Here is a 55,379-nt window from a genome sequence, read left to right on the forward strand (position 1 = left end):
GGTCGCCGCGGAACACGCCGCCGATCCAGAGCAGGTACTGCACGATGAACGGCTTGTCGAGGTTGTACTGCTGTCGCAGCTGCTCGATCACCTGCGGTGTCGGCTGGCGGTCGCCGAACAGCGCGGCGATCGGGTCGCCGGGCAGCGAGAAGACCATGAAGTAGATGAGGAACGTGGCCCCGAAGAACACGGGGATGAGTTGCAGGAGGCGCTTGCCGAGGTACCAGAGCATCAGATCACTGCCCGGTCCGGAGCGATGTCGATCAGGTTCATTGTGGTGAGGGGTGGACGGTCCGAGGGTCGGCACGGAAGTCCGGTGCGGGAGGGCGCCCGCGGTGTGGGGGAAGGTCTTACCGCCGCGGTACGGGGGTTCGGGGGCCATGTGGCCCCCGAACCCCCGTCCGGTGGTCGCGAGGCAGGATACCTGCTCGCGTGGTGGTCTCTACGAGACCAGGGTCAGTTCTTGACCTCGACGTCGTAGTACAGCGGCACCGAGTTCCAGCCGAACTTGACGTTCGACACCTTGTCCGCGTTCCAGACACCGGTCACGTTGGAGTACCAGAGCGGGATCTCGGGCAGGTCCTCGAACAGGAGTTCCTGAGCCTGGTCGAAGATCTTGTTGCCCTCTTCGACAGTTGCTGCCGAACGGCCCTTCGCGAGCAGCTCGTTGTACTCGGCCGAGTCGTAGCGCGCGTAGTTGCTCGACGAGCCCTTGCCCATGGTCGGGCCGAGGAAGTTGTACAGCGAGGGGTAGTCGGCCTGCCAACCGGTGCGGCTGCCGCCCGTGAGCTTGTCGTTCGTCTGGAGGTCGAGGGCCTCCTGGAACGTCGGGATCGCGTTGCCTTCGGCCTTGATGCCGAGCGTGCTCGAGATCGAGTTCGTGACCGCGGTCACCCATGCCTGGTGGCCACCATCGGCGTTGTACGTGATGGTGAGGGTGTCGTCGTACTTCGAGATCTTGTCGGCCTCGGCCCAGAGCTTCTTGGCCTCGGACTTGTCGTACTCCAGGACGTCAGAGCCCTCGAGGTCGTCGTTCCAACCGGCGATCACCGGCGAGGTGAAGTCCTTGGCCGGGGTGCGGGTGCCGTCGAAGATCTTGTCGGTGATCTCCTTGCGGTTGATCGCCATCGAGACGGCCTCGCGACGGAGCTTGCCCTCTTCACCCTTCCAGTGGTCCAGGTAGTAGGGCAGGTAGATGCCCTGGAAGATCGCGGCGGGCTGGTTGACGTTCGAGTCCGGGAAGTCGGACTTGTACGTCTGGAAGTTGGCGTCCGGCACGGCGTCGAGGACATCGAGGTTGCCGCCCTGAGCATCCGCGTAGGCGGTGTCCTGCGAGGTGTAGAACGTGATCGTCAGACCACCGTTCTTCGGCTTGCGCTTGCCCTCGTAGTCCTTGTTGGCGACGAGCTTGATGGACTGGTTGTGGGTCCAGGCCTTCTTGCCGTCGAGCTTGTACGGACCGTTGCCGATCGGGTTCTCACCGAACGCCTTGGTGTCGTCGTAGAACGAGGACGGCAGCGGCACGAAGGCCGAGTAGCCGAGCGAGAGCGGGAAGTCCGACTGTGCCGACTTCAGCTTCACGGTGAACTCGTCGTCGTTCACGACCTTGAGGCCGGTGAGCTCGGAGTCCTTCTCGGCGTTGTACCCCTCGATGTTCTCGAAGAAGTACGAGGCGCTCTGCTTGTTCGAGAACTGGGCCGCCCAGTTCCACGCCTTCGTGAAGGACTCGGCGGTGACCTTCTCGCCGTTCGTGAAGGTGTAGCCCGTGTTCAGTTTGATGTCGAAGGTCTTCGAGTCATCGGTGTCGATGCTCTTCGCGACCTCGTTGACGGGCTTGCCGTCGGCGTCGTACGAGACGAGGCCCTCGAACAGCGAGTCGATGACCTTGCCGCCACCGGTCTCGGTGGTGTTCGACGGGATGAGGGGCTTCTGCGGCTCACTCCCGTTCGTGGTGACGATCCCGGACGCGTTCGCCGAGCCCGAGCCACCCCCGTCGGAGCTGTTGCTGGAGCAGGCGGTCAGGGCGAGTGCTGTGGCCCCGAGCACGGCGAGGGCGGAAAGCCCGGCGCGCTTCTTGATCAAGGTTCCTCCTGGTGCATGGGACGCGCAGGGCACAGCGGTGTCGCCCGGGCGCGTTTGACCTTTGCAGCGTAGGCAAGGTGAACAGCGGCGTCCAAACCCAGGGGCGAACGGTTACACGCCGGTAACCAACTTGCACGATCCTTGCGAGAAGATGCAACATTCGCGCGCGTGCCGGTGAAGGGTGCGTTTTTGTTGCATCCGCATGAAATCCATTGCACTCCGTCACACTTCTGTGCAAGTCGGGGGACGGCCGAGCATCGCTCAGGGGTACGGCTCGGGGGCCGCGTCGAGCGGTCAGGACATGCCGTGGGTGGCGCGCCGAGTGGTCACGAACTGTCGGTTGGCGCGGGTCCGGACGACGGTTCGTGACCGCACGGCGGAACTGCGCGGGGTGCCGTGACCAGCCGGGACACGACCGTGCCCCGCCCGGAGGACCGGACGGGGCACGGAGCGCACGGCGACGACGGGGTGTCGGCGCCGGTCGGGATCAGGCGAACGCCTCGATCGGCGGGCAGGCGCACACCAGGTTGCGATCCCCGTACGCCTGGTCGATGCGACGCACCGGCGGCCAGTACTTCCGGCCGCTGATGCCCGGCAACGGGTAGACGGCCTGCTCGCGGGTGTAGGCGTGCGCCCACTCCCCCGAGATGACCGACGAGGCGGTGTGCGGCGCGTGCACGAGCGGGTTGTCGTCCGCCGGCCACTCCCCGCGCTCGACCGCTGCAGCCTCGGCCCGGATCGCGAGCATGGCGTCGACGAAGCGGTCGAGCTCGGCGAGGTCCTCGCTCTCGGTCGGTTCGACCATGAGCGTGCCCGCCACCGGGAACGACATCGTCGGCGCGTGGAACCCGTAGTCGACCAGGCGCTTCGCGACGTCGTCGACCGTGATGCCGGTGGTGTCGCGCAGCGGGCGGAGGTCGAGGATGCACTCGTGCGCGACCAGTCCGTCGTCGCCCGTGTACAGCACGGGGAACGCATCACGCAGACGAGCGGCGATGTAGTTCGCCCCGAGGACCGCGGCCTCGGTCGCACGGGTGAGGCCCTCGAGCCCCATCATCCGGACGTACGTCCACGTGATCGGCAGGATGCTCGGGCTGCCGTACGGCGCCGCACTGACCGGGCCGCCGGCGTGGGCCAGGCGGTCGTCCGCCTCGGCGGCGGTCGCGCCGGAGCGCCGGTCGGCCTGCTGCGCGAACGGGTGGCCGGGCAGGAACGGTGCCAGGTGTGCCTTCGCGGCGACGGGTCCCACGCCGGGGCCGCCACCGCCGTGCGGGATGCAGAAGGTCTTGTGCAGGTTGAGGTGCGACACGTCGCCCCCGAAGTCGCCGAAGCGGGCGTGGCCGAGCAGCGCGTTGAGGTTCGCGCCGTCGACGTAGACCTGGCCGCCGGCGTCGTGCACGGCGTCGCAGATCTCGCGGATGTCGTGCTCGTAGACGCCGTGGGTGGACGGGTACGTGATCATCAGGGCCGCGAGGGTGTCGGCGTTGGCGGTGACACGGGCCCGGAGGTCCTCGAGGTCGACGTTGCCGTTCTCGTCGCAGGCCACCACGACGACCTTCATGCCGGCGAGCACCGCGGACGCCGCGTTCGTGCCGTGCGCGCTCGACGGGATGAGGCAGACCGTCCGGTCCTCGTCGCCACGAGCCTGGTGGTACCCACGGATGGCCAGCAGGCCGGCGAGCTCGCCCTGGCTGCCGGCGTTCGGCTGTAGGGACACGGTGTCGTAGCCAGTGACCTCGGCGAGCCACGACTCGAGGTCGCCGATCATGTCGAGGTACCCCTCGACGTCCTCGCGCGGTGCGAACGGGTGGATGTTCGCGAACTCCGGCCAGGTCACGGCGGCCATCTCGGTCGCCGCGTTGAGCTTCATCGTGCAGCTGCCGAGCGGGATCATGCCGCGGTCGAGCGCGTAGTCCTTGTCGGACAGGTGCTTGAGGTACCGCATCATGCGGGTCTCACTGCGGTGTGCGCTGAACACGGGGTGCGTCAGGTAGTCGCTCTCGCGCTGCAGGGCGGCCGGGAGGCCCGTGGCCGCGTCGCGCACGGCGGTCTCGGTCGCGGGGACGGTCACGTCCACCGCCCCGAGCACGTTCGCCAGCGCCACGACGTCGTCGGGCGTGGTCGTCTCGTCGACGGACAGCTGGAACGTGTCGGCGTCCACGACGTGCAGCAGGTAGCCGGCGTCCTGCGCTGCCGCGACGATCGCCTCGGCGCGACCGACGGCCCGCAGGGTGAGCGTGTCGAAGAAGGCGTCGTGCACGACCTCGACCCCGGCGTCACGCGCCACGGCGGCGAGTGCACCGGTGGTCCGCGCGACCCGACCGGCGATGAACCGCAGGCCCTCGGGCCCGTGGTACACCGCGTACATCGAGGCCATCACGGCGAGCAGGACCTGCGCGGTGCAGATGTTGCTCGTCGCCTTCTCGCGGCGGATGTGCTGCTCGCGGGTCTGCAGGCTGAGGCGGTAGGCCATCTGACCGTCGGCATCGAAGGACACCCCGACCAGGCGACCGGGGAGCTGGCGCTCGAGGCCGGCGCGCACCGCGAGGTAGCCGGCGTGCGGGCCGCCGAAGCCGAGCGGGACGCCGAAGCGCTGGCTCGTCCCGACGGCCACGTCGGCACCCAGGTCGCCGGGGCTGGCGAGCAGGGTCATCGCGAGCAGGTCGGCCGCGACGACGGCGATGCCGCCACCGGCGTGGACCCGCTCGATGACGGACGACGGGTCGACGATGCGGCCCGAGGCGCCCGGGTACTGCAGGATGACGCCGAACGCGCCGTCGAGCTGGTCGTCGCTCGGGCCGTCGGCAGCGTCGAACGCGCGCAGCGTGATGCCCACGGCGTCGGCACGGTGGTCGAGCAGTGCACGGGTCTGCGGCAGCAGGTCGGCGTCGACGAGGAACGCGTCGCCCTTGACCTTGGACGCGCGGCGGGCGAGGAGCATGCCCTCGACCACGGCGGTGCCCTCGTCGAGCATCGAGGCGCCGGCGGTGGCCATGCCGGTCAGGTCGGACACCATCGTCTGGAAGTTGATGAGCGCTTCGAGGCGGCCCTGCGAGATCTCCGGCTGGTAGGGCGTGTACGCCGTGTACCAGCTCGGGTTCTCGAGCACGTTGCGCTGGATCACCGCGGGCGTGTGGGTGCCGTGGTAGCCGAGGCCGATCATGGCGCGGCGGACGGTGTTGCGGCCGGCCTTCGCGCGGAGTTCGGCGAGCGCCTCGGTCTCACCGACGGCGGCCGGGATCACCGGGTCGGCGACGGGGCCGACGTGGATGGACTCCGGGATCGCCGCACGGACCAGGGCGTCGAGCGACGGCTGCCCGACGACGTCGAGCATGGCCTGCTGGTCAGCCGGGGTGGTGCCGATGTGGCGGTCGGCGAAGGACGTCTGGAGGTTCTCGAACGCGGTCATGCGATGGAGGCCCGGTACGCGTCGTGGTCCATCAGGTCCTCGGGGAACGAGGTGCCGTCGACCTTGATCTTCACGAGCCAGCCGGCACCGAACGGGTCCTGGTTGACGGTGTCGGGGGTGTCGACGACGGCGTCGTTGACCTCGACGACCTCGCCCTCGATCGGGGCGAAGAGCTCGCCGACGCTCTTGGTCGACTCGATCTCGCCGATCTGGTCGCCAGCGGTGGTGGCGGTGCCGACGGCGGGGAGCTCGACGTAGACGACGTCACCGAGCTGCTCGGCGGCGTGGTCGGTGATGCCGACGGTGACGGTGTCGCCCTCGACGAGCAGCCACTCGTGGTCGGCCGTGTACTGGAGTGCGGTCTGGTCGGTCATGGGGTCAGCCTTTCGAGGCGCGGCGGTAGAAGGGGAACGCGGAGACCGTGCTGGGGACGGCAGTTCCGCGGACGTCGATGTGGAGGACCTGTCCCTCGGCGGCGAGCGCCGGGTCGACGAAGGCCATCGCGACGGGGTGTCCGAGCGTCGGCGAGAGCGCACCCGAGGTCACGGTGCCGACGATCGTGCCGTCGAGCACGACGTCGTAGCCGGCCCGGGGAGCACGACGCCCCTCGGTCACCAGGCCGACGAGCACCCGGGCGCCCTCGGACGGGGTGACCCCCGCAGCACCGACGAAGTCGCCGTCCTTCGCCACGACGCGGCCGAGCCCGGCCTGGGCCGGACGGACGTCGGTGCCGAGCTCGTGCCCGTACAGGGGCATGCCGGCCTCGAGCCGCAGGGTGTCCCGCGCGGCCAGCCCGGCGGGCACGACCCCGCGGTCGGCTCCGGCCTCGAGCAGGGCGTCCCAGAGCACCGGGGCGGTGTCGGGGTCGCTGTAGACCTCGAAGCCGTCCTCGCCCGTGTACCCGGTCCGCGCGACGAGCACGTCGGCACCGTCGAACACCGCGTGCAGCACGCGGTAGTAGCCGAGTTCGTCGAGCGAGTTCTCGGGCTGCAGGCGGTCGGCGACGACGAGCGCGTCGAGCGTGCCGGCAGCCGCGGGGCCCTGGATCGCGACGAGGGCCGTGGTGTCGGAGTCGTCGGAGACCTCGACGTCGAAGCCGTCGGCCCGGGCGGTGAGCGCGGTGACGGCAACGTCGCGGTTGGACGCGTTCGCGACGACGAGGAAGACATCGTCGTCGGTCCGGTACACGACGAGGTCGTCGAGGATCCCGCCGTCCTCGGCGAGCAGCAGCGAGTACTTGGCGCGGCCGATGGGCATCGTGCCGAAGGACCCGGCGAGCGCGTGGTCGAGGAAGGCGACGGCATAGCTGCCGGTCACCCCGATCTCGGCCATGTGCGACAGGTCGAAGACCCCGGCGGCCTGGCGCACGGCGTGGTGCTCGGCGAGGTCCGACGAGTAGCGCACGGGCATGCGGTACCCGGCGAAGTCGGTGAAGGTCGCACCGGCGGCCTCGTGCACGGCTTCGAGCGGCGACGAACGCTGACCCGGCGTGGGCAGTGGGGACGGACTCATGGCGGAGTTCTCCTGGCATCGGCAGGGCCCGGCGACGATCGCCGGGTGGAACTCCCCCTCTGTCATGGGCCTGAGAGTTTCACCGCGGCCCGTGAGGTCCGGCGGCTTTCACCGTGGGCGAGACGACCGAGCGTCTGCTTTTCAGAGTGGCCTGTCCGCTGCGGTGTGGGACCTGAGAGATTGACGGGGGGATTGCTCCTTCGGTGCCATGCGTGCGCCCGAGGGCACGATGTACCCAGAAGCACGACGTACCCGGAGGCACGTGCACGGCGTCTCCCGCGACGGATGAACGGCCGGTGTGTTCAGTTGTCCGCGACGAGCATACCGAGGCCGCGTTTCGAGCGTGTGTCGCGAGCGAGCCTTCGACATCTCGTAGAATGCGGGGATGGCCGGACAACGATCGCGCCCCCGCGGGCAGCTGGAGCAGGCGGTGCTCGATGCCCTCCGCTCCGCCGACTCCGGGCGCACCGCACGCCAGGTGCTCGACGCGTTCCCGGAGCCCCGCCCCGCGCTGACGACCGTCCTCACCGTGCTCGACCGCCTCGGCCGCAAGGGCCAGGTGGAACGGGAGCAGCACGACGACGCTCCCCTGACGTTCCGCGCCGTGCACAGTCGCGACGAGCAGACCGCGTCGCTGATGTCGAGCGCGCTGGCCGCGTCGTCCGACCGCGAGGCGGCGCTGCTGCAGTTCACCGGCTCGCTCGCCTCGGACGACCTCGAGGCCCTGCGCCGCGCCCTCGACGCCCGCGCCCGCTCCTGACCGGCTGCGCACCGTGGTCGTCGCCGGCATCGCGCTCATCGTCCTCGCACTCGCGGTGGTGGTGTTCGCGCCCCGGGTCCTGACCCGTTCCGCCTGGACGATCGACCTGCCCCGCACCGCGCTGGTCTGCTGGTCGGTCGCGGTCCTGCTCGGCGTCGTCGGCTTCGTGGCCGGCATCACCCTCGTGGTGCTCGCGGACCGTCCGGTCACCGAGCTGTTCGGCGGGGACGGCTCCCCCACGCACGGCTTCAACGTCGGCGTCGCGCTCCTCGCGGTCGTCGCGTTCGTCGTCGCGGTCCGGGTGCGCCCCGGCCCGGAACACGAGGCCGTCCGCCAGGCGATGCGTTCCGGCGTCGCCCCGCACCGCGAGATCGACGGCACCCCCGTCGCCGTCGTCGAGGCCGACCACGCACTGGCGTGCGCCGTGCCGGGTCGGAGCGGTGGCGTCCTCGTCAGCACCGGCTTGGCAGACCGGTTGCGCACCGACGAACTGGAGGCCGTGGTCGCCCACGAACGCGCCCACCTGACCCAGCACCACGCGGCTGCGGTCGCGGTCGCCGAATCGATCGAACGTGCGGTCCCGTGGGTGCCCGGTGCGCGCGCCATGGCGCGGTCGACGCGTGTGCTCGTGGAGTTCGCCGCGGACGACGCGGCGGCCCGTCGCGTCGGACGCGACGCCCTGCGCCGGGCGGTGCTGGTGGCGGACGGGAGCAGCGCGCTCGGGGCGATCCGCGCCTCCAGGCTGTCGTAGCGCCCCTGTCGGAGGCGAGGAATAGGGTGTCAGCACCGTGAAGCCACTGACCGAAGCCGACATCCGATCGTCGTTCGTGAACGCCACCCCCGACGAACTCGCACAGCTGCCCATCCCGGGCCTGCACGAGACACTCTGGGACGAACGCGAGTTCCTGGGCTGGCGCGACCCGCAGGCCGCCCGCCGCGGGTACATCGTGTCCTGGATCGACGAGCGCCCCGTGGGCATCGTCGTCCGGTCCGCCGGTGGCTCGCTGCGCCCCGGCATCGCCGCGATGTGCTCGTTCTGCCACTCGCCGCAGCCCGCGACCCAGGTCCGGCTGTTCTCCGCCGCGCGTGCCGGTGAGTCCGGGCGCAACGGCAACACGATCGGCACGTACATCTGCGAAGACCTCGGATGCCCGATGCTGATCCGCACCGCGCCCCCGCACCTGAACCCGCCCGCGACCATCGCGATGCGTGGTGCCTCCCTGCTGCAGCGCGTGCAGAACTTCACCGCGGACATCACCAAGACGGCGTGAGCCGGTTCGGCACCGCCCGCTGGGCCGTGGTCGAGGAACTCGGCGACGGACGGTGGCGGCTGACGCTGCGGGACGAGGCCGACGACGAACTCGGCGCGTTCGGTCTGGGCGTCGAGGGGCCGTGGGACCCCGACGTCGAGCCGCACGTCGGGTTCGTGCTCGTCCAGCTCGGCTTGACACTGCGCGGGGCTCGGCCGTGGCGCATCGACGAACTCGGTGACCACCGGGCGCCCGTGCTGTCGCTCGGCTGAGCGAGGACGCCCGACCGGCGTCCGCTCGCGCACCCGGCCCGCTCGGTCAGTCCGCGGCGACGAAGTTGCGCAGGATCTCGCGGTCGTCGTCGGCGCGCATCGCCCAGGCGAGCTCGCTGCGGTGGTCGCTGCCCTCGAGGGGCAGGAGCGCCACCGTGTCGGGTGCGGCGAGCGCAGCACTCTCCGGCACCACCGTGACACCGAGGCCCACCCCGACCAGGTGGAGCACGGTCGCCCAGGTCGTGGCCTCCTGCACGATGACCGGGCGGCGGCCACCGGCGGTGACCGGTGCGAGGTTGCGCTCGGTCGCCAGGCCCCCCGCGACGGCCGGGAAGAACACGAACGGCTCGTCGACCAGTTCGGTGCCGCGGATGTGGTCCCGATCCGCCAAGCGGTGGCCGCGCGGCACGGCGGCCACGAAGGCCTCGGACCGGAACGGCAACAGCCGCACGGCGGGGTCCGGGTCGGCATCGCGGACGACGGCGAGGTCGAGTTCGCCACGGACGATCCGGGCGAGCAGGGTCGACGAGTACCCCTCGGTCAGTTCCACCCGGACCAGCGGGTAGCGCTCCCGGAACGCCTGCACGCGTTCGATCGGACCGAGGGGCAGCGCGGAGACGACGAACCCGACGTCGAGCCGACCGACCTCGCCCCGACCGACCCGCACCGTCTCGTCGAGGTCCCGTCGCACCTGCCCGAGCAACGACCGCGCCCGGCCCTGCAGCACCCGGCCGGCGGCGGTCAGGGCGACGCTGCGGCTGGTCCGGACGAACAGGTCGACCCCGAGCGCGCGTTCGGTGCGCCGGATCTGCTGGGACAGCGCGGGTTGGGCGATCCGCAGCTGCTCGGCAGCACGGCCGAAGTGCAGCTCGTCGGCGACGGCCAGGAACGCCCGCAGCTGCCGGAGGTCGACGTCCGGTTCTCGATCCATGCACACAGGCTATCGATCAGCGCGAACGAGTATTGGACGTGACTGCATCATCGATCGAGGATTGATGCATGCCCGAAGCGACCTCCACCGTCACCATCGCTGACCTCGCCACCCACGCGGACGCCGAGGCGTTCCGCACGCTCAACGAGGCGTGGATCACCCGGTACTTCACCCTCGAGGACGAGGACCGCGTGTTCCTCTCCGATCCCGTCGGCCGCGTCGTGGAACGGGGCGGGGCCGTCCTGGTCGCCCGGCTCGACGACCAGGTCGTCGGGTGCATCGGGGTCGTGCCCACGATCCCCGGCGTGTTCGAGCTCGTGAAGATGGCGGTCTCCCCCGACCACCAGGGGCACGGCACCGGGCGGAAGCTCATCACCGCTGCGCTCGACCGGGCGCGCGAACTCGGCGCACGCCGCATCGACCTGGAGAGCAACGCACAGCTCGCCAGCGCCGTGCACCTGTACGAGGCGTTCGGGTTCCGGCACCTGCGCGAGGACGAGGTCGCCCCGAGTCCGTACGTGCGAGCCGACGTGCACATGACCCTCGACCTGCACTGACGTTCGACCTGCGCTGACGTTCGACCTGCACCGCCGTTCGACCTGCACTGACGGCGGCCCGGTCCCGGTACGCTCGCGGCATGGCGACGTACGAGGTGCAGGCGGTCCGCGAGGCCGGCGCGTGGCAGGTCTTCATCGACGGCTTCATGGTGACCGAGGTGTCCCGGTGGCCGTCCGTCGGGTTCGTGGCCCGCGAGCTCCTCGCGATGGACCGTGACGACGACCTGCGCATCCGCGTCGTCGGCCGCAACCAGTACGTGGCCTGACCGCAGCGGAGCGCGATGACCAGGTCGGTCAGCGAGCCGCGGCGACCAGCTGTTGTGCTCGCTGGTGCGAGACGTGGAGCAGTGGTCCGATCTCACGCACCGTGAGCCCGGACTCGTGCAGGACCAACGCCGCGGCGGCCGTCTCCTTTGCCGCCTCGATGCGTGCGCGCTCGGACTCCTCGCGGAGCGCGACCGCCCGATCCAGGTGCGCCTGCGCCGCTTCGGGGATCGCCACCTCGACGACGAGTTCGAAGGACTCCGGATCGCGGTCGTCGTTCATCAGCGAGAGCCAGTCGCGGGCCATCAGCTCGATCTCTCGTTCGCGCTTCGCCTGCGTCCGGATGACGCCGTCGATCCAGATCACCCAGTACTTCCCGTCGCGCTCGGCGCGAACAGTGTGTCGGCTCATTCCCGGCCTTCTCCCCGTCGTTGACTCGGCCGATCGCGTAAACCGGTCCACGAGTTCCGCGCGCTTCACGCTACGCGTCCAATCGGGATTGGGCAAAGCTGTCTACTCGAAGTAGACAAGACCTCTCGGCTGGGTCAGCGGCATGCACTCAGGCGACGTGCCAGACCAGCCCTTCCTGCGCGCTCGACGGGTACGCCGAGGCGATCCGGAACACGGCCTCGCGCAGGGTCTCCGGTGAGCACGCCAGGTTGAGCCGGACGAACCCGCGCCCCTCGGACCCGAACCCCAGCCCGGAGTTGAGCGCGACGTACGCGTTCTCACGCAGCGGCACCGCCGGGTCGTCGCCGAGGCCGATGCCGCGGAAGTCGAGCCACGCCAGGTACCCGGCGCGCGGCCGCGTGTAGACGACCCCGGGCAGGTGCTCGGCGAGCAGCTTGGCGAGCAGCCGGTCGTTCGCCACGATGCGCGCCACGACGTCGTCCAGCCAGTCCGTCGCCAGGGTGAACGCCGCCAGGTTCGCGTGCAGCCCGAGGATGCTCGTGCGGCAGGCGACCTCCTCCCACAGGGTGTCGAGGAGCGCGGCGGTCCGGGGATCGCCAGCGACGATGACCGAGCACTTCACACCGGCGAGGTTCCAGCCCTTGCTCGCCGAGGTCACGCACACGCTCCGGGCACCGAGCGGCTCGGCGACGGCGGCGAACGGGGTGAACTGCACGCCGGGGTGGGTCAGGGGCGCGTGGATCTCGTCGCTGATGACGAGGACGTCGTACTTCGCAGCGAGTTCGGCGATCGCGACGAGGTCGGCCCGGTCGTGCACGAGCCCGACCGGGTTGTGCGGGTTGCAGAGCAGGAAGACGCCGACCCCGCCGGCGAACGCCCGCTCGAGGCCCTCCAGGTCGAGCCGGTACTGCCCCCACTGCTCGAGCAGCGGGACCTCCTCGACCTGACATCGGGCCTCTTCGACGAGCTCGAAGAACGGCGGGTACACCGGCGGTGTGATCGCGACTCGGCCGCCGTCAGGCAGCGCGAGCCGGAGCGACTCGACGATCCCGACGCTGACGTCGGTGGCCAGGTGGATCCGCGACGGATCGATCTGCCAGCCCCAGCGGTCCAGCGCGAACTGCGCGAACGCGGGAGCGAGCGGACCGGGGCCGTCGAGGTACCCGAGGTCGGACTGCGAGACCCGTTCGATCAGGGCCTGCCGGATCGCCGGCGCGACGTCGTGGTCCATCTCGGCGACGAACAGGGGCAGCACGTCGGGCGCGTACCGCGTCCACTTGATGCTCGTCCGGACCCCGCGGAGCGTGCCGACCGGGTCCTGCTCGTCGCTCGCCATGCGTCCCAGCATGCCCCTGCCAGGAGGCCCGGCGCGACTCCCGACGTCATCCCACGTCGTCTTCGGGTGGGGTGACGGCCGGGGGCCGCCCCGTCGGCCTACTGTCGGCAGCATGAGCACGAGCACCGCCGACAAGGCCGTCACCCTGAAGCAGCTGCACGAAGCCCCCGAGATCCTGCGCGTCGTGAACGTGTGGGACGCGATCACCGCCAAGGTCGTCAGCGACCTGCCCGGCACGAAGGCGATCGCCACCGCCGGGCACTCGATCGCCGCCTCGTACGGGTACGAGGACGGCGGGATGTCCCTCGACCTCGCCCTGTCCGGGGCGGCGATCGTCGCCGCAGCCACGGACCTCCCGGTCACCGCCGACCTGGACGACGGCTACGAGGACCCCGCCGAGACGATCCGCCGCGCCATCGGCTCCGGCATCGTGGGTGCCAACGTCGAGGACCGGCTGCGTCCCTTCGACGAGGCCGTCGCCCGCGTCGCCGCGATCACCGCAGCGGCACAGGCCGAGGGCGTCGACTTCCAGCTGAACGCCCGCACCGACGCGATCGTGCGCGGCGGCGAGCGCCCGGTCGACGAGAGCATCGAGGACGCGATCGCCCGCGGCAAGGCGTTCCTGGACAACGGCGCCGCCCTGGTCTTCGTGCCCGGCGCGGTCGAGCGTTCCGTGGTCGAGCGACTCGTCGCCGGTCTGGGCCGCGGCAAGCTCTCGGTCATCGGCCTGCCCGGCGCCCTGCCCGCCGCCGAGTACGAGGCGCTCGGCGTCGCCCGCATCTCCTACGGCCCGCTCACGCAGCGGGTCGCGCTGCGCGCGCTCCGCGACCTGGCGACCGACCTGTACGCCGACGGCGTCGTGCCGGAGGACACCCCGACCCTGAACTGACGGAGCAGACGGACGGGAGGCCCGTGGCCAGCTGGCACCCCCTCCCTCGCAGGCTCGGTCGGCGCGCCCCGCGCAACGCTTCGCGTTGCCGTTGAGCGGGGCGCGCCCGTCCGTCCTGTGGTCACGTCACGCGACCCGCTCAGCTCAGCCGAGCGCCGGGTACAGCGCGGGCGTGGTGCGCGCGTGCGTCTCCTGCTCGAAGGCGTAGCCGAGGCCGATGACCGTGCTCTCGTCGAAGGAGCGGCCGAGGAACTCCAGGTTCACGCCGGCACCGGTGATGGTGTTGTCGGCAGCGGTCGCCTGGCCCATCGGGACGGTGATCGCCGGCATGCCGGTGTTCGGGCTGAGGCGCATGTTCGTCGACTGCGTGCCGTACGGCGTGCCCGACGGGTAGACGAGCGCGTCGAGGTCCTGGTCGTCGAGCATCTGCGTCACGAGCTGCTTGCCGGTGGCGAGCTGCGTCGTGTGCGACCCCGTCGGTCCGGCCCACGCCTGGTACTGCGTGTCGGTGATCAGGTCGCGCGACTGGTAGGTGCTCTTGCGGCTCGGCACGTACTCACCCGAGGCCAGGATGCCCTGCAGGGAACGCGCGGTGACGTCGGGGTCGAGGTGCTTCGCGACGTACTCGTCCAGGTCGTGCTTGAACTCGTTCGTGCTGCCGCTGCCCTCGGACAGGACCCGGTTGAAGGCCGTCGTCGCGGTGATCGGGACGACGGTGGCACCGGCGGCCTCGAGCTTCGCGACGGAGGCGTCGAACAGGCGCTTCGTCGTGGCGTTCGTGCCGACCATGCTCGTCACGTAGCCGATGCGGGCGCCCTGCAGTGAGTCGGCGTCGAGCGACGACGTGTACGACGTCGGCACCTTGCCGGCCTGCGCAGCCGTCGCCGGGTCCGCCGCGTCCACGCCGGTGACTGCGTCGAGCGCGACCGCCGCGTCGGTGACCGAGCGGGTGATCGGGCCGCCGGTGTCCTGCGACAGGGCGAGCGGGATGATCCCGTCACGGCTGGTCAGTCCGACCGTGGGCCGGATGCCGACGAGCTGGTTGTACGTCGACGGCACGCGGATCGAGCCGCCGGTGTCGGTGCCGAAGCCGATCCCGGCGAGGTTCGCGGAGATCGCCGCACCGGTGCCGCCGCTCGAGCCACCGGCCGTCTGCGCCGTGTTGTACGGGCTGGCGACCAGGAGCGACGAGCCGGCGGGCTGGTTCGACGAGAACTCGGAGACGAAGCCGAAGGCGAACTCGTCGAGGCTGGCCTTCGCCAGGATCACGGCGCCGGCGTCGCGGAGGCCGGTGACCATGGCGGCGTCGGTGTCGGTTTGGTTGTCGTCCCAGCAGCCGCAACCACCGGTGGTCGGCATGTCCTTCGTGTCGTAGTTGTCCTTCACCGCGATCGGCACGCCGAGCAGCATGCTCGTCATCCCGTGCTCGGCGCGCTCGGCGTCCGCGGTCTTCGCGGCGGCCAGGGCGTCGGCGTTGGTGGTGACGATCGAGTTGAGCGCGCGCCCGGTCGACGCGGTGTCGGCCTTCGTGCGGTCGTACGCGGCGATGCGGTCGAGGTAGTCCTGCGTGATCGCGACCGACGTGGTGACGCCGGCGTTCATCGCGGCCTGCATGTCGATGGTCGACGACTCGACGAGCTGGAACGGGCCGTCGTCGTAGATCATCCGCTGGGACAACCCGGCCAGGTCCGCGACGGTGATGGTGCCGTCGGCGTCGGTGTCCGCGGCGCTGACCGTCGCCCAGTCGGTGCTCACGGTCGTCGCACCGAGGTGGTCGGTGAGCACGGCGAGGTCGGCATTCGTCACCTGGTCGTCGCCGGTCAGGTCGAGGTCCGTGTAGTACGGCGCGAGCATGGCGGCGGGGCTGGCGTCGACGGCTGCGGGTGCTGCAGCGGCCGTGATCGCGGGGGTCGCGGCGAGGACGGTGCCGACGAGGGCGATGAGCGATGCGCCGGCGACGGTGGTGCGCTTCTTGCTGGAGGCCCGCTTCGTGGCGGCCTGCTTCGTGGCGGTCATGCGGAGGCTCCGGTGCGGTCGCGGCGGGCACGACGGGCCCGCAGGGTGATCAGGGTGCCGCCGGCTGCGAGCAGGGCGATGGACGCGGCGATCCACGGCGCGACGTCGGCGCCGGTCCAGGCGAGGTCGCCTCCGGTCGGACGGTCGTCCCCGCCGGCTGCCGCCACGGCGGTGGCGCCGCTGGTCGGGTCGGTGCCCGGGGTGGTCGGGTCGCCGGGGACGCTGGGGCCACCCGTGCCGCCACCGGCGCCGGGCTGCGTGGTCGCTCCCGGGGTCGGCGTGGCCGTCGGCGCGGTGGTCGCGGCCGCGGCGACCACGACGGTGGTGCTCGCCGGGTCGTCGAGGGTCGTCGACGTGCCGTCGGAGCCGACGAGGGTGACGCTCGTGACGTCGAGGTCGACGCTGCCGACCGCGGTCGGGGTCAGCGAGATCGAGGTGGCCAGGTCGCCGTCGAGTGCCGGCGAGGTGCCGAGGCGGGTGTGCACGATCGTCAGGGCGTCGGCGTCCTGCTCGACAGTGTCGAAGCCGCCGTCCGGGCCGGTGACGCTGTCGTCCCGGTACTCCACCGAGTCGGCCTCGAGGGTGATCTCGTAGGCGTAGACGTCGGCGGTGTCCGGGATCGTCAGGTCGACGTCGAACGCCGTGCCGACGGTCACGGTGGCCGGGGCGTCGATGGTGGCGGTGGTCGCGGTGGGCGCTGCCTGGGCCGGAGCGGCCGTCAGGACGGCGAGGCCGAACGCCCCGGCGGCGACGAGCGTCGAGGAGACGATCGTCGCGCGTGGGCGCAGCCGTGGTCGGTGCTGCATGGGCGCAGTTCCTTCGGGTGGGGTGGAGGGGTGCTGAGCGGGTACTCAGTGAACCGAAAGCTAACGGGGCGCTGTTTCCGGTTCTGGCCCGGCACGTTTCCGCCCCGTTACGGCTCGTCCCTGCCGCTACTGTCGTGCCATGTCGCTCGACGTCGAAGCCCTGCTCACCCCGCCCTCCCCCGTCGCGGCACGCGCGCTGGAGGTCGTCCGGGCGTGGTCGGAACCCGCCCTCGTCAACCACTGCCTGCGTTCGTGGGCATGGGCCGTCCTGCTCGCCCCGACGGTCGGCCTCGAACCGGACCCCGAGCTGCTCTTCGTCGCGACGATGCTGCACGACCTCGGCGTCACCCCGTCGTTCGACGCCCACCGGGTGCCCTTCGAGGACGCCGGCGGCGCGGTCGGCTCGGTCTTCGCGCTCGGTGCCGGGTGGGACGCCGTGCGAGCCCGTCGGGTCGGCGAGATCATCGAGCGGCACATGTGGCGGTCCGTCGACCCGGGGCTCGACGCCGAGGGGCACCTGCTCGAGGTGGCGACCTCGCTCGACGTCTCCGGAGTCGGCTTCGACAGGTGGTCGTCGGACGACCTACGGGACGTCACGGCCGCGCTGCCCCGTCTGGACTTCTCGGCGTCGTTCGACGGGCTGATCCGCGAGCAGGCTTACCGCAAGCCGTCGTCCGCGGCCGCCCGCCTCGACGGCTCGGGCAACGTCGCCGCCGGCGGGGAGCGCTGGGCAGCGTTCCTGGCGTCCTGACGCTCGGTCCGGTCGCTTGCTGGACTTCTCGGCGGGGTGGGCGTATAGTCTCTGGTTGGTGCACTGCAGCGAACCCATCTGACTCGCGCACACCAACCTCTCGACACCGACTCACCCGAGTCGCATTCCACTCGAGACACCGCTCGATCCGAACGGACGAGCTGCACGTTGAAACTCGACGTGCGCGCCCCGCACTCGATGCGTCGCGCTGGACTGAGACGTCCGCCGACACCGAGTCGCCCTGGCGCCGAATGACCAGGAAGTACAGCACCATGACCAGCAACGAACGAATCACCGTGTTCGGGACCGCACTCGCGGCCCCGACGATCACCCCCGACCGCATCGCCGAGTTCCCGGTGCGCGACGACCGCTCGCAGCGCGAGTACCTCGTCCGCATCGCGGCCGACGACCTGGGGACCTTCGTCACCCGGGGCACCCGGCTCGACGCCGTCGGCGAGGCCGGCTGGACCGTCCCGGGCCGCTCCTGGGCGGGCGAGGCCAGCCGCACCCTGCTGCAGGCACAGTCCGTGCAGGCGGGCGAGATGGCCCTCGCGGCCTAGGTCCCACCAGCACCACCACGAAGCGCCGCCGAGCACCTGCTCGGCGGCGCTTCGTCGTTCCCGGGGAAGCCCCGGTCCGACGCGTCAGTACTCGCCCTTGATCACGAAGAACGAGCCGCGGATCGTGCCCGCGAGCTTCGACCGCTGCCGGGCGAACTTGAACTTGTCGGCGAGCTCCTCCGGCACTTCCATGCCGTCGGAGAGCTTGAACCCGACCGCTCGTTTGCCGCCCGGTTCGAGTGTGTAGAGCACGTTGATCGCCAGGCCGGACTCGTAGAAGACGTAGGTCCAGCGGACGCCGTCGACCAGCGCTTCCGTGGCTTCGAGCGGCGGGGACGCGATCACGAGCCCCCGCTCCTCCACGAGCACGCGGGCGACGTACTCGACCAGCTCGGGAGCCTCGACGGCAGGACGTGTGGTGAGGTCGTGGTCGTACTTGTTCTTGAAGTAGCGGGCCTCGTTCGCACGGAGTCCGGCGAGCGCATCCACCACCGGCGAGGTCTCGAGCCCTACCGTGGAGACGTTCACGAAGTCGACGACGTACGGCATGGGGCCTCCTCGGGCACTCGCAAGGTCTGAATCTAGCCCCTCGGCTCCCTTCCGAAGCCAACGCGATCCACCTACAGTCGATGATCGTGACGGGAGCGACGACGCGAATCGAACGTGCCGCGGAACTGATCCGTGCTGCGCGCAAGGACATCGGGTTCTCGCAGGCCGACCTCGCCGAAGCCGCGGGAGTCAGGTTCCCGGAGATTTCCGACTACGAGAGCGGACGGCGCCGACCCACCCCAGAGTCGCTCGAGCGCATCCTCACAGCTGCTCGCACCCGACCGAGCATCCCGCTCATGGTCTTCGCCGCCACGATCCTCGACGAGGCAAAGCGCTTCCACATCGAGAACGTCCGCGTCTTCGGGTCGGCTGTTCGAGGTCACGACACCGAGCACAGCGACATCGACCTCTTGGTCAGCCTGGCGCCCGCGGCTTCGCTGTTCAACCTCGGCGGGTTCGCGGACGAGGTCGAGCGCCTCACCGGGTTCGAGGTGGACGTACTCACGGACGACCTCGCCGACGACGAGCACTTGGCTTACGTACTCGACGAAGCTGTGCCGCTCTGAACCCGACTCCCCGATTCACCTCTCGAGCACCCCGTGATCGCGAGCCTCAGTGTGCCCGCCCAAATCATCCGTCGGTTAAGCCAAACGACTTCCACAATCCCAGCGAGCGCTCAGAGAGCGCCATTCGAACTGTACGAGGTCTATCACACTAGAATCACGACCCACACGTGATCGGATTCATCTCGCTAAGACCAGACGCTTCTACTCAACCTCTTTTCGCACGCGGTTGACCGTATTCTCCCATTCATCCACCAGAAGAATGGCGTCTAGCATCTTTCTCACAGACGTCTGGATCAAAGTGACCGGCTGTCTCAAGGACCTACTCAATAGAGCAAGCGGAGTCACCGACGCCTCGAACTGCGAAAGTCCACTCATCGCCTCGCGTGAACTCGACGCAGTACTCACCAGGGAATCGAGGAATTCATCGAAAGAGTCGACCTCCGATGGCCAAGATTCCATGAAGTTGAGGATCGCACTTACTTCGGAGTCAACATCTCGCATCTTGTGGTCGAACGTGTCGGTTGCCTCCGCAAGCCGCTGAGCGCTTGGCAGTAAGGCCTGAGCAAATTCGTCGACGAGAGCGATCCGTTGGACCGTGGGCAACTCAACCGTCATGGCATTGTGGATCTTCGTTGTGTACTCGTTTGCAATCGCGCCCATGGTCGTGAGTATTTCCACAACACTATTTGTCGTATCGCTCAGGAATGGAAATGACTGCTCAATGTTCGCTATGCGCTCAATGAATCCATCCTGATCCACAGCCTCTGTGTCCGCTTGCTGTTTTTGAGACCGACGAGGACTCTCGTCGTTATCAGCAGCACCCGCTGCACCTAGCCAGACGCGCGTCGCAGTTACTGGATCACCCGCCCCCGCCAAGCCAACGTCGAGAGCCGCCTCAAGTTCTTTCCTGGCCTCGATCAGACCGCGCTCGGACCGAGAGAATTGAATCGTGCGTACCGCCAGCACATCGAAAGGAAGCTGACCAAACTCGCCGAGTTGGACGGTAAGCTTCGGCCGAGTATGCCGTAAGCCAAGCTCATACATAACATTGGGATTCGCACCAGTGAGATCGGCGATGACAACATCATCATCGCGGAGATGGCGAAAAATCTGCTCGTTGATTTCTCCGGTCGCCGCAATCTGGTCGGCGCGGACCGGCGACAGGGAGAATTTTTCGCACGCGGGAAGGATTACTTTCTCGTACACCTCCAGCGCGGTTTCATATACCTCACGTGCGGGAGATCCATACGCTGCAAACTTACTACCGATCGGTCCGATTACAAAAACCGAGTTAGCTTCAGTCGCTTCCACTATCACTTACCTCTTCCCGCATGCAGTCGAGGAGTCTCCCCGAATGGAGCACAGCATCGTGAGCCTCCTTATCGGTACAATGAGTCGCACTATATTGGCTCTTGCTCTTCATTCGCAGCGCTCCGGCGAGGTGGCCAGCGGCGCGTCCGTCCACCAGCCTGCGCAGTATCTTCACTGCAGCCTGATGATCTTGACGGTTCGGAATCGCGCCACCTTTGTGCACGATCAATGCGTCGCTGGCGTTGATCGCTGCAGAAGCAGCAAGGCTTGCCGCGGCGTCATGATACTGTCCAACGGCCAGGCTCGCGAGAAACTGAAATTCTTCTGCCTTCGCCCGCTTGACGCGAACCACTGCGTCCTCAGCTGACCCCACAATGGGACGCTACCGCATCAGTTGTTGAAGCGGAACTCCACCACGTCGCCGTCCTGCATGACGTAGTCCTTGCCCTCGATGCGGGCCTTGCCGGCAGCGCGGGCCTCGGCGATCGAGCCGGTGGCGACCAGGTCGTCGAACGAGATGACCTCGGCCTTGATGAAGCCCTTCTCGAAGTCGGTGTGGATGACGCCGGCAGCCTGGGGAGCCTTCCACCCCTTGCCGATCGTCCACGCACGGGCTTCCTTCGGACCGGCCGTCAGGTAGGTCTGCAGCCCGAGGGTGTCGAACCCGATGCGGGCGAGCTGGTCGAGGCCCGACTCGGTCTGACCGGTCGACTCGAGCAGTTCGGCGGCGTCCGCTGGGTCGAGGTCGATGAGCTCCGACTCGACCTGGGCGTCGAGGAACACGGCCTGCGCCGGGGCGACGAGCGCGGCCAGTTCGGCCTTGCGGGACTCGTCGGTCAGGATCGCCTCGTCGACGTTGAAGACGAAGATGAAGGGCTTGGCGCTGAGCAGGCCGAGCTCGGCGATCGGCGACAGGTCGATCTTCGTGGCGGACAGCAGCGTGCCCTGCTCGAGCGCGGCACGGGCTTCGCGAGCGGTCTCGAGCACGATCGGCTCGGTCTGCTTGAGCTTCACGGTCTTCTCGTACCGCGGGAGCGCCTTGTCGATGGTCTCCATGTCGGCGAGGATCAGCTCGGTGTTGATGACCTCGAGGTCGTCCTTCGGGGAGACCTTGTTCGCCACGTGCACGACGTCGTCGTCGGTGAAGCCGCGGACGACCTGCGCGATGGCGTCGGCTTCGCGGATGTTGGCGAGGAACTTGTTGCCCAGGCCTTCGCCCTCGCTCGCGCCCTTGACGATGCCCGCGATGTCGACGAACGACACCGGCGCCGGCACGGTCTTCTCCGAGTGGAAGAGCTCAGCGAGCTGGTCGAGCCGCGAGTCGGGCAGGTTCACCACCCCGACGTTCGGCTCGATCGTCGCGAACGGGTAGTTCGCGGCGAGGACCTGGTTCTTGGTCAGGGCGTTGAACAGGGTCGACTTGCCGACGTTCGGGAGACCGACGATTCCGATGGTGAGAGCCACGGAAGAAGAGCCTACCGGCGGCGGCCTGTCGGAGCCGACCCGGGCCTCCAGTCCGTCCGTCAGATCAGCGGACGCGACCCGCCCATCGGAGGCCCCAGGGCAGTGATGCGGCGCTCGACGACGTCGAAGACGTCGGCCTGCAGCCGCTGCGATCGCCGCCAGTCCCCCGGCACCTGGAGCGAGTGGTCGGCACCGTCGACGGTCTGGAGGCGCGCAGCAGTCCCCGAGACCCGCTCAGGCCGCCACATGGTGTCGTCTCCACCCCCGATCGCGTCATGCGCGTCGGCGGCAGCAGCGAGCGCCGTGGCCACGTCGTCGTGAGTGAGGACCGGCGTCAGCCAGACGCCGGGCACCTCGTGGCGGATCGCCCACGGCAGGGCGAAGCAGCCGAACGACTTCGCGACGACGAGGTCGGGCAGCCGGTCCCCCAGGGCGGCGGCGACAGCGGTCTCGACGAACCCGACCGGATCGGCACCGGCAGCGTCGTCGACCTGCCATCGAGGCGCGACGACCTCGCACCCGGCCGCGGCGGCGATCTCGTTCGTCCACCAGAGCAGCGGCGCCTGTTGCCCGTAGCCGGACCCGGCGAGCAGCAGGACGAGCGGACGGCGGTCGGCCTCGTTCCCCATGCGCCGAGAGTAGCCACACGCAACGCCGAGGGGAACGGAGGTCGATGTCGGAACCCCGTGCGACGATCGGGACCGTGCCGTTGAACTTCACCGCGATCGACTTCGAGACCGCCAACAGCTCGCCCGCCAGCGCCTGCTCCGTCGGGCTCGTGAAGGTCCGAGCCGGTCGGGTCGTCGATCGGGCGTCGTGGTTCATCCGCCCGCCGTTCGGGCACGACGCGTTCCTGGAGTGGAACACGCGGATCCACGGCATCGTCGCCGAGGACGTCACGCACGCCAAGACGTGGGAGCAGCAGTACCCCGACCTCGTGGCCTTCGCCGAGGGTGACGTCCTGGTGGCGCACAACGCCCGCTTCGACATGGGCGTCATCGCCGGTGGGTGCTCCGCGACGGGGATCGACCTGGCCGAGCACCACTCGCTGTGCTCCCTGGCGGTCGCCCGCAAGACCTACACGCTCGACTCGTACCGTCTGCCGGTCGCCGCGATGGCCGCCGGGTTCGAGGGCTTCCAGCACCACGACGCCGCCGCCGACGCCGAGGCCTGCGCCGCGATCGTCGTGCACGCAGCCGGGCACCACGGGGTCGAGACGGTCGAGGCGCTCGGGGCGGTGACCCGGGTGACGATCGCCCCGGTCCGTGCGCGTGCCGAGAAGCCGAAGGCCGCGAACCAGCCGCGGCTGTCGAACCGGCCGATGGTGTTCGCCGACTGAGGGTCTTCGCTGACTGAGGGTCTTCGCTGACTGACGGTCTGCGCTGGCTGACGGTGTTTGCAGACTGACGCAACGCCCGCTGCGCGCGGCCGGGGTGTCACATCCCCGGTGGTATTGTCACGACAATGCCGTCGGCACCGACGCCGGCATCTCCGCACGTGTGAAGGACCGCGATGACCAACGAAGGCCAGCTGCCGTCCGACCTGTTCATGGACCTGGACCGGTCGGGTCCCATGCCCCTCTACTTCCAGGTCGCCTCGCGCATCGAGGAGTCGATCCGCTCCGGCGCGATGCCACCAGGGGCCCGACTCGAGAACGAGATCGCCCTCGGAGAGCGTCTCGGCCTGTCGCGGCCGACGATCCGTCGCGCGATCCAGGACCTCGTCGACAAGGGTCTGCTGGTGCGCCGCCGCGGCATCGGGACCCAGGTCGTGCACGGGCCGGTGACCCGCAAGGTCGAGTTGACGAGCCTGTACGACGACCTGGCGCAGGGTGCGCAGGCTCCGGCGACGAAGCTCCTGCAGCGCAACGACGTCCCCGCGTCCGACGAGGTCGCCGCGGCGCTCAGCATCGAGCCCGGCACGACCGTCGCGCACATCCGGCGGGTGCGGTTCGCCGAGGACGTCCCAATGGCGATCCTCGAGAACTACCTGCCGCCGGAGTTCCTCGACCTGACCGACGAGGACCTGCAGGCGTACGGGCTGTACCAGCTGCTGCGCGGCCGCGGCGTGACGATGCGGGTGGCGAAGCAGCGGATCGGGGCCCGTGCGGTCACCGACGAAGAGGCCGGCCTGCTCGAGATCGAGGACGGCGACCCGGTGCTCACGATGAGCCGCACCGCGTACGACGCCTCGGGCCGTGCGGTCGAGTACGGCGTGCACTGCTACCGCCCCGACCGGTACTCGTTCGAGGTCACGCTCGTCGACAAGTAGGTCGCTCGGCGAGAGGTCAGGACACGCTGTCAGCGATGCGCCGAGTGGTCACGAACTGTCGCCCGGACGCCCGGCAACCGACAGTTCGTGACCACTCGGCGGAACTGAGCGGGGTGTCGTGACCACCCCGCAGCCGCACGGCCTCAACCGAGCGCGGGCACCCCGAGCTCACCGGTGACGTACTGTGCACGCCCGAAGCCGAAGGACCAGTCCTGCGGCCCGTTCTCGACGTAGCCGATGAAGACGTCCTCGGACGCGACACCGACCGTTGCGAGGGCGTCGTGGATCGCCCGGTACAGCGCAGCCTTCGCCTCGTCGGTCCGCCCGCGCTGCGTGAACACCTGGATGACGATGACACCCTCGGTGCGCTCGAACCCCAGGCCGGCGTCCTCGGCGATGATCTGCTGCGCCGGGTGCTCAGTGATCACCTGGAACCGGTCCCGCACCGGGATCCCGTACACGTCGACGATGGCCTGGTGGATGGCGTCGGCGATGCCACGGACGGCCTCCGGCGTGCGGCCGGTGGCGAGGTCGATACGGACGAGCGGCATGGTGCCTCCTGGTTGCTCGGACTTTGTCCTTACATACTAACAAGCAAGCACCGCGACGTGTCTAGAACCTCGGCGTCGGCGCCCCGTACGTCAGCGGCCCGTCGACACGAGCGACGTCGTGCCACGCGCCGTCGACCAGCGAGGCCTCCGCCGCCTCGACGATCGACGCCGCGGCCAGCCCGTCGGCGACCGAGGGTGCGAGCTGCTCCCCGCGCTGCACGCTCGCGATGAACTGCGCCGCCTCGATCGTCTTCAGGTCGTCGTAGCCCATCGCGGTCCCGGCGCCGGGCTGGAAGCGACCGAAGTCACCGTCCCCGGGAGCGACGTAGTGCGTCGCGTACCCGTCGACCTCTTGCCCGTCCAGGTACACCTCGAGCTCGTTGAGGCGTTGGAAGTCCCACCGGACCGAACCGCGGGTGCCGTAGATCTCGAGCGTGTACTCGGCGTGCGGCCCGCGCATGACCCGACTCGAGTCCATCGTGCCGACCGCACCGTCCTCGAACCGGAACAGCAGCGCGGCGTAGTCCTCGTTCTCGACGGCACCGAGCTCGCCGGTGGCCGCCGCACTGCGGTCGACGATGCCGGCACCCGGGCGGGGACGCGACTCGATGAACGTCTCGGCGAGCGCACTGACCGAGGCGATCCGGCCGACCACGTACTGCGCCAGGTCGAGTCCGTGCGACAGCAGGTCGCCGAGCACACCCGATCCGGCACGCTCACGCTCGAAGCGCCAGGTCAGCGGTGCAGCAGGGTCGGACGAGTAGTCGGCGAGCAACGATCCGCGCACGTTCGTGATGCGTCCGAGCCGCCCGCTGCGGACGAGTTCGCGGGCGCGATCGATCGCCGGGGCGTGCCGGTAGTTGAAGCCGACGCTCGTGATGACGCCGGCCCGCTGCACCGCCTGGTGGATGGAGCGCGAGTCGCTGGCGTACCGGCCCATGGGCTTCTCGATCCAGAACGGCTTGCCCGCCTCGGCCGCGGCGACGGCCATCTCGCGGTGCAGGAAGTTCGGCGAACAGATCGACACGACGTCGACCGCCGGGTCGGCGAGGACCTCGTGGTAGTCGGCGACGGCCCGCTCGTACCCGAGCCGCGTCACCGCCTGGTCGCGTGCCGCCTCGATCGGGTCGGCCGCGACGACGAGCCGCGGCTGGACGCCGAGCTCCGGGAAGTGGTCCGGCAACGCTCGGTAGGCACGCGAGTGCAACCGCCCCATCCAGCCGACCGAGATCAGCCCGACGCCGATGCTGTCCATGGAGAACTCCTTCGTTCAGGTGGCGCGCATTGGAGCGCGACAACGAGCGTAGCCGATGCGGCGGACTTTGTCAGCACATGACGCAACCGCCTGGAGGCCCGGTGCCGGTCTCGGGGACCGGCACCGGGCCTCCAGGCTGGTGCGTCAGCGCGCGGGGCGCGACCCGTGGTTGCGACCGCGGATCGCACCGCGCATCAGACCGCGACTCAGATCGCGTCTCAGATCGCGGGGACGATGATGTCGCGGACCAGGGCGTCGAGCTTCGCGTCGGCGTCCAGGAACTGCCGCAGCGTCGTGACGGTCGCACCGAAGCGGTCGAACTCGTCGATCGTCATGCCGTCCACGTCGTAACCGCGGGCGAACTCCGGCGTCGCGGCCCGGAGCGCCTCGATGACGTGCACGGGGACCTCGTCGTCGATGGCGTGCGGACGGAACGGGAACGCGTTGTCGTTGATGTCCTTCGTCCACTGGAACGGCGGCGACACCACCAGGTCCCCGCCCTGGAACTCCGACCACTGCAGTGCGTTGCGGAACGCGGCGACCAGCACGCGCGACCGGAACCCACGCTCCTGGAAGACGCGGTAGGCGTTCTTCACCGCGGCGACACCGGCCCACTCGAGGATGCCCGGGTCCACCATCACGTGGTCGCGCTTGACGACGGTCTTCAGCCAGTCGTCGAAGCGGCCGGCCATCAGGGTGACGACATGACCGAACTCCTGCTCCGGCAGGCCCTCGGCAGCACGGCGGTCGAGGGCGCGCTCGATGGCCTCGCCCACGGCGACGACCTGCGGCACGGTGAACGACACCGTCGCGTTGATGGAGACCCCGCGGTAGGCGGCTTCCTCGATCGCGGCGATACCGACCTTGGTGGCGGGGATCTTCACGATGATGTTCGGCGCGAGCTGCGAGAACCGGACGGCCTGCTCGACGAGCGCGTCGGCATCGCGGTGGAACCGGGGGTCGGTCTGCATGGACAGTCGACCGTTCCGGCCGCCGGACGCCTCGAACGCGGGCAGCAGCTGCGCCGCGGCGGCGATGGAGAGCTCCTCGACGGCCTTCCAGCCGATCCAGGACTCCCCCGCCGTCGGGTGCTCCTCGGCGATCTCGCGGATGCGCGGGACCCAAGTCTCCGGGTCCTGCTGGATGCAGGTGTACGCGATCACCGGGTTGCAGGTCGCACCGACGGCACCGTACTCGTGGATGGCGGTCGACAGTTCGCGCGGATCGGCGGAGTCGTTCCACAGGGCGGTCGGGGTCTGCTCCGCGGCCTGCAGGGTGACGGGACGGGAGTCGGGGTCGGTGGACGCCTGCGTCTCGAGGGTGGTGGTCATCGGTGGAGTCCCTTCGTGATCGTGTCGAGCTGGAACCGCGACACCGCGTCGGCGTTCTCGTCCTCGGCGAAGACGCTCGAGACCGCGACGGTGTCCTCGCGCGCCGAGAAACCGACCCGGTCGAGTGCCGCCCAGAAGGCGTCGAAGTCGACGTCCGCCTGGCCGACCGGCAGGTGCTGGTGCACGCGGACCGGGTTGCCGGGCGGGTTCGTGATGTAGCGCAGGCCGTGCGAGCGACGGTGGTCGTACGCGTCGGCGACGTGGACCAGCTGCAGCGAGTCACCGGCCGCGTCGATGATCTCGTCCATGTTGCCGCCGTAGTGGAACGTGTGGCAGGCGACGTAGACGAAGCCGACGTGCTTCGAGTTCAGTCCGCGGATCACCCGGAGCGCCTCGAGCCCGTCCTCGACGAAGTCGTCGGGGTGCGGGTCGATGAGCACACGGATGCCGGCGTCCTCGATGATCGGCAGCAGTTCCTCCATCGACCGGTAGAACTGGTCCTCCGATTCTTCGGCGCGCTCGGGGCGGCCGGAGAACTCCGTGTTGATGGTGTCCACGCCGAGGCGCTTCGTGATCTCGATGACCCGCTTCCACTTCCGCACCGCAGCTTGTCGGGCGTCCTCGTCCGGACCCGACCAGCGCAGCACCGGCAGCACGCTCGCCACCTGGACCCCGGCGTCACGGCAGGCCGCGGCGAACGCGTCGACCAGGTCGTCGTCGGCCTTGGGGTGTCGGTAGAAGGGGATGAAGTCCTTGTGCGGCGTGAGCTGCAGGTACTCGTAGCCGAGCTCCGCCACCTTGCGCGGGAACTCGAGCAGCGACAGGTCGTGGTGGAACGGGGTCGGGTCGAGCGCGATCTTCGGCATCGATCAGGCCCCGGCGAGCGCGGCGGTCGCGTCGCTCGTCGCGTCGCTCGTCTCGTCGTAGAACGACGGCTTCGTGACCGCGTACTCGACCACTTCGTGCGCGCCGGACTGCTGGGCGCGGACCGCGACCTCGGCGACGACGGAGGCGGTGTAGCCGTCCCAGGCACTCGGCCCGTCGATGCCGCCGGTCCGGGCCGCGTCGACCCAGCGCTGGACCTCTTCGTCGTAGGCGGCGGCGAACCGCTCCTTGAACGACGGCGTGACGCCCTGCGAGGTCGCCCCGGCTGCGGCAAGCGAGAGCGAGGTGTCGCGGCCGATGTAGGCGACGCCGGACTCGAACACGGCGTCGGTGGTGACCTGGTAGCCGAACTGGGCGTTGACGTTGATCTCGACGATCGCCATGGTGCCGGACTCCGTGGTGAACAGGACGAACTGCGGCTCGGGCAGGTCGGCCGGCGCCAGGGAGTTCTTGCGCGGCTTCTTCACCTCGACGCTCGTGATCGCTTCGCCGGTGAGGAACGGGATGATGTCGATCTCGTGGATCACCGAGTCGTGGATGAGCATCGACTCGCTGAAGTTCGGCGGCGTCGTCGGGTTGCGGTGCGCGTGGTGCAGGGCGAGCAGGGCGCCGTTCGCCCCCGACTCGCGCAGGGCCTTGAGCTCCTGGTACCCGGCGTCGAACCGGCGCATGAAACCGACCTGGATGACGGGCCGGGCGGCGTGCTGCTGCTCGAGCTCGACGATGCGCAGCGAGTCCTCGGCGCTGGTCGTCAGCGGCTTCTCGCACAGGACTGTGAGTCCGCGCTCGAGCGCGGTCACCAGGATCGGCTCGTGCAGGAAACCGGGCGTCGCGATGATGACGGCGTCGATCTCGGTCTGCTCGAGCGCCTCGTCGAAGGACGCGGCGGTGATCGCGCCGGGCGCCAGGGCGGCTGCCGCAGCGGCACGGGCCTGGTCGGGCTCGACGACGGCGACGACGTCGGCGTTCGAGATCTTGGCGGTGATGCGGCGGACGTGGTCGGCGCCCATCATGCCGGCGCCGACGACGGCGACGCGGAGGTTCTGCGTGGTGGTCATGGTGGTGTTCTCCTGGTGGTTGTTGACGCTGCGTGGACGGCGCGTCAGGAGGCGCGGGCGGCCGAGGTCGAGCCGAAGATGTGCTGGAAGGTGCGCTCGGCGATCGGGCCGGGGGCGTCGACGGAGCAGCCGTACATGTCCTGCTCGACGATGCCGAAGACGTCCGGGTTGATCGCGGCGACGGCCTCGATGATCGGGGCGAGCTCCGGGGTGCCGTGCGGCGGCTCGGTCATGATGCCCTGCGACACGGCGGTCGCGAACGGCACGTCGTTCTTGAGCACGTCGAACAGCAGGTCAGTGTCGACCTGCTTGAGGTGCAGGTAGCCGATGCGCTCCGGGTGGGCGGCGATGAGCTTGAGGTTGTCGCCGCCGTAGTACGCGAAGTGGCCGGTGTCGAGGCAGAGGTTCGTGTACTCGGGGTTCGTGACCTCGAGGAACCGCACGGTCTCTTTGTAGGTACCGACGTGGCTGTCCGCGTGGGTGTGGAACTGCTGATGGACGCCGTACTCCTCGAGCAGCGCCTTGCCGAGCTGGTCGTGTCCCTTGCCCAGGCGCTCCCACTGCTCGTCGGTGAGCGTGCGCGCCTCGAGCACCTCTTCGGTGGCGTCCGAGCGCCACAGGTCCGGGATCGTCACCAGGTGCTCGGCGCCGAGCTTCGCCGCCAGACCGGCGACCGCGACGGCCTGGTCCCACGCACGCTGGAACTGGTCCTCGCCCTTGTGGAACCCGGTGAAGACCGTGCCCGCCGACAGCTTGAGCCCGCGGGACTCGAGCTCGTCGGACAGCTGCGACGGGTCGGTCGGCAGGTACCCGTACGGGCCGAGCTCGATCCACTCGTACCCGGCGGCGGACGCCTCGTCGAGGAAGCGCTGCCACGGCACCTGCTTCGGGTCGTCCGGGAACCAGACGCCCCACGAGTCCGGGGCGGTGCCGATGCGGATCGAGGCGGGCGCCGCGTCGGTGGCGGGGCTGCCGATGGGGGTGGCGGTGTCGGTCATGACGTCGCTGTCGCTTTCTGTCTCGTGAACGGTTCAGCCGAGCAGCGGACGCTGCGTGGCGACCTGCTGCTCGTACTCGGCGCGGGCGGCCTGGGTGCTGGGGAGGGTGGAGGTCTGCGCGACCGGCACGTCCCACCAGCCGTCGCCCTCGGGGGCGTAGACCAGCGGGTCGGAGTTGATGTGCACCAGGGTGGTGTGGTCGTTCGCCTTCGCCTGACGCAGTGCGGCCTTCAGGTCCTCGATGCTGTCCGGGCCGGGCTGCACCTCGATGACGTCGACGCCGTAGGAGCGGGCGTTGGCGGCGAGGTCGACGGGCAGGGGCTCGCCGTTCTCGAACGACTCGGTCTCGTCGAGGTACCGGTACTTCGTGCCGAAGCGCTCGGAGCCGACGGTCTCGGACAGGTGCCCGATCGACGCGTACCCGTGGTTCTGGATGAGCACGACGATGATCTTGATGCCCTCGGCCACGGCGGTGACGAGCTCCGTGTGCAGCATGAGGTAGCTGCCGTCGCCGACCATCACGATCGCGTCGCGGTCCGGAGCTCCGCGGCGGACACCGATGCCACCGGCGATCTCGTAGCCCATGCACGAGAACGCGTACTCGACGTGGTACCCGAGCTCGTCGCGCACCCGCCAGAGCTTGTGCAGGTCGCCAGGCAGCGAGCCCGCTGCCTGGATCACGACGTCGCGCGGGTCGGAGACCGACTGCACGGCGCCGATGATCTCGGGCTGGCCGGGCAGGTCCGCGCCGGACGGCGCGAACGCGCCGTCGACGGCAGCGTCCCACGCCGCCTTCAGCGAGGCGATCTCGGACGCGTAGCCGGGCTCGACGACGTACGCCGTGTCCGACGTGAGCGACTCGGTCAGGGCGACCAGGGCCTCCCGGGCGTCCGCGATCAGCGGCAGCTGCGAACCGTGCTTGTAGGCGTCGAACGCGGCCACGTTGACGTTGACGAACGTGACGTCGGGGTTCTGGAACGCCGTCCGCGACGCCGTGGTGAAGTCGCTGTAGCGGGTGCCGATCCCGATGACGACGTCGGCCTGTGCGGCGATCGCGTTGGCGGCCGCGGTGCCGGTCGCGCCGATGCCGCCGAGGTACTGCGGGTGGTCCCAGACCAGGGATCCGCCGCCGGCCTGCGACGTGCCGACCGGGATGCCGGTGGCCTCGACGAAGGCGCGGAGCTCGTCGGCGGCGTCGGAGTACAGCACCCCGCCGCCGGCCACGATGACCGGACGCCGGCCGGCACGGATCGCGGCCACGGCACGCTCGAGCGGGCCGCGCTCGGGCAACGGACGGCGGATGTGCCACTCGCGCGGCTGCAGGAACGCGACGGGCACGTCGAACTCCTCGGCCTGGACGTCCTCGGGCAGGGCGATCGTCACCGCACCGGTCTCGGCCGGGTCGGTCAGCACCCGCATCGCGGCGAGGGCGATCGAGAACAGCTGCTCCGGACGCTCCACCCGGTCGAAGTAGCGCGAGAGCGGACGGAAGGCGTCGGTGACCTGCAACGACGTGTCGTGCGGCAGCTCGATCTGCTGGAGCACCGGGTCGGTGGTGCGCGTGGCGAAGGTGTCCGACGGCAGCAGCAGTGCCGGCAGCCGGTTCGTGGTGGCGAGCGCCGCGGCGGTCAGCATGTTGGCGGCACCTGGGCCGACCGACGCGGTGGATGCGTAGGTCGCACGGCGGCGGTGCATGCGGGCGAAGCCGACGGCCTCGTGCACCATCGCCTGCTCGTTGCGGGCCTGGTGGTACGGCAGCAACCCGGGCTGCTCGACGTGGAGCTGCTTGATGGCCTGACCGACCCCGGCGACGTTGCCGTGCCCGAAGATGCCGAAGATCCCCGGGATGGTGCGTTCGCGGACGTCGCCGTCGACGGTCCACTGGTTGGCCAGGAACTCGACGAGTGCCTGGCCGACCGTCATCTTCCGCGTGGTGGTGGTCACGCCTGCTTCCTTTCGTAGGGCAGTCGTGGGTCGATCGATTCCGATGCCCACGCCTGCCGGACCCACCCGTGGGCGGGGTCGTCGGTGATGTTCCAGACGCGCTCCGGGTCGGGCCCGGCCATCACGTTCAGGTAGTACATGTCGTAGCCCGGAGCGGCGACCGCCGGACCGTGCCAGCCGTACGGCACCAGGGCGACGTCGCCGGTCCGGACCTGCCGGAACTCGTCGATGGCGCGGTCGTCCGAGGCGTACGTGCGGTGCAGGGCGAACGGGTCGGCGGCCTCGGGCGCGATCGACTCGAGCCCACGGGACACCGCCGCCTCGTAGTAGTAGATCTCCTCGAGGTTCGACTCAGAACCGGGCACGTTCGTGTCGTGCTTGTGGGGCGGGTACGACGACCAGTTGCCGGCCGGCGTGATCACTTCGCACACGATGAACTTGACAGCGTCGAGCGCGGCCGGGGTGCCGAAGTTGTGCACCTGGCGGCTCGACTGCCCGGCGCCGCGGAGTTCCACGGGCACGTCCGGCCGGGCCACGTAGGTGGTCGGCTTGACGGTGTCGGTGGGGGCTTCCGCGACGGCGAACCGGCCGCTGCCGGTGATGGTGGCCGTGGAGCCCGATCCCAGGTACAGGACGTCGGTGGGGCCGTCGAAGACGCTCCCCCGCCCCTGCAGGGTCTGCTCGCCGTCGCCGGCAGCGCTCGAGTGGGTCACGTGGAACGACCCCGCGAGCGGCACGACGATGCGCTCCACGGCGTCGGCCGGGAGGCGCAGCTCGTCCCCGTCGGTCAGCGCGCCGGTCCGGAGTCCGGTGTGCGCCCACCCCTCGATGCGACCGTCGACCACGTCGGTCCAGCCCGCCTCGGGCCGGGAGCCCGCCGGGATGAACCACTGGTCGTGCTGGTGCTGTTCGTTCGCCATGCCGCGGGTCAGTTGTTCGACGGGAAGCCGAGGTTGATGCCGCCGTGCGACGGGTCGAGCCAGCGGCTCGTGATCGCCTTCTGGCGGGTGAAGAAGCTCACGCCGTCGGCCCCGTACGCCTTGTGGTCACCGAACAGCGAGTTCTTCCAGCCACCGAACGAGTAGTAGGCGACGGGCACCGGGATCGGGACGTTGATGCCGATCATGCCGACCTGCACGTCGCGCTGGAACCGTCGAGCGGCGCCACCGTCGTTCGTGAAGATGGCGGTGCCGTTGCCGTACGCGCCGGAGTTGATGAGCTCGAGGCCCTCTTCGTAGGTGGCGACCCGCACGACGCTCAGCACCGGACCGAAGATCTCCTCGGTGTAGACGCGGCTGGTGGTGGGCACCTGGTCGATCAGCGTCGGGCCCAGCCAGAAGCCGTTCTCGTCGCCGTCGGGTCGGACGGTGCGGCCGTCCACCACAACCACCGCACCGTCCTGCTCTGCGACCTCGATGTACGAGGCGACCTTGTCACGGTGCTGCTTCGTGACGAGCGGGCCCATGTCGCACCCGCGACGACCGTCGCCGATGCGCAGGGTCGCCGCGCGGTCCTTGATCTTCTGGATGAGCTCGTCGGCCACCGGCTCGACGGCGACGACGACCGAGATCGCCATGCAGCGTTCACCGGCCGAACCGAAGCCGGCGTTGATCGCGTTGTCGGCGACCAGGTCGAGGTCGGCGTCCGGCAGGACGAGCATGTGGTTCTTCGCGCCACCGAGGGCCTGCACGCGCTTGCCGTGCTTGGTACCGGTCTCGTAGACGTACTGCGCGATGGGCGTGGAGCCGACGAACGAGATCGACTCGACGTCGTCGCTGGTGAGCAGGCCGTCGACGGACAGCTTGTCGCCGTTGAGCACGTTGAAGACGCCGTCGGGCAGCCCGGCCTCCTTGAACTTCTCGGCGAGCCAGATGGCGGCCGACGGGTCCTTCTCGCTCGGCTTCAGCACGACGGTGTTGCCCGCGGCGATCGCGATCGGCAGGAACCAGAGCGGCACCATCGCCGGGAAGTTGAAGGGGCTGATGATGCCCACGACGCCGAGCGGCTGGCGGATCGAGTAGACGTCGATGCCGGTCGAGACCTGGTCGGAGAACTCGCCCTTCATCAGGCTCGGGATGTTGGTGGCGAGCTCCACGACCTCTTGCCCGCGGGCGATCTCGCCCATGGCGTCGTCGAGGACCTTGCCGTGCTCGCTTGTGATGATCTCGGCCAGCTCGGCCTTGTCGCGGTTCAGGATCTCGCGGAACGAGAACAGGATCGCCTGGCGCTTGGCCAACGACAGGTTGCTCCAGCCGGGGAACGCCGCCTTGGCGCTGCCGATGGCCGCCTGGATCTCGGACTCGTCGGCCAGCGCGACCTGCTTGGTCGCGACGCCGAGCGCCGGGTCGTACACGGGGGCGGTGTTGCCCGACGCGGATTCGACGCGCTTGCCGTCGATCCAGTGCCCGACGGTGGTGGTGGTCGTGTCGGTGAGCGTCATGCGTTGCTTCCTTCCGAGATGGACGAGTCCATGGTGGTGGCGCCCGCGAGCCGAGCGGCTGGGTCGTGGGCATCTGTGGAGAACCCGCCCCGGGCCTCCTGGCTGTGGACGAGACCGGCGGCCACGTCCACGGCGGCGGCGACGTCGCCGTCCGAGGGGTAGAGCAGGGTGCGTCCGACGACCAGGCCGCGGACGCCGGGCAGGGCCAGGGCGTCAGCCCACTTGGCGTACGTCTCCAGCGGGCGCGAAGCCGGGTCGCCGCCGAGCAGCAGCGTCGGCAGCGTCGTCGCGGCCATCACGCGCTCCATGTCGTCGACGACGGGGATCTTGAGCCAGCTGTAGGCGCTGGATTCGCCGAGTCCCGCAGCGATCGCCATCGAGGTGATCACGGCGTCGGCCGACAGGTCGTTGACGACCCGGCCGTCCCGCCACTCGGACATGAACGGCTCGAGCATGATCGGCAGCTGGAGCGCCGCGGCCTCGCTGACGGCGCGGGCCGTGGCCTCGAGCGTCGGCGCGGTGCCCGAGTCCTCCAGGGCGATGCGCACCAGCAGCTTGGCGAAGTCGAGCCCGGAGTCCTTGATGGCCTGCGCCGAGTACGCCGTGTACCGGTCGTCCATCTCGAACGTCGCGCCGCGGAGTCCACCGCGGTTCATCGACCCGACGACGACCTTGCCGTCGAGGGCGCCGAGCAGCGCGAGGTCCTCGAGGATGTCGGGGGTGCCGAGCACGCCGTCGACCCCCGGCCGGCCGAGGGCCGTGACGAGCCGCTCGAGCAGGTCGTAGCGGTCCGCCATCGCGGACTCGTCGTCGCGCACCGCCAGCGCACCGCGTGCGGGGTGGTCGGCGGCGACGATGAAGAGCTTGCCGTCGTCGGCGAGCAGGGAGCGCTTGCGGCGGGCGTCGAGCGTGGCACGCACCAGGTCCGGCTGGCCGGCACGGATGTCGCGGAGGCGCTGGAAGTCAGCGGGGCTGAGCTCAGGCATGGGTCTTCTCCTCGGTGTGCGTCTCACCCGTGTGCGTCGCACCCGTGTGCGTCGTGCCCTCGGTGGGGTTGTCGGTCAGGAACTGCTCGATCTCGTCGCTCGTCGGCATCGCCGTCGAGCACTCGAACCGCGTCGCGACGATCGCGCCGGCGGCGTTGCAGAACGCCAGGATCCGCTCGAGGCTCCAGCCCTGCAGCAGCCCGTGGGTCAGCGCGCCGCCGAAGCCGTCGCCCGAGCCGAGCCCGTTCACGACGTCGATGTGGTGCGGACGGAACTCGACGAACTCGTCGCGGGTCTTCGCCAGCACGCCCTTCGGCCCCTGCTTGACGATCGCGATCTCGACACCGCGGTCGAGCAGGGCGTCGGCGGCGCGGACCGGGTCGGTCTCACCGACCGCGACCTCGCACTCCTCGCGGTTGCCGACGGCGACGGTGGCGTGCTCGAGGGCGATCGCGACCTCGCGCATCGCGGCCTCGGGGCTCGACCAGAACATCGACCGGTAGTCCAGGTCCAAGACGGTGTGGGTCTTCGTGCTGTTCTGCGCGGCGGACCGGGCTTCGTACGCCACGTGGTGCGCCTGTCGGCTCGGCTCCTCGCTGAGGCCGGTCACCGTGGTCCAGAAGATCTTCGCGCGCTCGATCTCGTGCAGCGGCAGGGACTTCGCCGTGATCATCAGGTCGGGCGCCTTCGGGGCCCGGTAGAAGTAGAGCGGGAAGTCGTCCGGCGGGAAGATCTCGCAGAAGGCGACGGGGGTGTTCAGCCCCTCCACCGTCTCGACGAAGGCGTTCGCGACCCCGTACTCGGGCAGCGTGCGGGCGATGTACCGGCCGAAGGGGTCGTTGCCCGTCCGGGTGATGACCGCGGCGTCCGCGCCGTGTCGAGCAGCGGCGATGGCGACGTTCGTGGCGCTGCCGCCGACGGACTTCGAGAAGGTCGAGACGTCCTCGAGCGGGCCGGTCTGCTGCGGGTAGATGTCGACGCTGACGCGTCCCATCGTGATCACGTCGTAGGCGTGGGGAGCTTGGTTCGTCATGCGACGCGGTGGACCTTCCGTGCGGCTTCATCGGCGGACGATCACGACTGTACACCCTGTTTGCCCTAATGTCATGACATGGATTCCGTGGTCCGTCACGTTGGTCCCGTGGCGCTGGTCACGCTCGTTCTGCGGGGCGCGCCGGAGTGCCGGGAGGCGCGGTGTCGGTGGGTTCTGCCAGGGTCGCGACATGCAGATCCTCGCCCTGGTCATCGGTCTCGTGATCGGCATCGCCGCCGGTGCGGTCGTCGCCTGGTCGCTCGCCCGCTCGCGCGCGGGCGTCGACGCCGCGTCGGCCCGCGCGACGGCCGAGGCACTCCGCGGCCAGCTCGAGGCAGTGCGGCGTGACGCCGAGGAACACCTCGACGCCCAGGACACGCAGTACCGCCGCCAGGTCGACTCGCTCGAGCGGCGCTCCGCCGAGCTCGAGCACCTGGTGCAGCGCATGCACGGCGTCGACGCGGCACGGAACCAGAACGAGTCCAAGGTGCTCTCCGCGCTCAGCCCCGTGGCGCAGACGCTCGACGTGATGCGCACGAAGATCGCCGAGCTCGAGCAGTCGCGGAGCGAGCAGTACGGCGCGCTGTCGGCGCAGCTCCGGTCGGCCGCCGAGTCGGAAGAGCGCCTGCGCGCCACTGCCGACACCCTGGCCAGCGCCCTGTCGTCGAACAGCACGCGCGGCGTCTGGGGCGAGACGCAGCTGCGCAACGTGGTCGAGGCCGCCGGGCTGCTCGAACGCGTCGACTTCGACGTGCAGTCCTCCGTCACCACCGCCGTCGGCTCCGCCCGCCCGGACATGGTCGTGCACCTGCCCGGCGGCAAGACCATCGCCGTCGACGCCAAGGTGCCGTTCAGCGCCTACCTGCAGGCCGCCGAGATCCCGGCGACCGCCACCGGCGCCGAGGCAGCCCGACGCGACCAGCTCATCGCCCAGCACGTCAAGGCGCTCCGAGCGCACGTCGACGCCCTCGCCGCACGGGAGTACTGGACCGGCTACGACGCCTCCCCCGAGCTCACCGTCGCCTTCATCCCGTCCGAGTCCCTCATCTCGAGCGCCCTCGCCGCCGATCCCGGCCTGCTCGACCACGCCTTCCGCAAGCGCATCGCGCTCGCTTCACCCGTGACCCTGTGGTCCGTGCTCAAGACCGTGGCGTTCTCGTGGCAGCAGGACGTCGTCTCGCAAGAGGCCCACGAGCTCTTCAAGGTCTCCCGCGAGCTCTACGGCCGGCTGTCCACGATGGCCGGGCACGTCGACAAGCTCGGCCGCTCGATCCGGGGCTCCGTCGTCGACTACAACCGGTTCGTCGGGTCCCTCGAGCGCCAGGTGCTGCCGAGCGCCCGTCGGCTGTCGCTGCTCGACGAGTCGAAGGTCATCGCCGACCCGTCGTCGATCGAGGACGAGCCGCGGCTGCTCACGGCGCCGGAGCTCGTCGGCGCCGTCGACGAGGACTGAGCCGCTCGCTACGATCGATCGTCATGGGGGAAGCACTGCAGAACCATCCCGGCGACCGCGAGTTCCCGGTCCGTCCACGCTGGCGGCACCGGGCGATGGTCGCCAAGGCGCGGAAGCAGACCGGGCGACGACGGGACCGCGCCGCAGCGTGGATCACCATGGCGATCGCGATCGTGGCATTCTTCGTCGCCCTCGTCGCCGCCACAGCCGGTCCGTACGACGTCCGGGCGCACTTCGGGTACGGCATCCAGGCGGTGTGGCGCTGCTTCCTGATCGCCGTCGTCGTGTGGTTCGTGCTGACCTTCATCACCTCGCTCCGTGACATCGGGCTGCCGGTGCGGGAACAGCGGCGGTACCGGGAGCGCACCGGTGCCCGCGAGCTGCCCGTCCACCGACTGCAGCAGCTGGCCCTCGCCTCGTTCGGCGACTTCCACGAAGGATGGTGGCCAGCGTCGCTCGCCCCGTACGGTTCGCGGGTGGAGCTCGGCGGCGAGTACCTGCAGGACACCACGCCGTCGCCCTTCGTGACGATCCCCCTGCCCCCGCTGACGTTCCTGCGCCGCGAACTCGACGAGACCTACAAGATCGCCAGCGGGCGGGACGCACAGGCCTTCGCCGTCGACCTGCTCGGTCCGAAGAGCGTGTCGTGGCAGTTCCTCGCGTTGAGCCGATCCGCCGAGGGTGAGACCCGGCTCACCCGGCTGTCCTCACTGCTCGGCACCGACCCGTGGGCAGGCTCGAGCCTGCTCGAACGCCGAGCGGACCGCCCGCCGAAGCTGCTCTGGTCGATGGACGTCAAGAACGCGGTCACCGCCGTCCGAGGTGCGTACGCCGCCGGGCTCCTGAGCGAGGACGATGCCTGGTCGTCGATCGACCTGGTCGCCGATGTCGCCTTCACCCTGTTCGACTCGTGGGACGACTACTTCGACAACCTGCGGGCCGCGTACGCCCTGGTCTACGACGAGCTCAAGACGGTGCAGGAGTTCGATGCCGGGCGGCGTGAGCTCTTCGCCTCGAACTGGCCGGTCACGCGGTTGCCGTGGCCGGGGTCGCCGGGAGCCCCACTGCCCCGATCCGTCAGCGACCCGCTGTGGGCGGACGAGGACGACGCGTCGGTCTCCTGACCACGACAGAATCAACCTAGGGGCGACTGCTCATGCGTCGGAGGAGCCGGGGAACGCGCGGACTGCCTCGGCGTTGCGGTCCCACTCCGCTGCGATCCGCCCGATCGGCCACGCGTCAGACCCGCCGAACAGCCACATGGTCCCCAGGATCACCATGTCCGATGCGAACGCGGCGAGATGCCCCGAAACCGGCATGAACTCGTCCATCTCCCGTTCCTCGGCAGACCGGTCGATGTGGTGCCGAAGCGCCTTCCCTTGCATCAACGGCTCTCTCACCGTCCATCCGGCAGTCCGTGCCGCAACCGATGGTGGGCGGGAGTCGCGAGCGGCTGCGAATGCCACCGCCGCGTCGGCACCACGCTGCCTCGTCCATTGGGTGTGGGACACACCCTCGTCAGGGACGCGCAGCGCGCGTGCCGCCGTGCTCACACGGGAAGCGTCCCCGTAGACCGCGATCAACACCGATCCCCAGATCAGTGCAGCCCCGCCCGGAACCGTGACGAACGACTTCACCCGAGCCGCCTTCTCGAAGGCGTTCCGGACCTGCTTCGGAACGTCCATCGAGGACGGATCGAGCGCTGTGCGGAGTACTTCGACGTCGATCACCTTGAACCACCTTCGTTCGTGTCGCGACCGGGAGCCTTCGCCGCGACAGGGCGCTGCTCGACCGCCAGTTGACCGCCTTCACCGAGAGTCTCGCTGGGAGGAGTGCACGCGATTGCCCCGTCGACACTCGTTCGTCTCGTTGCCTCACCTGGGCTGCCCGACCAAAGATCTGTCGAACTTCACAAGAGATCCGCTGGGAGGAAGGGCGACACAACGTCGTCGAGGTGCGCATCGATGGCACTGGCCACCGCAGGCAGTTCCATCGCCCAGTACCCGATGAAACCTTGACCGTACGAGTCACCGGGTCTGACCCGTTCCAGGGACCCCATCCAGCTCATCGACTTCATACGCGTTGGCCAGTCCGTCAGATAGGTCTGGATCGTGCGGTCCGCTTCTTCGGGCCGTTGAAGAACCGCCAGCAGAGGCCGCGCAACCCTGGGCGTCGAAGCCGCAGGGGATCCGCTGGGGAGGGCCAGCCGGTGTGCAGAAGCAAGAGCCGAGAACAACGGATCCGCGCCCTGCCTGATCACGGACTCGAGTATCGTCCGCGCGCTGTCGTCCCGACCACAGCCCGTCGTGATCCCGAGAAGTTGCAAGATGCTGATGTAGTACTCGTTCCCGTCGCTGAGGCGGGGCGAAGGACCGGCATCGGAGAGAGCGGAGGTGACCCAAGCACGGTACGAGGCCGCGACGGACTCGGCTACATCGCCGATCTCATCGACGCTGACACCTGCGGAGTACTGCACGACCAGATGCTTGAGGCCCATGTGCCATTCGCCGCGCAACGCCCTCAGTCGCTTCTCCGCATCCGTTGCTCGGTGCACCGCTGCCCTGCGCCCCTCCCAGTTGGTTGAGGTGACTTGCATGGCACTCCGCCAGTAGCGACCGTTGAACTCGCTCGCCCGCTGGCGCAGCCCAGCATTCCGTCGGAACAGCGGCATCAGGATCGGGAGGTTTCCGCCGAGATGTACTGAGCGGGAACGAACAAGGCCAGGGTCACCCGGTCGTGCCCCTCCGAGAACTCCACGCCCTCCAGGTGGGCGCGAGCTGCATCGATTCGCAACATGACGGGAGCGGTGGACTTGCGCCGCCCAGCCTGCAGAGCCAGCTCGCGATCGGTCGTCAGATGCGCGTACTGGCGACCCATCGGCAAGAGCCCGTCGCGCAGGATCGACTCAACCGCAGCGGGGGAAGTTGCGTGCCAGAGCACCGGCTGCGGCACGATCAATTGCTTCACGATGCGCTCGTCGATCGAGTGCCCGTACTGGGCACGGATCCGGGCGCCTTCGACGGCGAAGCGCTGCTTGTCGGATTCGACCACCACACGGTGAACATCGTCCTCGGACGCTGCCACGCCCGCCCGCTGCAAGGCGTCCACGAGGTCTACAAGCGGGACGCTCCCGTCGGCGTCGAGCTCCAGCCCGTACGCACGCGGTTCGTGCCGCAGCGCGTGCGACATCGCCTTGCTGATCGACGTGTCCCTACGAGGCATGCCTCAGTCCTCTTCCCGCTCCGCGACCCACGCTGCTCGATGCTCCTCCATCTCTTCCCACCAGACGTCGAAGGATGTCCACTGCCCCCGGTACTCCGTCCCGGGCGAAGCGAACGTGTGGATGATCAGCACGGGAGGGTTGCCCGAATGGTCGCCACCGTCAAAGCAGAACACATCGTCTGTGTCCTGGTGCTTTGCGAAGGGTACGAGGGAACGGGTCGGATACTGCTTCCCAACGATGTCAACCCAGTCCGTTGCCTGGTTCTCGTACTCAGACGTCCACATGAAGGGATCGATTTCGGGAAGCGGGTCCTGTGCAAGGACACGTTGGAATCGTTCGGGATACTGGAATCCCTCAACCGCGATCAAACGCGCTTCGATTTGCCGTTCCTCGACGGTTGTGAGCCTACGTTCCCTCACTGTGGCCCTCCGGTGAGCTTCGGCAGGTCGTGAGACCCGGCTGGCTTCGCTTTCGACCAGTTCGTACCTCAGCGCACTGTCCAAACCTCGGCCGCTCCGGCTTCCCGAAGTTCATCAGCGCTTGAGGTTCAAGAGATCCCGATCATCGAGTTTCCCGAGCTCCGAATCGCGCTCAGTCTCTGGTGTGCGCGTGAGCGTCTCGAGCTCTTCGTCAGTCAGCGGGAGCATCGAGACGAACGTGGTCTGCACTTCACGGCCATCACGACGCGTCGCTGACTCTGCCGGGAGCCACGGGTTGACATCGGCGATCAAGCCCGAGATGCGCGTTCCGATGAGAAGCGGTTCGCTGTTCCCGACCAGATCGCCGTAGCTGAACCCGCGCCCGCGTTCAAGGGCGACTTCCAACGCGGTCTGCAGCAGAATGAGCGCGCCTTCCCAGTGGTCAGCTTGCACTGTCACGAGGAGTTCTTGGGGAAACATGCTTGCGATCGGACGCTCAGCCAATCCCGCGGACATCACCACGACGAACGGTTCCTTGGGGCCGGAGATCGCCAGAAGGTCGATCCCATCGACCTCGCCGACCTGCTGCGCAGCACCGACGTCGGCTCCGAGGAACGAGGCAATCCATCCTACGTCTTGCACAACACGTGGCAGGGTCATGCACGCTCCTTCTTGGCCGCTGCGTCAAGGGTCTTGATCAGGGGCTTCGGCGCCAGGAATGCTCGCGCGAACCCTTGAGCGGTGAAGCCGTCTGCACCAACCTTGCGGGCTTTGGCTCCGGCACTCAACATCGCATTTGCACCCGACACCGCGTCGCCCACAGCGAGCGGGTGCGGGTTGGGTCGATTTGGTCGCACAGGAAGAGCACGTCGGACGAGGAGACGAAGCGGGGTCTCCCCATCTACCGTCGAGTTGAGCACGGCCGGATCGGCTCGAACCGCCGCTTGAATATCGGCGAGTGACCCGCGCGCAGCGGCCTCAAACACGACTGATCCATCCCCCTCGTCCTCATCGACCGCCCGAACTCGGTGCAGCGCGGTGATGAGACCGGCGGGCGCGTCCGCAAGGATTCGAGCGTAGCTCAGCGGGGTCGCGCCAAGGTCGTTGACGGAGCAGGGATCGGCTCCGGCAGCGAGCAAGAGGGTCACCGGATCGATTCCGCCGTCACCCGAGTTGGCTACTGCGAGTTGCAGAGCCGTCGACCCCCATCGATCCCGCGCGTCTACCTCCACCCCGAGGTCCAAGAGCGCTCGCATCGCTTGCACCGCACCGTTCTGAGCGGCGAAGTGGAGCGGCGTGATGGCATCCGGGTTCACTCGTGACGCTGCCGACGCTTCGAAACCTTCAGCTGCTGTCCTCGCGATCGCCCTCGGATCGTCGGCCGTGATCGCGTCCCAGAAAGCAGAACTGTCGGTTGCAGTGCTCATCGGTTGATTCTATCCAGCGCTTCCGCGTCCGGCCTCGTGCGCATGTGACATGTTCTCGTCAGGATCCTCGAGTCGGAACTTCTTCGGATCGTTCTCGTGTTCGATGACGCGCCGTCGACTCCACCCGTTCTCCGTGGCATGAATGCGGGTCTCGCTCCACTCGTGGCCAGGGCGGTGCCCGTAATGCACCGCTCCGACCTCCGGCACAGTCATGCCGGTGTCAGACGGACGACCCGTCTTCGGATCATGCAGCACAGGGTGCCCCTCCGGCGTCCGTTTGATCGGGATGACGGTACCGGTACCGGTACCGGAAAGGATGTCACCGTCGGGGGTCCGCTCTGCGTCCCGGATGATCGCCAACTTGGTGTCTTTCCGCAGGCGAACTCTGCTCCGGACGGCTGGGTTGGCGCGCACACGCGCGGCTAGTTCTGGGGAGACGTCCCGCAGCGTTCTCCTGATCTTCGTGCCTGTCTCGACAGCCTTCGTCGAGGCGGCGACCACCTTCGGAGCGCTTGCGAGCTTGCCAGCTACCCGCGCGATCGCCGCGGTTCGTCCCAGGGCACCAGCACCGGGGACGCAGTCGAGCAGGGAGAACGCGAGGTCCCACCCGTCGGCTTCGCCCTTGCTCATCTTGTACAACGTGTCCGCCAACACCACGAGCGCGATCGCCGCGATGACCAACGTCCACGGCCCCGGGATGATCATCGCGATGATCCCACCCACCGCGACGACGACCTTCGCCACCGACACGATGGTCTCCCACGCCTCGGACCCGAAGATCTTGTCCCACGTGGACTGCTTCCCGAGGCCCGCGTCCGCAGCGTCACCGATCTTCGTCGCAGTCCGCTGCTCCGCGTCCTGCCAATCACCCTTCGCATCCGCCACGAGCCGCTTCGCCGCATCGATCCGCGACTGCGCCGCCGAGATGTCCCCCTGCGCCGACGACACCGACCCCTGCGCGACGGAAGCGTTGTCGGACGCTGCCCGCAACTGCGCCGGCGAGGGAACATCCACCCCGTCCGGCACGTCGGAACCTGCCGGGTACTCGTCCGCAACCTTCGACAGGTCCTTCGACGCGGACTCGTAGTGCGACAACGTCGACTGCGCATCCGCCAACCGGTCCTGCGCCGCGGCGAGGTCACCGGTGGCGTCCTTCGCATCCGCCAACGCACCATCAGCCCGGTACTGGGTGTCATCGACCGAGTCCGCCCACCCCGACAACGCCGTCGCGGCGAGTTCGTACGAATCGACGAGCTTGGTCAGGTCCGACGGGGTGTCCTCGATCGCGTCGACGAACACATCCGCGGCTTCACCCTCCCAGTCGGTCAGCCACCCGGAGCCCTTCACCGACTTCAGCCGCGTCGAGGCGTCATCGGCCGCGTCGGAGATGCGCTGGTACTCCCGCGCCATCATCCGCAACGTCGACGGATCACCCTTGACCGGATCATCACCCTGATCGACAACGTCCCACCCCGACGGCCGCCCCATCATTCCTCCCCAGGTCCGATCTCTCGCGCCGTTGTCCACAAGCGCGCGAGTGTGACCATATCAGGGGGCAGCGACGGGGACGAGTGCCACCGACCGGGGTCGACCCGTCAGAGGGCCGCGCGGACCGACTCGAGATCCGGGAAACCGCGGAGCCGGTAGCGCGTCGGGCGGACCTCGAGTTCCTCGATCAACCCGGAGGCCAGCTCCCGCAGCCGACCGAACGGCACGGGCTGCGTCTGCCCGTCGAGGGTCACGAGCACGATCGTGTCGACCGCGGCGACGACGGTCTCGACGTCCTCCGTCCACGACGAGTACGAGAAGGCCGGGTCGTCCTCGGCCAGCCGGGCGACCGAGACCGCACCGACGTGGACGTCCTCGCCCCGCCGGTCGAACGACTCCTGCAGGGCGTCCTGCTGCAGGTTCGCGGCGGTCGCCGTCCAGAGCGCGCGGATCGTCCGGAGCTCGCCGTCGAGCGACGGGTGCTCGAACCGCACCCACCCGTCACCGCGCAGCACCATGGGCGGTCCGCTCAGGACCTCGCCCTCGTCGTCGGCCAGGATCTGCTGGGCGACACCGGCCGCGACCTGGAGCCCGTCCTCGTCCTGGTCGCCGGTGACGATGAACGTCGTCGGCGCAACCGGGAAGACCACTGCGCTGCCGCGGAACTCGATCCCCTGGAACGCCTGCGGTGCGAGCACGAGCACCACGGCGAGGTCGGGGTCCTGGATGACGATCGTGCCGGGCTGGATCACCGCCACGTCGCCTCCGGCCTGCTCCTGCGCGGCGGCGACGGCTGCACGCAGGACGTCGTCGTCCGCCCAGCCCATCTCGGCGAGCGCCGGCGCGGTGAGGATCGCACCGTCCTCGTCCGCCAGGATCACGCCGAGGTCGGGCGCCACCGGCACGACGTGCGGCAGCCGGTCGGCCGTGCCGTCCGCCTCCGCGTGCAGCGTGCGGATGCCCGCGGTGTCCAGTCCGACGATCCGTGCCGTTGTCGCAGTCATGCGTCGAGCCTACGCAAGGGCTCGTACAACGGGGCGCCGCCGGAAGACCGGCGACGCCCCGAAGCGGCGGACGATCGTCCGGCCTAGAACCACTTCTCCGCACGGTGGTCCGCCTGGATGCGGCGGATCGTGTTCGAGCGCGAGCGGAGCACGAGCGAGTCGGTGTGGATGACGCCGCGCGAACGACGGACACCGTCGACCAGGACGCCGTCGGTGACGCCGGTGGCGACGAAGAACGTGTTGTCGCCGGTGACCAGGTCGTCCTGGTCGAGGACCTTGTCCAGGTCGTGGCCGGCGGCGATGGCGCGCTCGCGCTCCTCGTCGTCCTTCGGCTGGAGCTTGCCGAGGATCACGCCGCCGAGCGCCTTGATCGCGCACGCCGTGATGATGCCCTCGGGGGTGCCGCCGACACCGACGCACATGTCGATGGTCGAGCCGGGCAGCGCGGCGGCGATGCCACCGGCGACGTCGCCGTCGAGCAGCAGTCGCGTGCCGGCACCGGTCGCGCGGATGGCGCGGATCAGCTCGTCGTGGCGCGGGCGGTCGAGCACGGCGACGACCATGTCCTCGAGGTCCTTGCCCTTGGCCTTCGCCAGCGCGCGGATGTTGTCACCGATCGGCTTCTCGAGGTCCAGGACACCGCGACCCTCGGGGCCGGCGGCGATCTTGTCCATGTAGAAGACAGCGGAAGGGTCGTACATCGAGCCACGGTCCGAGACGGCCATGACGGAGATGGCGTTCTGGCGGCCTGCGGCGGTGAGCGAGGTGCCGTCGATCGGGTCGACCGCGATGTCGCATGCCGGGCCGTGACCGTTGCCGACGTGCTCGCCGTTGTAGAGCATCGGGGCGTTGTCCTTCTCGCCCTCGCCGATGACGACGACACCGTCGAAGTTCACGGTGCCGAGGAACTTGCGCATCGCGTCGACCGCGGCACCGTCGGCGAGGTTCTTCTCACCACGCCCGACCCACGGCTGCGCACGGATCGCGGCGGCCTCCGTCGCACGCACGAGCTCGAGCGCGAGGTTGCGGTCGGGCTGGAGGAACAGGGAGCCGGTCTCAGTCGTGGGAGTCACGACCCGAGCCTACCGACCGGCGGCCGACCGACGGTCCGGACACCGGGCCCGTGCACGCATGTGCACGCCGGACGTGAGCCGACCGCGTAACCCGGACCGCGCCTCCAGAGCTTCTGACTACGATCGGCGGGGACATCACTGAAGTCGAAGGAGATCCACGTGCCCATCGCAACGCCGGAACAGTACGCCGAGATGATCGAACGCGCGAAGGCGGGCAAGTTCGCGTACCCCGCGGTCAACGTCTCCTCCTCGCAGACCATCAACGCGGTCCTCCAGGGCCTGCAGGAAGCCGGTTCCGACGGCATCCTCCAGGTCACGACGGGCGGTGCCGACTACTTCGCCGGCCACACCATCAAGAACCGCGCAGCGGGTGCCCTCGCGATGGCGAAGTTCGCCCACGAGGTCGCCAAGAACTACGACATCACGGTCGCGCTGCACACCGACCACTGCCCGAAGGACGCCCTCGACGGCTTCGTCCTGCCGCTCATCGCGGCGAGCGAGGAAGAGGTCCGGCAGGGTCGCAACCCGATCTTCCAGTCGCACATGTGGGACGGTTCGGCCGTGCCGCTCGACGAGAACATCGAGATCGCGAAGACCATGATCGAGAAGACGCGGAACATCAACGCGATCCTCGAGGTCGAGATCGGCGTCGTCGGCGGCGAAGAGGACGGCGTCCAGCACGAGGGCACGAACGACGCGCTCTACACGACCCCGAACGACGTCGAGAAGGTCGTCGACGCGCTCGGCCTCGGCGACAAGGGCCGCTGGATCGCGGCGCTCACCTTCGGCAACGTGCACGGCGTCTACAAGCCGGGCAACGTCAAGCTCCGTCCCGAGCTCCTCGGCGAGATCCAGGCGTCCGTCGCGGCGAAGCACGGCACCGGCGAGAACCCCCTCGACCTCGTCTTCCACGGCGGCTCCGGCTCGACCGACGACGAGATCCACGAGGCCGTCCGCAACGGCGTCATCAAGATGAACATCGACACGGACACGCAGTACGCGTTCACCCGCTCGATCGCGGACTCGATGTTCCGCAACTACGAGGGTGTCCTGAAGATCGACGGCGAGGTCGGCAACAAGAAGCAGTACGACCCCCGCGCCTGGGGCAAGGTCGCCGAGACCGCCATGGCGGCTCGCGTCGTCGAGGCCGCGAAGGTCCTCGGCTCGGCCGGTCACGCCAAGGGCTGAGCAGGTCCGTCCGGTCGGGTCCACCGGCCTGGAGGAACGGGGTGCGTCCGACGGACGCGCCCCGTTCTGCGTCGGGTCGCCTCCACCGCGTGCCACGATGGGCGGGTGACCGTCGACGCCATCGCCTCCGAGTTCGCCCAGTTCGTCACCGAGTCGCCCACCGCGTTCCACGCGGCGGCGGCGACCCGTGACCGTCTCGTCACAGCCGGGTTCACCGAGCTGTCCGAGCTCGACGCCTGGCCGACCGAACCCGGTGCGTACGTGGTGGTCCGCGACGGCGCCGTCATCGCGTGGCGCCTGCCCGACGGTGCCGTCCCGACGACGCCGTTCCGGATCCTCGGTGCCCACACCGACTCCCCCGGCTTCCGCGTGAAGCCGAACCCCGGCGTGCGCACCGGGGGCTGGGAGCAGCTCAACGTCGAGGTCTACGGCGGCGCGCTCCTGTCGACCTGGTTCGACCGTGACCTGCGGATCGCCGGCCGGGTCGTCGACGCCGACGGCAGCGTGCGGCTCGTCAGCACCGATGCCGTCGCCCGCATCCCCAACCTGGCCATCCACCTCGACCGCGGGGTGAACGACGGCAAGGAGATCGACCGCCAGCGCCACACCCTGCCGATCGTCGGGGTCGACGGCGACGCCGGTGGGACCTCCGTCGTGGAGTGGCTGCTCGCCCGGCTCGGCGAGGGCGCCGTGTCGTGGGACCTGTTCCTCGCCGACACCCAGGCGCCGGCCCGGATCGGCATCGAGCGGGAGTTCCTGGCCTCCGGCCGGATGGACAACCTGACGAGCGTGCACGCCGGACTCCGGGGCATCGTCGACGCTCCGACCGATGGTGACCACATCCCGGTGTTCGCGGCGTTCGACCACGAGGAGATCGGGTCGTCGACGCCGTCCGGTGCCGGTGGTCCGTTCCTCGAGGACGTCCTCGGCCGTGTGCAGGAAGGACTCGGCGCCACCCGCTCCGAAGCAGCCCGGGCGTTCCGTGGGTCGTGGCTGCTGTCGAGCGACGCCGGGCACCTGGTGCACCCGAACCAGCCGGAGAAGCACGACCCGACGAACCGTCCGCGCCCCGGGGCCGGACCGCTGCTGAAGATCAGCGCGAACCAGCGCTACATGACCGAGGCGAAGGGCGAGGCCGTCTGGTCCGCCGCCTGCGAGACCGCCGGTGTGCCGTGGCAGCCGTTCGTCAACGTCAACACGATCCCCGGCGGCTCGACCATCGGCCCGATCGCGGCGACCCGGCTCGGGATCCCGACGATCGACATCGGCGTCGGGCTGCTCTCGATGCACTCGATCCGGGAGCTCGTGCACGTCGACGACCTGGCTGCCCTGCACGGAGCGGTCGCGGCGTTCCTGGCCGGCTGACTTCCGGCTGCTGGCTGGGGTGGTCACGACTCCCCGCACGCGCAGGGTCGATGGGTCACGAAGTGTCGGTTGCGCCGATGCCAGACGACACTTCGTGACCACTCGACGGCGGGCCCGCGGCGTGTTGCGACCACTCGGCGGTGGCTGCTGCGCTCGCCCGCGAGGCTGACGAAGCTCGCCGGAGGGACACCGGCACGCGACTGGCCGACGGACGGGCTGCCGAGAGGTCGCGACTCCCCGCACGCGCAGGGCCGAGGGGTCACGAACTGTCGATTGCGCCGGCGCCAGACGACACTTCGTGACCACTCGACGGCGGGGCCGCGGCGTGTTGCAACCACTCGGCGCCGCGAGCAGCCCGACGACGCGCGGAGACCGGCGCCGCGAGCAGCCCGACGGTCAGGCGGTCAGGCGGTCAGGCGGTCAGGCGGTCAGGCGGTCAGGCGCCGGACTGTCGCAGCATGAAGTCGACGAAGGCCTGGTCCTGCATGACCACGACGACGAACGCGATCGTGCTGATCGCCGTGGCGACGACCGCGCCGACCAGCGGCACCCAGAACGTCCGCTTCCGTGCGCGGAGCCGGCGGATGGACCACCAGGCGACCAGGGCGAAGACGACCACGTTGGTGATCGCGGCGATGGCGGCCGCCGTGCTCAGGGCGCTCGGGTCGTCCAACGCCGTGTACTGGGTCTCGAGGGTGCGCCGCACGGTGGAGGCGACCTCGCCCACGGCCAGGGACTGCACAACGGAGACGAGCCCGAAGGCGAGCAGCCCGACGGTGAGCACGAAGTCTGCCGGCGTGCGACCGAACCGGCTGCGGGCCATCGACCGCTGCGCCCCGGCAGGGACTGCACCGGATCGAGCGTCCGCACCGGCGCGTTCACCGCGGACGCCGTCGCTCGGAGCAGCGTCGCGCACCCCGGTGGCGGGGGCCTGGTCCTGCCGCTCCCGTGCCTGACGCTCCCGCTCCTGGCGTTCCTGCTCGACGAGGACCGGGTTCACCCAACCCTCTGGTGCGTACTCGCCGTACCCGGGGGCGGGACGGCCCTGGGGCCGACCGTTCGCGGGACCGGCGGCCGACGTCGCGGACGCACCCCGGGCCTCCTGGCCGGTACCAGCGCCGGCGTCGCCGTGGTTCGCCGGGTCGCGACGCGGGACCGAGGACCAGCCGTCCGAGCCGCTCATGCCCGACGCCCGCCGAGCGCGCGCGTCGGGTTGCCCGAGGCGTCGGTGCGGAGCTCCTTGGGGAGCGAGAACATCAGGTCCTCGTGCGCGGTGACGACCTCTTCGACGGCGGCGTAGCCGGCGTCGGCGAGCTGTTCGAGCACCTCGGCCACGAGTTCTTCCGGCACGGACGCACCGCTCGTCACGCCGACCGTCTCGACACCGTCGAGCCACTCCTGCTGGATCTCCTCCGCGTAGTCGACGCGGTGGGCGGCGCGGGCACCGTGCTCGAGCGCGACCTCGACCAGTCGCACGCTGTTCGACGAGTTCGCCGAGCCGACCACGATCACCAGGTCGGCACCGGGCGCGACCTTCTTGATCGCGACCTGGCGGTTCTGGGTGGCGTAGCAGATGTCGTCCGACGGGGGGTCCTGGATGGCCGGGAACTTCTCGCGCAGCAGCCGCACGGTCTCCATCGTCTCGTCGACGCTGAGCGTGGTCTGCGACAGCCAGACGAGGTTGTCCGGGTCGGGGACCGACAGCGCGGCGACGTCGTCGGGGCCGTTCACCAGGATCGTGCGGTCCGGGGCGTGCCCCATCGTGCCCTCGACCTCTTCGTGGCCGGCGTGGCCGATCAGGATGATGGTGCGCTCGGCCTTGGCGAACCGGGTGGCCTCGCGGTGGACCTTGGTGACGAGGGGGCAGGTGGCGTCGATGGCGTGCAGGTCGCGCTCGGCGGCACCCGCGACGACGGCCGGCGACACACCGTGCGCGCTGAAGACGACGTGCGAGCCCCGGGGGACCTCGGCCACGTCGTCGACGAAGACGGCACCGCGCTGCTCGAGCGTCGAGACCACGTGCACGTTGTGGACGATCTGCTTGCGGACGTAGACGGGCTCGCCGTACTGCTCCAACGCCTTCTCGACCGCGACGACCGCGCGGTCCACCCCGGCGCAGTAACCGCGCGGGGCCGCGAGCAGCACCTTCTTGGGGCCGGCGACCGGTTCGTCACGCAGTCGACCCCGTGCCGCGTGCACACGCGGCGGGGCGAGCGGGACCGTGTGGCCGTTGGTGATCGTCACGTCCCCGATGATAGGTGAGCGGCACGCACGCGACCTGGGCGCGCGGAGTGCCCGTGGAGAACACGACGTCCGTCGCCTGTCACCGGTCTCGGGCACGATGGACGTCCCAGCAGGACGAGGAGCGACATGGCGATCGAACAGGGCCCGCCGACGGCCGACAACCCGTGGCCGGTCGCGCTCCTCGGCGCGAAGCTGCGCGACTGGATCGACCGGCTCGGCACCGCGTGGGTCGAGGGCGAGATCACGCAGTGGAACGTCGCCGGCGGCAACGTGTACGGCAAGCTCAAGGACGTCGAGGTCGATGCCACCGTGTCGTTCTCCATCTGGTCGAGCGTGCGCTCCCGGGTGCCGGCGGACATCAAGCAGGGCGACCGTGTCGTCGCCGCGCTCAAGCCGAACTACTGGGTCAAGGGCGGCTCGCTGACCATGCAGGTCGTCGAGATGAAGCACGTCGGCCTCGGTGACCTGCTCGAACGCCTCGAGCGCCTCCGTCGCACCCTCGCCGAGGAAGGGCTGTTCGACCCGTCCCGCAAGCAGCGTCTGCCGTTCCTGCCGCACCGCATCGGCCTGATCACCGGCAAGGACTCCGACGCCGAGAAGGACGTCAAGCGGAACGCGCAGCTGCGGTGGCCCCAGGTGGAGTTCCGCACCGTGCACACCGCCGTGCAGGGCGAACGGACCGTGGGCGAGGTCACAGCCGCGATCCTCGAGCTCGACGCCGACCCCGAGGTCGACGTCATCATCATCGCCCGCGGCGGCGGTGACTTCCAGAACCTGCTCGGCTTCAGCGACGAAGGACTCGTCCGTGCAGCGGCCGCGGCGTCGACCCCGATCGTCTCGGCGATCGGCCACGAGGCCGACCGCCCCATCCTCGACGAGGTCGCCGACCTCCGTGCCTCGACCCCGACGGACGCCGCCAAGCGGGTCGTGCCCGACGTCGCCGAGGAGCTCGCCAACGTGCGGGCAGCCCGCGCTCGGCTCGGGCTCCGGCTCTCGCACACGCTGTCGGTCGAGGCCGACCGGCTCGCCGCGCTGCGGTCGCGCCCGGCCCTGGCGTCGACCGCGTGGCTCGTCGACACCCGTGCGGAAGAGGTCGCCCGCGACCTGTCCCGTGCCCGCGAACTGCTCGACCGCCGACTCGAGCGCGGGCACTCCGAGGTCGGGCACCTGACCGCCCGGCTCCGGGCACTCTCGCCGCGGGACACCCTGCGCCGCGGGTACGCCATCGTGCAGCGGGCCGACGGGGGTGTCGTCCGCGGCACCGACGACCTGTCCGGAGCGACGCCGGTGCACGTCACGCTCGGTGCCGGCACGGCCACGGGCACGCTCGAACCGGACGGCCCCGGCCCGGACGGCTCCTGACCACCGCGGGTGTTCTCCACAGCGTGGGTCCGGGCGACGGATCGTCGGTGGACGCTCGGTAGGATCGACCCGTGCCATCCCAGCAGGAACCCGAGCAGACCGACGTCCAGTCGCTGAGCTACGAAGCGGCCCGCGACGAACTCGTGCGCGTCGTGAGCGAGCTCGAACAGGGCTCCGCGACCCTCGAGCGTTCGCTGGCGCTCTGGGAGCGGGGCGAAGCCCTCGCCGCCCGGTGCGAAGAGTGGCTCGTCGGCGCCCGCGCTCGGCTCGACGCGGCCCGTGCCGCCAGCGACGCCCAGGACGGCTCCGGCCGATGACCGACGCCGACGGCCGCCCGATCGTCGCCGAGCTCGGTCGCCCCGAGACGGCAGAGGAGACGTGGGCCCGCAAGGACGCCGCCCGGACCGCCCGCCGACAGCACCAGACCGCGTTCAACCTGGTCATCGCGCTCATCGCCTCGCTCGGCATCGTGCTGTTCCTGGTGGCGGTCGTCGTCCGGCCCGACACCACGGTGGACCGCACCGTCGACTACCAGCAGATCGCGGCGAAGGCGAACGTCGACGACGTCACCCTGGTGGCGCCGCCGCTGCCCGACGGCTACAGCGCCAACCGCGCGGACTTCGCCAGCAAGACCACCGACGGCGTGGACGTCTGGACCGTCGGCTTCGTGACGCCGGACAAGCAGTACCTCGGTCTGCAGCAGGGCATCGACGCCAACGCCTCGTGGGTGTCGAACCAGCTCGACCAGCGCCCGTCCACCGGTGACCGCACCATCGGCGACACGGAGTGGACCGTCTACGACCGCCGCGCCGAGGGCACCGATGCCGGCAACCACGCGTACTCGCTCGTCTCGACGTTCGGCAAGAACACGATCGTGCTCTCCGGCACCGCCGACGACAAGGCGTTCCGGACCGTCGCGACCGCCGTCTCCCGAGAACTGACCGAGTAGACGACGGGCACCGCCCCGCCAGTCACCACCCCGTCCCACCCGAACCGAGGAGCCCCATGCCCGACCGCGCCGCCTCCACCCCGTCCGACGCCCTGCGCCTGCTGGTCGACGGCAACGCCCGCTTCGCCGCCGACAAGCGCCGGATGGGCCGCGTGGACCCGGACCGCCGCACCGAGCTCGAAGGATCGCAGTCGCCGTTCGCGACCGTCCTCGGCTGCTCGGACTCGCGGGTGCCGTTCGAGCACGTCTTCGACGCCGGCATCGGTGACCTGTTCGCCATCCGCAACGCCGGCCAGATCGTCGACGACGTCGTGCTCGGCTCGATCGAGTTCGCGGTCGTCGCCCTGGGCACACCGCTGGTCGTCGTGCTCCGGCACACCCGGTGCGGTGCGGTCGCTGCAGCACGCTCCGGTGAGCCCGTCCCCGCTCCGCACCTGCAGGCCCTCGTCGACGCGATCGCCCCGAGCGTCGAGAAGGTCCGACTCACCGACGCCGAGCTCCCGCAGGAAGCCGTCGGCGCCGCGCACCTCGAAGCCACCCTCCGCCAGGTGATCGAGCGCTCCGGCGCGGTCTCCGACGCCGTGGCCGAGGGTAGATTGGCCGTCGTCGGGGCGACGTACGACCTCGCCACCGGAGAAGTCACCATCGACACCGTCGTCGGCCAGGTCTGATCGACCCGACGACGACCGAGCCAGACGAAGAGCGACCCCGACGACGACCGCCCCGGCGACCCCGGGGCGCAGGCACGGGCCGGCGCGACCGCGACCGGCGAGCACCCCAGGAAGGACCACGACGACGTGACCGACACCACCCCGACCGAGTTCCGCATCGAGCACGACACCATGGGCGAGGTACGGGTGCCGAAGTCGGCGCTCTACCGTGCCCAGACCCAGCGCGCCGTCGAGAACTTCCCCATCTCGGGCACCGGGCTCGAGTCGGCGCAGATCGTGGCGCTCGCACGGATCAAGCGTGCGGCGGCCATCGTGAACGGTGAACTCGGCATCGTCGAGCCCGCCGTCGCCGACGCCATCGCCGGCGCCGCCGACCTGATCATCGGCGGGCAGCACCACGACCAGTTCCCGGTCGACGTCTACCAGACCGGCAGCGGCACGTCGTCGAACATGAACATGAACGAGGTGCTCGCGACACTGGCGTCCGACATCGCGGGCTCGGCGGTGCACCCGAACGACCACGTCAACGCCTCGCAGTCGTCGAACGACGTCTTCCCCACCTCCGTGCACGTCGCCGTGACCGAGGCGCTCCTCCGCACGCTCGTGCCCGCCCTCGAGCACCTCGCCGAGTCCCTCGAGGCGAAGGCCACGCTCTGGGCCGACGCCGTGAAGTCCGGCCGGACGCACCTGATGGACGCCACGCCCGTCACCCTCGGGCAGGAGTTCGGCGGCTACGCCCGCCAGATCCGCCTGGGCGTCGAGCGTGTGCAGGCGACGCTCCCCCGCGTCGCCGAGGTCCCGCTCGGCGGCACCGCGGTCGGCACCGGCATCAACACCCCCAAGGGCTTCCCGCAGCGGGTCATCGCCCAGCTCGCGAGCGACACCGACCTGCCGATCACCGAGGCCGTCGACCACTTCGAGGCGCAGGGCGCGCGTGACGCCCTGGTCGAGGCCTCCGGTGCGCTCAAGGTGCTCGCCGTCAGCCTGACGAAGATCAACAACGACCTGCGCTGGATGGGCTCCGGTCCGAACACCGGCCTGGGCGAGCTGCACATCCCCGACCTG

The 55,379-nt window shown here is 69.6% G+C and carries 58 protein-coding genes, 1 pseudogene and 1 riboswitch (2 of these 60 cut by a window edge); of the genes and pseudogenes, 22 read left to right on the top strand and 37 right to left on the bottom strand.

Annotation, left to right across the window (positions count from 1 at the left end):
• The 5 genes from DEI98_RS11545 to gcvT form a co-directional block, all read right to left on the bottom strand.
• Positions 1–232, bottom strand: the 5' portion of a protein-coding gene (locus DEI98_RS11545) for an ABC transporter permease (RefSeq protein WP_111022607.1). It extends 698 nt beyond the left edge of the window; 232 of the gene's 930 nt are visible here — the first part of the coding sequence; it begins with the start codon at positions 230–232; its stop codon lies off the left edge, out of view.
• Positions 233–456: 224 nt separating this feature from the next.
• Entirely contained in the window at positions 457–2,082 is a 1,626-nt protein-coding gene (locus DEI98_RS11550) for an ABC transporter substrate-binding protein (RefSeq protein ID WP_111100817.1), read from the bottom strand.
• A 487-nt stretch (positions 2,083–2,569) separates the two neighbouring features.
• Positions 2,570–5,491: an aminomethyl-transferring glycine dehydrogenase gene (gene gcvP, locus DEI98_RS11555; RefSeq protein ID WP_111100818.1), complete on the bottom strand. Its 2,922-nt coding sequence runs from the start codon at positions 5,489–5,491 to the stop codon at positions 2,570–2,572.
• On the bottom strand, positions 5,488–5,865 hold the full coding sequence (gene gcvH, locus DEI98_RS11560) for a glycine cleavage system protein GcvH (protein WP_017887079.1): 378 nt from the start codon (positions 5,863–5,865) through the stop codon (positions 5,488–5,490). Before gcvH ends, gcvP begins: the two co-directional genes overlap by 4 nt.
• A 4-nt stretch (positions 5,866–5,869) precedes the next feature.
• Positions 5,870–7,003 (bottom strand): glycine cleavage system aminomethyltransferase GcvT, encoded by a 1,134-nt coding sequence (gene gcvT, locus DEI98_RS11565; protein ID WP_111100819.1) that lies wholly within the window; start codon positions 7,001–7,003, stop codon positions 5,870–5,872.
• 49 nt (positions 7,004–7,052) lie between these two features.
• Positions 7,053–7,158: riboswitch (glycine riboswitch) on the bottom strand.
• A gap of 230 nt (positions 7,159–7,388) precedes the next feature.
• Between gcvT and DEI98_RS11570 the strand changes: the two genes are divergently transcribed.
• The 4 genes from DEI98_RS11570 to DEI98_RS11585 are packed head-to-tail and all read left to right on the top strand — an operon-like array spanning position 7,389 to position 9,285.
• Positions 7,389–7,763, top strand: coding sequence for a BlaI/MecI/CopY family transcriptional regulator (locus DEI98_RS11570; protein WP_110864431.1), 375 nt, complete (start codon positions 7,389–7,391; stop codon positions 7,761–7,763).
• Between the two features lie 13 nt (positions 7,764–7,776).
• Positions 7,777–8,514, top strand: coding sequence for a M56 family metallopeptidase (locus DEI98_RS11575; RefSeq protein WP_071404179.1), 738 nt, complete (start codon positions 7,777–7,779; stop codon positions 8,512–8,514).
• Between the two features lie 37 nt (positions 8,515–8,551).
• Positions 8,552–9,034 (top strand): FBP domain-containing protein, encoded by a 483-nt coding sequence (locus tag DEI98_RS11580; RefSeq protein WP_027464546.1) that lies wholly within the window; start codon positions 8,552–8,554, stop codon positions 9,032–9,034.
• Positions 9,031–9,285, top strand: a complete 255-nt coding sequence (locus DEI98_RS11585; protein ID WP_017887084.1) for a hypothetical protein — start codon at positions 9,031–9,033, stop codon at positions 9,283–9,285. Before DEI98_RS11580 ends, DEI98_RS11585 begins: the two co-directional genes overlap by 4 nt.
• A 46-nt stretch (positions 9,286–9,331) precedes the next feature.
• Here DEI98_RS11585 and DEI98_RS11590 read toward each other — a convergent pair whose 3' ends face one another.
• Positions 9,332–10,216: a LysR substrate-binding domain-containing protein gene (locus tag DEI98_RS11590; protein ID WP_111100820.1), complete on the bottom strand. Its 885-nt coding sequence runs from the start codon at positions 10,214–10,216 to the stop codon at positions 9,332–9,334.
• Positions 10,217–10,284: 68 nt separating this feature from the next.
• On the opposite strand from DEI98_RS11590, the gene DEI98_RS11595 reads away from it, so the two are divergent.
• Positions 10,285–10,773 (top strand): GNAT family N-acetyltransferase, encoded by a 489-nt coding sequence (locus DEI98_RS11595; RefSeq protein WP_111100821.1) that lies wholly within the window; start codon positions 10,285–10,287, stop codon positions 10,771–10,773.
• An 80-nt stretch (positions 10,774–10,853) separates the two neighbouring features.
• Complete coding sequence (locus DEI98_RS11600; protein WP_017887087.1) at positions 10,854–11,039, top strand: hypothetical protein; 186 nt, start codon at positions 10,854–10,856, stop codon at positions 11,037–11,039.
• 28 nt (positions 11,040–11,067) lie between these two features.
• Here the strand turns inward: DEI98_RS11600 and DEI98_RS11605 are convergent, their stop codons facing one another.
• Entirely contained in the window at positions 11,068–11,448 is a 381-nt protein-coding gene (locus tag DEI98_RS11605; protein WP_111100822.1) for a hypothetical protein, read from the bottom strand.
• Positions 11,449–11,596: 148 nt separating this feature from the next.
• On the bottom strand, positions 11,597–12,784 hold the full coding sequence (locus DEI98_RS11610; protein WP_071404186.1) for a MalY/PatB family protein: 1,188 nt from the start codon (positions 12,782–12,784) through the stop codon (positions 11,597–11,599).
• A gap of 112 nt (positions 12,785–12,896) precedes the next feature.
• On the opposite strand from DEI98_RS11610, the gene DEI98_RS11615 reads away from it, so the two are divergent.
• On the top strand, positions 12,897–13,673 hold the full coding sequence (locus tag DEI98_RS11615; RefSeq protein WP_111100823.1) for an isocitrate lyase/phosphoenolpyruvate mutase family protein: 777 nt from the start codon (positions 12,897–12,899) through the stop codon (positions 13,671–13,673).
• 144 nt (positions 13,674–13,817) lie between these two features.
• On the opposite strand, the gene DEI98_RS11620 is transcribed toward DEI98_RS11615, so the two are convergent.
• Entirely contained in the window at positions 13,818–15,689 is a 1,872-nt protein-coding gene (locus DEI98_RS11620) for an amidase family protein (protein WP_111094733.1), read from the bottom strand.
• Entirely contained in the window at positions 15,686–16,495 is an 810-nt protein-coding gene (locus DEI98_RS11625; RefSeq protein ID WP_111100824.1) for a hypothetical protein, read from the bottom strand. Before DEI98_RS11625 ends, DEI98_RS11620 begins: the two co-directional genes overlap by 4 nt.
• 139 nt (positions 16,496–16,634) lie before the next feature.
• Here DEI98_RS11625 and DEI98_RS11630 point away from each other — a divergent pair, with 139 nt between their 5' ends.
• Entirely contained in the window at positions 16,635–17,246 is a 612-nt protein-coding gene (locus DEI98_RS11630) for an HD domain-containing protein (RefSeq protein WP_111100825.1), read from the top strand.
• Between the two features lie 272 nt (positions 17,247–17,518).
• Positions 17,519–17,806, top strand: a complete 288-nt coding sequence (locus tag DEI98_RS11635; protein WP_017887091.1) for a hypothetical protein — start codon at positions 17,519–17,521, stop codon at positions 17,804–17,806.
• An 84-nt stretch (positions 17,807–17,890) separates the two neighbouring features.
• Here the strand turns inward: DEI98_RS11635 and DEI98_RS11640 are convergent, their stop codons facing one another.
• The gene (locus DEI98_RS11640; RefSeq protein WP_111094730.1) at positions 17,891–18,355 is read right to left on the bottom strand and encodes a phage tail protein; all 465 of its coding nucleotides are present in this window, start codon (positions 18,353–18,355) and stop codon (positions 17,891–17,893) included.
• A gap of 80 nt (positions 18,356–18,435) precedes the next feature.
• Here DEI98_RS11640 and DEI98_RS18905 point away from each other — a divergent pair.
• A pseudogene (locus DEI98_RS18905) lies at positions 18,436–18,621 on the top strand (helix-turn-helix domain-containing protein); the annotation flags it as partial.
• Positions 18,622–18,651: 30 nt separating this feature from the next.
• A complete protein-coding gene (locus DEI98_RS18910; RefSeq protein ID WP_258370815.1) occupies positions 18,652–18,921 on the top strand; it encodes a nucleotidyltransferase family protein in 270 nt (89 codons plus the stop codon).
• A gap of 201 nt (positions 18,922–19,122) precedes the next feature.
• On the opposite strand, the gene DEI98_RS18380 is transcribed toward DEI98_RS18910, so the two are convergent.
• The 4 genes from DEI98_RS18380 to DEI98_RS11665 are packed head-to-tail and all read right to left on the bottom strand — an operon-like array spanning position 19,123 to position 22,325.
• Positions 19,123–20,232 (bottom strand): hypothetical protein, encoded by a 1,110-nt coding sequence (locus DEI98_RS18380; RefSeq protein ID WP_146243508.1) that lies wholly within the window; start codon positions 20,230–20,232, stop codon positions 19,123–19,125.
• Entirely contained in the window at positions 20,219–20,605 is a 387-nt protein-coding gene (locus tag DEI98_RS18385) for a hypothetical protein (RefSeq protein ID WP_146243509.1), read from the bottom strand. The genes DEI98_RS18380 and DEI98_RS18385 overlap by 14 nt, the downstream gene beginning before the upstream one ends.
• A 17-nt stretch (positions 20,606–20,622) precedes the next feature.
• Positions 20,623–21,696: a redox-regulated ATPase YchF gene (ychF, locus tag DEI98_RS11660; RefSeq protein ID WP_111100829.1), complete on the bottom strand. Its 1,074-nt coding sequence runs from the start codon at positions 21,694–21,696 to the stop codon at positions 20,623–20,625.
• 59 nt (positions 21,697–21,755) lie between these two features.
• A complete protein-coding gene (locus DEI98_RS11665) occupies positions 21,756–22,325 on the bottom strand; it encodes a hypothetical protein (protein ID WP_111100830.1) in 570 nt (189 codons plus the stop codon).
• Between the two features lie 44 nt (positions 22,326–22,369).
• Between DEI98_RS11665 and DEI98_RS11670 the strand changes: the two genes are divergently transcribed.
• Positions 22,370–23,035: an exonuclease domain-containing protein gene (locus DEI98_RS11670; RefSeq protein WP_181435780.1), complete on the top strand. Its 666-nt coding sequence runs from the start codon at positions 22,370–22,372 to the stop codon at positions 23,033–23,035.
• Between the two features lie 173 nt (positions 23,036–23,208).
• Positions 23,209–23,967 (top strand): GntR family transcriptional regulator, encoded by a 759-nt coding sequence (locus tag DEI98_RS11675; protein ID WP_071405736.1) that lies wholly within the window; start codon positions 23,209–23,211, stop codon positions 23,965–23,967.
• A 143-nt stretch (positions 23,968–24,110) separates the two neighbouring features.
• Here the strand turns inward: DEI98_RS11675 and DEI98_RS11680 are convergent, their stop codons facing one another.
• The 11 genes from DEI98_RS11680 to iolC all read right to left on the bottom strand — a co-directional run bounded on the left by DEI98_RS11680 (position 24,111) and on the right by iolC (position 36,448).
• Positions 24,111–24,518 carry a tautomerase family protein gene (locus DEI98_RS11680; RefSeq protein ID WP_111100831.1) on the bottom strand — a complete coding sequence of 136 codons (408 nt, stop codon included), beginning with the start codon at positions 24,516–24,518 and terminating at the stop codon, positions 24,111–24,113.
• A gap of 61 nt (positions 24,519–24,579) precedes the next feature.
• The gene (locus DEI98_RS11685; protein ID WP_111100832.1) at positions 24,580–25,773 is read right to left on the bottom strand and encodes a Gfo/Idh/MocA family protein; all 1,194 of its coding nucleotides are present in this window, start codon (positions 25,771–25,773) and stop codon (positions 24,580–24,582) included.
• A 218-nt stretch (positions 25,774–25,991) separates the two neighbouring features.
• The gene (locus DEI98_RS11690) at positions 25,992–27,104 is read right to left on the bottom strand and encodes a transaldolase family protein (protein ID WP_111100833.1); all 1,113 of its coding nucleotides are present in this window, start codon (positions 27,102–27,104) and stop codon (positions 25,992–25,994) included.
• A complete protein-coding gene (locus DEI98_RS11695) occupies positions 27,101–27,970 on the bottom strand; it encodes a sugar phosphate isomerase/epimerase family protein (protein WP_110864413.1) in 870 nt (289 codons plus the stop codon). Before DEI98_RS11695 ends, DEI98_RS11690 begins: the two co-directional genes overlap by 4 nt.
• A gap of 3 nt (positions 27,971–27,973) precedes the next feature.
• Complete coding sequence (locus DEI98_RS11700) at positions 27,974–29,047, bottom strand: Gfo/Idh/MocA family protein (RefSeq protein WP_111100834.1); 1,074 nt, start codon at positions 29,045–29,047, stop codon at positions 27,974–27,976.
• A gap of 44 nt (positions 29,048–29,091) precedes the next feature.
• Positions 29,092–30,045: a sugar phosphate isomerase/epimerase gene (locus DEI98_RS11705; protein ID WP_017887103.1), complete on the bottom strand. Its 954-nt coding sequence runs from the start codon at positions 30,043–30,045 to the stop codon at positions 29,092–29,094.
• Positions 30,046–30,078: 33 nt separating this feature from the next.
• A complete protein-coding gene (iolD, locus tag DEI98_RS11710) occupies positions 30,079–31,968 on the bottom strand; it encodes a 3D-(3,5/4)-trihydroxycyclohexane-1,2-dione acylhydrolase (decyclizing) (protein WP_110864498.1) in 1,890 nt (629 codons plus the stop codon).
• Between the two features lie 17 nt (positions 31,969–31,985).
• Positions 31,986–32,909, bottom strand: coding sequence for a 5-deoxy-glucuronate isomerase (gene iolB, locus DEI98_RS11715; RefSeq protein ID WP_111100835.1), 924 nt, complete (start codon positions 32,907–32,909; stop codon positions 31,986–31,988).
• 8 nt (positions 32,910–32,917) lie between these two features.
• Positions 32,918–34,429, bottom strand: coding sequence for a CoA-acylating methylmalonate-semialdehyde dehydrogenase (locus tag DEI98_RS11720; RefSeq protein WP_111094726.1), 1,512 nt, complete (start codon positions 34,427–34,429; stop codon positions 32,918–32,920).
• A complete protein-coding gene (locus DEI98_RS11725) occupies positions 34,426–35,415 on the bottom strand; it encodes a class I fructose-bisphosphate aldolase (RefSeq protein ID WP_035807563.1) in 990 nt (329 codons plus the stop codon). The genes DEI98_RS11720 and DEI98_RS11725 overlap by 4 nt, the downstream gene beginning before the upstream one ends.
• Positions 35,408–36,448, bottom strand: coding sequence for a 5-dehydro-2-deoxygluconokinase (gene iolC / locus DEI98_RS11730; RefSeq protein WP_111100836.1), 1,041 nt, complete (start codon positions 36,446–36,448; stop codon positions 35,408–35,410). The genes DEI98_RS11725 and iolC overlap by 8 nt, the downstream gene beginning before the upstream one ends.
• Positions 36,449–36,638: 190 nt before the next feature.
• Here iolC and DEI98_RS11735 point away from each other — a divergent pair, with 190 nt between their 5' ends.
• Positions 36,639–37,901 (top strand): DNA recombination protein RmuC, encoded by a 1,263-nt coding sequence (locus tag DEI98_RS11735; protein WP_111100837.1) that lies wholly within the window; start codon positions 36,639–36,641, stop codon positions 37,899–37,901.
• Between the two features lie 23 nt (positions 37,902–37,924).
• Complete coding sequence (locus DEI98_RS11740; protein ID WP_111100838.1) at positions 37,925–39,025, top strand: DUF1266 domain-containing protein; 1,101 nt, start codon at positions 37,925–37,927, stop codon at positions 39,023–39,025.
• A gap of 30 nt (positions 39,026–39,055) precedes the next feature.
• Here DEI98_RS11740 and DEI98_RS11745 read toward each other — a convergent pair whose 3' ends face one another.
• From DEI98_RS11745 to glpX, 9 genes are all read right to left on the bottom strand, one after another.
• Entirely contained in the window at positions 39,056–39,631 is a 576-nt protein-coding gene (locus DEI98_RS11745) for a hypothetical protein (protein ID WP_111100839.1), read from the bottom strand.
• Positions 39,632–39,810: 179 nt separating this feature from the next.
• Positions 39,811–40,572: a PoNe immunity protein domain-containing protein gene (locus DEI98_RS11750; RefSeq protein WP_111100840.1), complete on the bottom strand. Its 762-nt coding sequence runs from the start codon at positions 40,570–40,572 to the stop codon at positions 39,811–39,813.
• A complete protein-coding gene (locus DEI98_RS11755) occupies positions 40,572–41,123 on the bottom strand; it encodes an RNA 2'-phosphotransferase (protein ID WP_111100841.1) in 552 nt (183 codons plus the stop codon). Before DEI98_RS11755 ends, DEI98_RS11750 begins: the two co-directional genes overlap by 1 nt.
• Positions 41,124–41,126: 3 nt before the next feature.
• Positions 41,127–41,627, bottom strand: coding sequence for an SMI1/KNR4 family protein (locus DEI98_RS18390; RefSeq protein WP_146243510.1), 501 nt, complete (start codon positions 41,625–41,627; stop codon positions 41,127–41,129).
• Between the two features lie 30 nt (positions 41,628–41,657).
• Complete coding sequence (locus tag DEI98_RS11765; RefSeq protein WP_111094719.1) at positions 41,658–42,203, bottom strand: suppressor of fused domain protein; 546 nt, start codon at positions 42,201–42,203, stop codon at positions 41,658–41,660.
• A complete protein-coding gene (locus DEI98_RS11770; RefSeq protein ID WP_111100842.1) occupies positions 42,200–42,970 on the bottom strand; it encodes an ankyrin repeat domain-containing protein in 771 nt (256 codons plus the stop codon). Before DEI98_RS11770 ends, DEI98_RS11765 begins: the two co-directional genes overlap by 4 nt.
• Before the next feature lie 9 nt (positions 42,971–42,979).
• A complete protein-coding gene (locus tag DEI98_RS11775; protein ID WP_146243511.1) occupies positions 42,980–44,497 on the bottom strand; it encodes a GH-E family nuclease in 1,518 nt (505 codons plus the stop codon).
• Between the two features lie 68 nt (positions 44,498–44,565).
• A complete protein-coding gene (locus DEI98_RS11780; RefSeq protein ID WP_111038843.1) occupies positions 44,566–45,462 on the bottom strand; it encodes a hypothetical protein in 897 nt (298 codons plus the stop codon).
• 83 nt (positions 45,463–45,545) lie between these two features.
• A complete protein-coding gene (gene glpX, locus DEI98_RS11785) occupies positions 45,546–46,535 on the bottom strand; it encodes a class II fructose-bisphosphatase (protein ID WP_017886722.1) in 990 nt (329 codons plus the stop codon).
• A 159-nt stretch (positions 46,536–46,694) separates the two neighbouring features.
• On the opposite strand from glpX, the gene fbaA reads away from it, so the two are divergent.
• Together fbaA and DEI98_RS11795 are read left to right on the top strand one after the other, a co-directional pair.
• Entirely contained in the window at positions 46,695–47,723 is a 1,029-nt protein-coding gene (gene fbaA / locus DEI98_RS11790) for a class II fructose-bisphosphate aldolase (RefSeq protein WP_017886723.1), read from the top strand.
• Between the two features lie 105 nt (positions 47,724–47,828).
• Positions 47,829–49,088, top strand: coding sequence for a M18 family aminopeptidase (locus DEI98_RS11795; RefSeq protein WP_111100844.1), 1,260 nt, complete (start codon positions 47,829–47,831; stop codon positions 49,086–49,088).
• 436 nt (positions 49,089–49,524) lie between these two features.
• Here the strand turns inward: DEI98_RS11795 and DEI98_RS11800 are convergent, their stop codons facing one another.
• Complete coding sequence (locus DEI98_RS11800; protein WP_111100845.1) at positions 49,525–50,271, bottom strand: DUF6264 family protein; 747 nt, start codon at positions 50,269–50,271, stop codon at positions 49,525–49,527.
• Positions 50,268–51,332, bottom strand: a complete 1,065-nt coding sequence (locus DEI98_RS11805) for a 4-hydroxy-3-methylbut-2-enyl diphosphate reductase (RefSeq protein WP_081827167.1) — start codon at positions 51,330–51,332, stop codon at positions 50,268–50,270. Before DEI98_RS11805 ends, DEI98_RS11800 begins: the two co-directional genes overlap by 4 nt.
• A 126-nt stretch (positions 51,333–51,458) precedes the next feature.
• On the opposite strand from DEI98_RS11805, the gene xseA reads away from it, so the two are divergent.
• The 5 genes from xseA to DEI98_RS11830 form a co-directional block, all read left to right on the top strand.
• Entirely contained in the window at positions 51,459–52,694 is a 1,236-nt protein-coding gene (gene xseA / locus DEI98_RS11810) for an exodeoxyribonuclease VII large subunit (protein WP_111055645.1), read from the top strand.
• Positions 52,695–52,765: 71 nt separating this feature from the next.
• Positions 52,766–53,011 carry an exodeoxyribonuclease VII small subunit gene (locus DEI98_RS11815; protein WP_017886728.1) on the top strand — a complete coding sequence of 82 codons (246 nt, stop codon included), beginning with the start codon at positions 52,766–52,768 and terminating at the stop codon, positions 53,009–53,011.
• On the top strand, positions 53,008–53,643 hold the full coding sequence (locus DEI98_RS11820; RefSeq protein WP_110864396.1) for a DUF4245 domain-containing protein: 636 nt from the start codon (positions 53,008–53,010) through the stop codon (positions 53,641–53,643). The genes DEI98_RS11815 and DEI98_RS11820 overlap by 4 nt, the downstream gene beginning before the upstream one ends.
• 56 nt (positions 53,644–53,699) lie before the next feature.
• Positions 53,700–54,314 carry a carbonic anhydrase gene (locus DEI98_RS11825; RefSeq protein ID WP_027464510.1) on the top strand — a complete coding sequence of 205 codons (615 nt, stop codon included), beginning with the start codon at positions 53,700–53,702 and terminating at the stop codon, positions 54,312–54,314.
• 126 nt (positions 54,315–54,440) lie between these two features.
• A protein-coding gene (locus DEI98_RS11830) for an aspartate ammonia-lyase (protein WP_111038845.1) crosses the window boundary here: on the top strand, positions 54,441–55,379 show its 5' portion. 465 nt of this gene lie beyond the right edge of the window; only the first 939 of its 1,404 coding nucleotides appear in the window; it begins with the start codon at positions 54,441–54,443; the stop codon falls past the right edge of the window.

It is taken from the genome of Curtobacterium sp. MCLR17_034, assembly GCF_003234485.1.
Taxonomy (GTDB): Bacteria; Actinomycetota; Actinomycetes; order Actinomycetales; family Microbacteriaceae; genus Curtobacterium; species Curtobacterium flaccumfaciens.

What these genes read in the sequence shown, in the direction of transcription:
- gcvP (WP_111100818.1), bottom strand. Translation starts at nt 5,491, where the DNA reads ATGACCGCGTTCGAGAACCTCCAGACGTCCTTCGCCGACCGCCACATC.
- gcvH (WP_017887079.1), bottom strand. Translation starts at nt 5,865, where the DNA reads ATGACCGACCAGACCGCACTCCAGTACACGGCCGACCACGAGTGGCTG.
- gcvT (WP_111100819.1), bottom strand. Translation starts at nt 7,003, where the DNA reads ATGAGTCCGTCCCCACTGCCCACGCCGGGTCAGCGTTCGTCGCCGCTC.
- DEI98_RS11570 (WP_110864431.1), top strand. Translation starts at nt 7,389, where the DNA reads ATGGCCGGACAACGATCGCGCCCCCGCGGGCAGCTGGAGCAGGCGGTG.
- DEI98_RS11590 (WP_111100820.1), bottom strand. Translation starts at nt 10,216, where the DNA reads ATGGATCGAGAACCGGACGTCGACCTCCGGCAGCTGCGGGCGTTCCTG.
- DEI98_RS11595 (WP_111100821.1), top strand. Translation starts at nt 10,285, where the DNA reads ATGCCCGAAGCGACCTCCACCGTCACCATCGCTGACCTCGCCACCCAC.
- DEI98_RS11600 (WP_017887087.1), top strand. Translation starts at nt 10,854, where the DNA reads ATGGCGACGTACGAGGTGCAGGCGGTCCGCGAGGCCGGCGCGTGGCAG.
- DEI98_RS11605 (WP_111100822.1), bottom strand. Translation starts at nt 11,448, where the DNA reads ATGAGCCGACACACTGTTCGCGCCGAGCGCGACGGGAAGTACTGGGTG.
- DEI98_RS11610 (WP_071404186.1), bottom strand. Translation starts at nt 12,784, where the DNA reads ATGGCGAGCGACGAGCAGGACCCGGTCGGCACGCTCCGCGGGGTCCGG.
- DEI98_RS11615 (WP_111100823.1), top strand. Translation starts at nt 12,897, where the DNA reads ATGAGCACGAGCACCGCCGACAAGGCCGTCACCCTGAAGCAGCTGCAC.
- DEI98_RS11620 (WP_111094733.1), bottom strand. Translation starts at nt 15,689, where the DNA reads ATGACCGCCACGAAGCAGGCCGCCACGAAGCGGGCCTCCAGCAAGAAG.
- DEI98_RS11625 (WP_111100824.1), bottom strand. Translation starts at nt 16,495, where the DNA reads ATGCAGCACCGACCACGGCTGCGCCCACGCGCGACGATCGTCTCCTCG.
- DEI98_RS11630 (WP_111100825.1), top strand. Translation starts at nt 16,635, where the DNA reads ATGTCGCTCGACGTCGAAGCCCTGCTCACCCCGCCCTCCCCCGTCGCG.
- DEI98_RS11635 (WP_017887091.1), top strand. Translation starts at nt 17,519, where the DNA reads ATGACCAGCAACGAACGAATCACCGTGTTCGGGACCGCACTCGCGGCC.
- DEI98_RS11640 (WP_111094730.1), bottom strand. Translation starts at nt 18,355, where the DNA reads ATGCCGTACGTCGTCGACTTCGTGAACGTCTCCACGGTAGGGCTCGAG.
- DEI98_RS18910 (WP_258370815.1), top strand. Translation starts at nt 18,652, where the DNA reads ATGGTCTTCGCCGCCACGATCCTCGACGAGGCAAAGCGCTTCCACATC.
- DEI98_RS11665 (WP_111100830.1), bottom strand. Translation starts at nt 22,325, where the DNA reads ATGGGGAACGAGGCCGACCGCCGTCCGCTCGTCCTGCTGCTCGCCGGG.
- DEI98_RS11670 (WP_181435780.1), top strand. Translation starts at nt 22,370, where the DNA reads ATGTCGGAACCCCGTGCGACGATCGGGACCGTGCCGTTGAACTTCACC.
- DEI98_RS11675 (WP_071405736.1), top strand. Translation starts at nt 23,209, where the DNA reads ATGACCAACGAAGGCCAGCTGCCGTCCGACCTGTTCATGGACCTGGAC.
- DEI98_RS11680 (WP_111100831.1), bottom strand. Translation starts at nt 24,518, where the DNA reads ATGCCGCTCGTCCGTATCGACCTCGCCACCGGCCGCACGCCGGAGGCC.
- DEI98_RS11685 (WP_111100832.1), bottom strand. Translation starts at nt 25,773, where the DNA reads ATGGACAGCATCGGCGTCGGGCTGATCTCGGTCGGCTGGATGGGGCGG.
- DEI98_RS11690 (WP_111100833.1), bottom strand. Translation starts at nt 27,104, where the DNA reads ATGACCACCACCCTCGAGACGCAGGCGTCCACCGACCCCGACTCCCGT.
- DEI98_RS11695 (WP_110864413.1), bottom strand. Translation starts at nt 27,970, where the DNA reads ATGCCGAAGATCGCGCTCGACCCGACCCCGTTCCACCACGACCTGTCG.
- DEI98_RS11700 (WP_111100834.1), bottom strand. Translation starts at nt 29,047, where the DNA reads ATGACCACCACGCAGAACCTCCGCGTCGCCGTCGTCGGCGCCGGCATG.
- DEI98_RS11705 (WP_017887103.1), bottom strand. Translation starts at nt 30,045, where the DNA reads ATGACCGACACCGCCACCCCCATCGGCAGCCCCGCCACCGACGCGGCG.
- iolD (WP_110864498.1), bottom strand. Translation starts at nt 31,968, where the DNA reads ATGACGGTCGGCCAGGCACTCGTCGAGTTCCTGGCCAACCAGTGGACC.
- iolB (WP_111100835.1), bottom strand. Translation starts at nt 32,909, where the DNA reads ATGGCGAACGAACAGCACCAGCACGACCAGTGGTTCATCCCGGCGGGC.
- DEI98_RS11720 (WP_111094726.1), bottom strand. Translation starts at nt 34,429, where the DNA reads ATGACGCTCACCGACACGACCACCACCACCGTCGGGCACTGGATCGAC.
- DEI98_RS11725 (WP_035807563.1), bottom strand. Translation starts at nt 35,415, where the DNA reads ATGCCTGAGCTCAGCCCCGCTGACTTCCAGCGCCTCCGCGACATCCGT.
- iolC (WP_111100836.1), bottom strand. Translation starts at nt 36,448, where the DNA reads ATGACGAACCAAGCTCCCCACGCCTACGACGTGATCACGATGGGACGC.
- DEI98_RS11735 (WP_111100837.1), top strand. Translation starts at nt 36,639, where the DNA reads ATGCAGATCCTCGCCCTGGTCATCGGTCTCGTGATCGGCATCGCCGCC.
- DEI98_RS11740 (WP_111100838.1), top strand. Translation starts at nt 37,925, where the DNA reads ATGGGGGAAGCACTGCAGAACCATCCCGGCGACCGCGAGTTCCCGGTC.
- DEI98_RS11750 (WP_111100840.1), bottom strand. Translation starts at nt 40,572, where the DNA reads ATGCCGCTGTTCCGACGGAATGCTGGGCTGCGCCAGCGGGCGAGCGAG.
- DEI98_RS11755 (WP_111100841.1), bottom strand. Translation starts at nt 41,123, where the DNA reads ATGCCTCGTAGGGACACGTCGATCAGCAAGGCGATGTCGCACGCGCTG.
- DEI98_RS11765 (WP_111094719.1), bottom strand. Translation starts at nt 42,203, where the DNA reads ATGACCCTGCCACGTGTTGTGCAAGACGTAGGATGGATTGCCTCGTTC.
- DEI98_RS11770 (WP_111100842.1), bottom strand. Translation starts at nt 42,970, where the DNA reads ATGAGCACTGCAACCGACAGTTCTGCTTTCTGGGACGCGATCACGGCC.
- DEI98_RS11780 (WP_111038843.1), bottom strand. Translation starts at nt 45,462, where the DNA reads ATGACTGCGACAACGGCACGGATCGTCGGACTGGACACCGCGGGCATC.
- DEI98_RS11800 (WP_111100845.1), bottom strand. Translation starts at nt 50,271, where the DNA reads ATGAGCGGCTCGGACGGCTGGTCCTCGGTCCCGCGTCGCGACCCGGCG.
- xseA (WP_111055645.1), top strand. Translation starts at nt 51,459, where the DNA reads ATGGCGATCGAACAGGGCCCGCCGACGGCCGACAACCCGTGGCCGGTC.
- DEI98_RS11820 (WP_110864396.1), top strand. Translation starts at nt 53,008, where the DNA reads ATGACCGACGCCGACGGCCGCCCGATCGTCGCCGAGCTCGGTCGCCCC.
- DEI98_RS11825 (WP_027464510.1), top strand. Translation starts at nt 53,700, where the DNA reads ATGCCCGACCGCGCCGCCTCCACCCCGTCCGACGCCCTGCGCCTGCTG.